Genomic DNA, 57,671 nt, shown 5'->3' on the forward strand with positions numbered 1-57,671 from the left:
CCATTCCGAACCCAGAAGCTAAGCCTCTCATCGCTGATAATACTTGCCCTTGCAGGGTTGGAAATGTAGGTCGCTGCCTAGTTGATCAATTTTTTACTTCAAATTTATTTTTTTAAACTTTACTCATGTACTTAGTGTACACTTCGCAATATTTAAAAAGATAACTTCTTCGAAGTAGATTTCTATCTTACAACTATATAAATCAATTAAATTTAATCTTACTTTTATATAATGACTTTACAATTTAACCACTTAGGGCTATTATGCTTTTAAACAAAGAATGGTCTGATTTCTTAGACAATGAAATACACTCTAATTACTTTATAAAATTACAAAACTTTATAGATTATGAATATAAAACAAAAAATATTTTTCCAAAATATGAAAATATATTTAGAGCTTTTAACCTTACTTCTCCAGATAAGGTTAAAGTAGTTATATTAGGACAAGACCCATATCACGGTATTAACCAAGCAAATGGCCTTGCTTTTTCTGTTTGTGATGAGTGTAAAATACCTCCATCATTGAAAAATATTTTTAAAGAATTGCAAGAAGATATAGGTTGTAAAACACCGAGAAATGGTAATCTGGGTAAATGGGCCCAGGAGGGTGTTTTACTTATCAATAGTGTATTGACTGTGGTTGAGTCAAAAGCTAATTCACATAAAAATATTGGTTGGGAGACTTTTACAGACAGTGTGATAAATAAACTCTCTTGTAAGTGTGAAAATATAGTTTTTATACTTTGGGGTGCTCCATCACAAAAAAAAGAGTCTCTTATCGACCTTAATAAGCATCTTATTTTAAAAGCTCCACATCCATCACCCTTATCTTCATATAGAGGTTTTTTTGGCTCTAAGCCATTCTCACAGTCTAATAGATATTTAAATAAGAACAACAAAATAGAGATAGACTGGTGTCTTAATTAGTTACTCTGAATTTTGCTAATACTGCTAAATGATCAGAATAACCTTTCCCTTTATGTTTTGGTATTCTAGCGCGTGAGACTTGCCATCTGAAAATTCGCTTTTTTTTAAACAAATACTCTTTATCAAAATTAGTTATGCTGTTATTTACATATGATATATCTTTTTTATTTAACAGTGATTGAGATATAAGAATATTATCTAAAGACTCCTTTTTACCTTTATATATGTATGAGTATCTATCTTTTTCATTAGCATCATACCAAAGGTTGTAAAAATTGTTTTTTACATATTTAACTTCTGAAGCTTTTTGATTTTGTTTGAGAGTTTTTAGAACATGGTTTATCCCAGTTTTGCCATTAGTGTCATTATGTTCTCGTTTTCTTTTAAATTTTATGTGTTCTTCGTAGTGAGAATTAAAGTCTCCCAGAAGTATGATATTTTTATCATAACCTATAGTCTCCACCCTTTTTCTAAGGGCTTTTGCAGAGACTATCCTCATACTTTCAGGTCCGGCTTTTGATTTCCAGTGGTTTATAAATAAATATAAGTCTTTGTTATTAATTTTGAATTTTGATTCTAATATATTTCTATATTTGTATGATGAAGTAACAGCTAGCTCTTTTGAATATACAAATGGAATTTTACTAAGAAAAGCTACTTTAATTGCTGTATCTTTTTTATCTGCAATAGAATAATACTGATAATACAAGCCTTTTTGCTTAAGTGCAAATCTTAAATCTTTTAATGCTTTAAGTGAATGTATCTCTTGCAGTGCAATAATATCCGCATCTATATCTTTAATGACTCGTGAAAGATTCTCTAGTTTAATTTTATAGTTTTTTTTATTCCAAAGAGATTTACCATTTGCTTTATACTCTTTATATTTATAACCATTTTTTTCTAAATCAAAAAGATTTTCTACATTATATGTTGCTATTTTCAAAATTGTATCTCCATAAGCAAAAGTCATAAATAAAAATAAAAGAGTAAATATTTTCACTATTGAATACCGTTTAATCTAAGTAAACTATCAGGATTAGGCTCCCTTCCAATTAGCTCTTTAAAAAGTTCACTCATGCTTTTAGCTCCACCACCATTTAAAACTACATGTAAATATTTTTTTGCGGTATCTGAGTTAAATATTCCCTCATCAACTACATTAAAAAAAGCATCTGCGCTTAATACTTCTGCCCATTTATAACTGTAATAACCTGCTGCATAGCCACCGGCAAATATATGTGCAAATCCATTTTGAAATTTGTTATAGCTTGGTGTTTTGATTAGTGCTGTGTCTTTTCTAATGCTATCAAGTAACTCTTGAACTTCGTCACCTTGATATACCTTGGTATGAAGTTTAAAATCAAATATTGAAAACTCAAGCTGTCTTAACATTGCTGAAGCAGACATAAAATTTTTACTTCGCACAAGTTTATCAATCATATCATCTGAAATAGTTTCTCCTGTTTTATAATGGGTTGCAAATAATTTTAAAACACTCGGCTCATAAGCAAAATTTTCCAAAAACTGAGATGGAAATTCAACCGCATCCCACTCAACTCCATTAACGCCGCTGACTTCATTTTCGTTAACTGTGCTTAACATATGATGTATAGCATGGCCCATTTCATGAAAGAGTGTAACAACATCATCATGTCTGAGTAAAGATGGATTATTTTGACTTGAAGGAGGAAAGTTACACACAATAAATGCTGAGGCTAACTGCTCAACACCATTTTCATCTGTGCAGTGAGTTTGAAAACTATCCATCCATGCGCCACCGCGTTTACTTTCTCTTGCTTGCAAGTCTAAGTAAAGTCTAGCCCTAAGTTTATTATCTACATGTAGGTTATATGAGAATGCTTTTTCATCCCATAATTTTTCATCAACCTTTTCAAATTTAATGCCAAATAGTTTGTTTAAAAAGTCAAACATTCCATTTACTACGCTGTTTTGTTCAAAATATGGTCTATATAGCTCTTCATCTAGGTCATACTTCTCTTTTTTTAGAAGCTCACTATAATAAGCTGTGTCAAAACTCTCTAAGGGCTTATCTGCTATATCTTGAAGCTCTTTGATTTCCTTTTTTGCTTGAGTTTTTGAGTTTTCAACCAATGTTTCTAGAAAATTAAGTACATCACTCTCTTTTTTTGCCATCTTGCTTGCTATGGAATACTCAGCGTAGCTTTTAAATCCTAAAAGTTTACTCATCTCATTTTTAAGTAGTAACAGTTCATCAATTATACTAGCATTTTCAGGTGCTCTTGTAACATAAGCACGGTAAAGTTCTTCTCTAATTTTAGGATTTTTACCATAAGTCATATAGGCTATATATGAGGGCATTTGAAGAGTAAATTTATATTTTTCTACTCCATCTTCTTCATATTTTGCATTTTGTAAATCACTCTGTGGTATGCCATCTACATCTTTTTTATCTGTGATTATATACTGATAAGCATTTGTCGCATCAAGAAGGTTTTGTGAGAAGTTATTTGATAGCTCACTCTTTTTTATATTAATTTCTTGAAGCCTCTGCTTAGTTTTCTCATCTAAGTGGGCACCGCTTAACTCAAAGTGCAAAATATTTAGATCTAAAACTCTGTTTTGCTCATAATTAAGAGTGCTTTTTTCTTTAGTTTGTATCTCTTTATAAGCTTTGTATATATCAATATTTTGAGATAGTGTTGTAGAGTATTCAGTGATAATTGGTAATGATTCAGCATATATCTCTTGTGTTTTATCAGAGTTATTTACTGAATTAAGGTGTGACATAGGGGTGAAAAACTGCTCTAAGCGCTCATCCATCATCTCTAAAGGCTTAACAAAGTTAGAAAAAGTTTTATCTTTTTTTTGTAGTAATTCATCGATTTTTTTATTGTTATTTTCAACTCTTTTTTTTAATTCTTTTATAAAATTATCTAAATCAACTTTAAACTCTAAAAATTTTGACATGTATATATTTCCTTTTTAATTATCTTCATCGCGTTTTTGTTTTATAGCATTAAATTTGTTAATCAATATATCATCATACTTGTCTGAGTTTTTAAAGAGTCTTTCAAATGCAACTTTTCCCTCTTCTAGCGTCAGTGAAGAATCAACAATCAAATAAGATATATATATTATATTTTCATTGATTGAGAATTTTAAATAAGACAATTTTTTATTTTCTTCAAGTAAGTAATCGTAAATATCTGCTATCTTTTCTTGTGGAATAGTACATAATCTAGACTCTCCTATAATTATTCCGTTGTCATAATAAGATATTTCTATTCTTGCACTCCCATAATCTACTCTCCATGACGCCTGTGATCTTCTTGCCAATGTGACATCAATATTCAAAGAGGATAAAATCTCTTCAAGCAGTTTTGTCTTTCCTATTGGATTGTAACCTTTTCTTCTTAGCTTTGCAACTTCTAGTTTAATTCCACACACAGGGCAATAGTCATTAATTATATCTTTCTCATCTATTAAATTTTTACAAGAAGAGCATTTAATAATATTTTGAATATTTTTATTTTTATAGTTTTTCAGAGCTTCATCCACATAATAATATGGAAGTGAAAAACCTAAGTTGTTTGAATCTTGGATAATAAAAGTGTTTACACCGATTACATCTCCGCTTGCATTTAAAAGTGGACCACCGCTATTACCTGGGTTTATTGCTGCATCTATCTGTATATATTCCAACTCTCCTTGGAGTCTTGAAGCTTTTGAGACTATACCCTCTGTTGCTGTATAATTAAGACCATAGGGATGACCTATGGCTATAGCCGTATCTCCATCTTCAACCAATTGTGCTGATAGTTTTAGTGGATTCTGGGGAGCTTTAAAATCAATACTTATAAATGCTAAATCATAATATGGGTCATCATAAACTACCTTGGCGATAGTTCTTTTTATTTTTTTTGCACTGACAACTACCTCTTTAAGTCCAGATACCACATGAGAATTTGTAACTATCAAATCATCAATAATAAATCCGGTACCACTTCCAAAAGGTGTCATTATCTGTATGATATTTTCTATATAAGTTTCTAGTATTGCTTGAGTGTTCATCTTCATATCTCTTCAAAGTTTAGATTTTTTAGCTGTAGATAAAAACTGTTGCTAAATTCATTAAGCGTTGTATAGTTTAATTTATCTCCAAAAGGTTTTAGCAGTTTGAAACGACTTTGATACGGAGCTATAATATCTTCTATCCTCGAGATGATAGCTCTTTTAGAAAATGATTCATTTTTTTCATTATAAAGCGTGTCATAATTCAGTGTCCTGAAAAAAACCGGATTTTGAATCTCAACTAAAATGTGGAGTAATTGTTTCATAACTGGGGTAAGACCATAGTTAAATAGGAGGTACAGTGCAATATATTCATAAATTATAGGGATAACCTGATTATATCTATTATTTTTATACCATCTGATTTTTGCAAGTGATTCTGATATAAAAATTTCAACTTCCTCGTGTAAAGTCTTTTCGGAAGGATTAAAGGTATATTTTGCATCATAAAATTTTGTAGCAAATTTGTCAAGATTTATATCTTTTAACTCTAAAATATAAGTTTCCAACTCTTCGTTTTTTGCCTCTACAGTAGACTCTTCGTCGATAAAATACTCTTGGACCTTTATGCTTATTTTATGGTATAAGTCATATTTTGGGACTATTAGATAATCTATTTTAAAAAGAAGATGAAGAAGAGTGAATGATTTCATTGCTGCATTATCATTAGATGGGAATGTAGATATTTTATGTGCCATCTCATCAATCCATTTATGCAAAAAATCATATTTTATAGACAACTCGTTTTCATCTATTGGTTTTATATGTTCTATATCTTCGATGACAACATCAGGGAACTCATATTTTGTGAACTCTTTGTCAAAATCAGCATTGAGAGCTATTTCTCTTAATGGAAAAAATATTTTCTGCGGTGTCATCGTAATATTATTGAAAAATAGTTTTAGTTTAATATACTCATCATCACTAAAATAGTAAGCATAAGTTAGCAGGTAGTTTCTCTCCAAAAGATATCTTTTAAGTGCAACATTCGTAGATGACTGTTTTGTGAGTATAGATTCCGCGTAAAGATGGTCTTCAGTTATGTAACCTGTGATTCTTGCGGTACCTTGAAAAATTTCATAATTTAGTCTATCGCCTTCTTTTGTTAATATAATATTGTTGTTTGATTCACCATTTGAAAAGTTTTCAAGAGATTTAAAAAAATACTCATAAGCATTTAAAATGTCTTTTTTCTCAAAAGCTTCATAGGATTTATTGAAAAGTTCTTCTTCATTTTCGCAGAGGTTTGCATTTATTCCTCTTCCAAATTGATGTTTTAATTCTGTTTTTGCTTCAAAAAAATTTAGCCAGCTCATAAATTCACTTTGTATATAGTTTATTGATTTTTATTATTATAATTAAATCACCCTTATAAAAAGCAATTTTAGCTTTATTCATATTTTGAAATCTACATGTCAAGATAGATATAAATTTTCAAAGCAAAACAAAAGACAATTTTAAGTATAATTCGCGGATTATGACAAAGGAATTTCATGGCTAACAAACGGGTATTGGTTAAGTTTTCAGGTGAAGCACTAGCAGGTGAAGCAGGTCATGGAATTGACACACAGATATTAAACTATATTTCTCAAGAGATCAAATCGTTAGTAAATGCAGGTATTGAAGTTGGTATTGTTATTGGAGGAGGTAATATTATCCGTGGAGTAACAGCCGCTCAAGATGGAATTATTAAAAGAACTTCTGGTGATTATATGGGTATGCTAGCCACTGTTATTAATGGTGTTGCTATGCAAGAGGCTTGTGAGCATGCGGGACTTCAAGTGCGTATGCAGACAGCTATTAAAATGGAGCAGATTGCTGAGCCGTATATCAATCGTCGTGCAGTTCGTCATTTAGAAAAAGGGCGTGTTGTGATTTTTGCTGCAGGTACCGGTAACCCGTTCTTTACAACAGATACGGCAGCAACTCTTAGAGCAGTTGAGATTGGCGCAGAGCTTATTATTAAAGCTACTAAGGTTGACGGTGTTTATGACAAAGATCCTAATAAATTTAGTGATGCCGTTAAGCTGCCAGAGCTAACATATGAGCAAGCGCTAAATGATAATATTAAAGTTATGGATGATACATCTATAGCATTGGCAAAAGACAACTCTTTACCTATTTTAATATGTGACATGTTTAAAAAAGGCAACCTTTTGGATATACTAAACGGTAATATGCAAAACTGCTCGATTGTAAAATAGCGAAAAAAGAGGGTAAACTTTAGTCGCCACAGCGGCGCAAGCGGAGTAAAGGGAATTACTTTCCTTTACGGGATAAATGATAGGGAAAAGGTTCCCTTAAATTTATGAAGTAAATTAAAGGAAGACAAATGAAAGTAGAAGTATTAACAGCAAAAATTTTAGACAATAACCCAAATATGGACCGTTATCAGTTAGCAATAGCTGTATCAAAAAGAACAGACGAACTCTTAAATGGTGCAACAAGTAAATTAAGCGTTTCAAAAAATGTTAAAGCAGCTGATTTAGCTTTAATGGAAATAGCCGAGGGCCTTGTGACAGTTAAAGGCTTTGTTGATTTAGAAAAGTAATCATTTGAGTCTGAGTCAAGTAGATATTGAAAAAGTCAAACATCTGCATGATGTTGACTCAGCAGTTTCCTATCTTTTTTCACAAATCCATCCAAGCTACACATTAAAAAAAGCACTTGATTATTCTATAAAAGCTCATCAAGAACAATTTCGAAAAAGTGGACACCCTTATGTAATTCATCCAATATTAGTTGCTAGTATTGTTGCATCAATTACGGATGATGAATCCATGGCAATTGCAGCACTTCTTCATGATATAGTTGAAGATACTGAAGTGAGTATTGATGAGATAAAAGAGCTCTTTGGAATAGATGTCGCACATCTGGTTGAAGGCCTGACTAAGATTGATACCATAAGAGATTCTGAGCTTATCCCATCGAGTTCAAATGAGCGTTTAGTAGTATCTGCTCTTTCATTTAGAAAGATGCTTTTGGCAAGCATAAAAGATGTTAGAGTCTTAGTGGTAAAACTTTGTGACAGACTTCATAACATGCTTACTCTTGGTTCACTACCTGATCACAAACAACAACGAATCGCCGAAGAAACATTAGTTGTATATGGACCAATTGCGCATCGACTCGGTATCTCTTTTTTGAAAAACATATTAGAAGATTTAAGCTTTTCATATCTTTTTAAAGAAGAAAAACACCATATAGATAATTATCTTCACACAAACTATCATGCAATTGAGATGAAGCTAGATGAATTCAAAGAAGAAATAAATAAAATATTAGTACAAAATGGCTTTTGTGAAGATGATTTTGAAATACTTTCGCGTGTAAAACATAGATATTCTATTTACTTGAAAATGCAGAGAAAAGGGGCAGGGATAGAAGAAGTTCTAGACCTTTTAGCGGTTAGAATATTAACAGATGATCCTGTAAAATGCTACAATATTTTAGGTCTTATTCATCTGCATTTTCAGCCTCTTTCTTCAAGATTTAAAGATTACATAGCAGTTCCAAAAGATAATGGCTATCGTACTATTCACACAACAGTTTTTTATAATACTGCTATTTTTGAAGTACAGATAAGAACTTATGAAATGCATCAAACAGCAGAGCTTGGAGTTGCTGCTCATTGGAAATACAAAAGCGGTGGAAATAATAGCATTAAGCTTGATTGGCTAAACAATTTAGGATATCAAAATGAATCTGTCGAGGATTTTTATGATTTGATAAAAAATGATTTATATAGTGAGGACATATCTGTTTTTTCTCCTATTGGAGAAGTTTTCACTTTGCCTCGTGGTGCTGTTGTTCTTGACTTTGCATATGCTGTTCATACACATGTGGGTAATTTTGCAAAGTCTGCTCTTGTGAATAAAACAAAAACATCATTGATTAATGAGCTTCATAATGGCGATATTGTTAAAATAGAGGTGGATAAAAACAGTATTATTAGATGTAGTTGGATTGATACTGTAAAAACATCAAAAGCAAAAACAAATATGAGACACAACTGCAACGCCAGAGTCAGAGAGATTAATTCAAAATCAAGTGTAAATATAGTTGCAACTGCAATGAACTTAAATCATACAAGAGTGGAAGAGTGGCTCGATCAGCATAATTGTGATAAAAGAGCTTCTATTCCAACTGATATAGAGCACTTTCGTGATGTTATTCAAAAATACATCATGGAAATTAGTCAAAATAGTCGTTTTAAAACATTTCTCAGTCGTCACAGGTTTAAACTTAAACAGTATAACTTTAGGGGAGTGGAAATATACAGCGCGTTAAGTATAACCGATGTTGTATTTGATTATTGTTGTCATCCAAAAACAGGTGATGAGATACTGGCATTTTTGGAAAAAAGTAAAGCACATGTGCATCATAAAATGTGTAAGAGTGCAGCTAAAAAACTTGAAGAAAAAAAGCCTATGGTCTTTGTAAAGTGGGAAAAGCTAAATATCTACAACTACAATATGATAGTTTCACTTCACAGTGGAATGGGTACCTTGGCAGAATTTTTAAACTTTTTAGTAAAATTAAAAATTGATATAAACCAAATTGAACTTGGAAAAAACAAAAGTGAATCTACAAGGTATTGTGAGCTTGGATTTGAGTCTAAAGAAGCGGATATTAACTCACTTCGTGCTAAAATTGAGCAAAAAATAAAAGTAATACAGCTCATCAGAACAGATGATGCATATCGTTAATTTTACTTAGCTCTTTGAGCTAAAATAATTTATAAATTAAATAGGAAACTAATACATGTTACAAGAAGCTTTAAGAGAGATAAATAGAGGTATTGCTGAGATTATTGATAGTGAGAGAATTGAAAAATTATTAAAAGAGTATTTTGACGAAGGTAAAACATATACGGTAAAAGCCGGTTTTGACCCAACTGCACCTGATTTGCACCTTGGTCATACGGTGCTTTTAAATAAACTTGCAACATTTCAAAAATACGGTGCAAAAATACAGTTTCTCATTGGAGACTTTACAGCACAGATAGGTGATCCAACCGGTAAAAGTGCTACAAGAAAAACTTTAAGTGCAGCAGATATAGTAGAAAATGCAAAAAGTTATAAAGAGCAGGTTTTTAAAATTTTAGATGAATCTAAAACAGAAGTTGTTTTTAATTCAGAGTGGATTAATCCACTCGGCGCTGCCGGCATGTTGTCCCTAACAACTACTTACAATGTTGCAAGAATGCTAGAGCGCGATGACTTTGATAAGAGATATAAAAACGGAACATCAATCTCAATAAGTGAGTTTATCTATCCGCTGCTTCAAGGTTATGACAGTGTGCATCTTAAAAGTGACATCGAAGTAGGCGGAACAGACCAAAAATTTAACCTTTTAATGGGTCGTCACCTTCAAAGAGCATATGAGATAGGAAAAGAGCAGTCAGTACTTATGATGCCAATCCTAGAGGGTTTAGACGGTGTACAAAAGATGAGTAAATCTCTAAATAACTATATCGGTGTTGCTGATGAGCCAAATGACATGTTTGGAAAAATATTAAGTATTTCTGATGAGTTGATGTGGAGATATTATGAACTTTTAAGTACAGCATCATTAGATGAAATCGAAGCACTTAAAGCCGGTGTGCAAGATGGTTCTCTACATCCTAAAACTGTTAAAGAAAATTTAGCTTTAGAGATAACAGCAAGATTTCACTCTCAGAGTCAAGCAGATGATGCAAAAGCAGAATTTGAAAAAGTTCACTCAAAAAGTCAAATCCCGACAGAAATTGAAGAGTTTTCTTCTGATGAAGAGATTTGGATTGCTCAAGCCTTAGTGGATTGCAACTTAGAACCATCTACTTCTCAAGCAAGGAGAGATATTAAGCAAGGTGCTGTTAAAATAGACCAAGTGAAAATCTCTGATATTCAATTACAGCTTTCAACAGGAGAATATATACTTCAAGTTGGAAAAAGAAAATTCGCAAAATTAAAGGTGAACTAATGGATCTTAAATCATTAAAAATAGGTAAATATATTATAGAGAAACCTATAGTTCAGGGTGGAATGGGCGTTGGTATATCTTGGGATCAACTTGCCGGTAATGTTTCAAAAGAGGGTGGACTCGGTGTTATCAGTGCTGTAGGTACCGGTTACTACGAAGATAAGAAATATGCTTCAAAACTAGTAGCAGGAAGACCACTTGATGCACTGGGTTTTTACTCTAAAGAGGGTTTTAGTGCTATCATAAATAATGCTAGAAAAATATGTGCAGATAAGCCGCTTGCCGCAAATATCCTTTATGCAATAAATGACTATGGCCGTGTTGTAACCGATGCATGTGAAGCAGGTATTGATATTATTATTACAGGTGCCGGACTTCCAACAAATATGCCGGAGTTTACTGAGGGTTATCCCGATGTTGCTCTAGTGCCAATTGTTTCATCTGCCAAAGCTCTTAAGATTATATGTAAAAGATGGCAAAAAAGATATGACAGACTGCCCGATGCAGTAGTTCTTGAAGGTCCAAAAAGCGGTGGACATCAAGGATTTACCTATGAGCAGTGCTCAATGGAAGAAAATCAGTTAGAAAACCTTGTGAAGCCTGTAGTTGAAGAAGCTGCTTTGTGGGGAGATATCCCGGTTATTGCAGCTGGCGGTATTTGGGATAAAAATGATATAGAGGAAATGATGAATCTTGGTGCAAGTGGTGTTCAGATGGGAACACGCTTTATAGGAACTCATGAGTGTGATGCCCACGAAAATCTAAAAAAAGTTCTGCTTGATGCAAAACAAGGCGATATCCAGCTTATGGGGTCTCCGGTAGGATATCCAGCTCAAGGAGTTAGAACAAATCTTACAAAACTAGTAGAAAAAAGAGAAGGTCCTGCTATTAAATGTATCTCAAATTGTGTAGCACCTTGTAACCGTGGAGAAGAAGCAAAAGAAGTTGGTTTTTGTATTGCTGATAGACTTAGTGATGCCTATGAGGGTAACTTAGAAACCGGACTATTTTTCTCAGGTACTAATGGTTATAAATTAAATGAAATTATTTCTGTCAAAGAGTTAATGGACAAACTTACACAAGGCGAATAGTTAGTTTGATACTTCGTTATTTATTTTTACTATTTATTATTATTGGATCTCTTTATGCGCTGAGTAACGAAGAGATTTTAAAACGAGCCGATAATTATATGCAGTCAGGTTCTCAGAGTGATCAATTTCGTGCATATGATGACTATAAAAACTTGTATCTTCGTGCTATGGTAGAAGATGACTCTGAACTTAAGTTAAATTCTTTGCGAGGCATCGTAAAAAGTGGAAATAAGCTTCATATAGATGTTTCTAGGTACTCAAAAGAACTTGATAAAATATCTCCAAAAAAAAGCTATAACAAACCTACATCAGTGCCTAATAAAAAAAGCAAGAGAGCTAAAGATATTCATATAAAATCTTCGCATAAATTAACATCTATTGGATGGAAAGATGGTAGACTTGTTTTAGATTTTGACAAAAAACTTCGTGAGAATCAAGTTAATTATTTCACTCTTTATGATTCTAAAAAGAGAATCTACAAATATGTTTTTGATATACATGCTTCAATGTTAACAAAGTCACAAAACATTACAAAAGATGGTATTGACAGAATTAAATTAGCTCAATATAAACCAGATACTTTACGACTGGTTATTCAAAATAGCTCTAAGATAAAAGTTAATTTTAAAAAAGAGTATTCCGGACTAGTAATAAATATAAAATCAGATAAAATAAAAAGTATTGCTAAAAAAATACTTCCTCCAAAAAGAGTTGACAGATCTAAAACAATAGTTATAGATGCAGGACATGGCGGCAGAGATCCCGGTGCAGTAGGCTACAAAAAGTATAGAGAAAAAATAGTTGTTTTTAAAATTGCTAAAGAATTAAAAAAGATTTTGATATCTCGTGGCTACAAAGTATATATGACTAGGGATCGTGACAAACATGTAAAATTGAGCAGACGAACAAAATTTGCCAATGAAAAAAATGCAGATATATTTATAAGTATACATGCAAATGCTGTAGGTAAAAAAAATGCTAATAAGGTAAATGGAATAGAGAGCTATTTTTTATCTCCGTCTCGTTCAAGTAGGGCAAAAAAAGTTGCTGCAAAAGAGAACTCTGCAGATATGAGCGACATGAACATGTACGGAAAAGATAGCTACTTAAATCTTTTAAACCATCATAATATTTTGGCATCAAATAAACTTGCGATAGATTTGCAAAGGGGAATGCTCGGTTCTTTAAATAAAAAATACAAAAATGTAAAAGACGGTGGAGTCCGTGAAGGTCCTTTTTGGGTTTTAGTAGGAGCGCAAATGCCTTCTGTGTTGGTTGAAGTGGGTTTTATTACTCATCCCATGGAAGCAAAGCGACTTGTAGATAGTAAGTACAGAAAAACAATGGCCAAAGGTATGGCTGATGGTATTGAGAGATATTTTGCAAACTGTAATTAATTCATTTAAGACTATTGTTTATACTCCAAATCTCCAGCAACTGACTCTTTTTCATTTATGATTTTTTCTATCTGTTTTTTAACTTTGTCATAGCGGTACTGCTCTTTAAAACCTATTATACGGCCACCGGCTGCATTTGGATGTCCTCCACCATTAGCCCACTCTTTTGATATCTGTGAGACACTGACCTTATTATTTGCTCTTAAGCTCATGGTTCCACGGTAACTTACATCTACAATGAAGTCATACTCAGGATATGCGAGTAAAAAGCCATTTCCGACAATAGATGTGTTTCCTACCCCATAACTCAAAAAGCCTTTGTATCCTTTATAGTATATTGTTTTTTCATCTCTAGCTTCTCCTAATAGTTTAACTATAAATGCAGTTGCTAGATTATCAAGAGTATTATCCTTGTCTCGTCTAAAAAACTCTTTTTTTATCTTATGAATATTTTCATCCAAAACTATAGGAGCATTTTCTTTATCGATGTATTTTGTAGCTTCAAGTAAAAGAGATATCTTGTAGTCATTATCTACATCTGCAAACATTACTTTGTTTAACTCCCTAGTTTCTGTAATAAGACGCATACAAACTTTTCCATATTCAAAATTATCATGTTCTTCCATCTTCCATAAATCAACAGCATTTACAATATTTACAAATTTATTCATCCAAGAGGGCTCGTCAAACTCAAAGTGCTCTTTTACATAGTCATAAGTTATCTTAGTAGCACAGCGCTCAGTATCAAGGAAATACCACTCATACTTGTTTGCACTATCTTCACCGCTTCCGTGATGATCTAGAAGAGTAATCGTTATATTTTTTTTATTTTCATTTAGTTTGTTTACTTCATTGTTTAACCATCTTGATTCATCAGCTGTTAGATTCAAGTCTGTAATTAAAATCGTAGCATTTGTATCATCACTCTTAACAATACTTTCTAAAATCATATCCAGTTTTTGTTTTACTTCCGCGCCGTAGTTTGCATTGTAATTAAATAACTTGTAAGGAGTATATTTCATTATAAGTTGACAGCTATAGCCATCAAGGTCAGTATGTGATAGGTGGTAGATAGTTTTTTTGCTCATTTGTTTCCTTAAATTAATCAGTTTTTTCATTTATAGATATAGAGCCCATTACTTCAAAAGTGGCACTTGAATCTATTTCTGCATGAGAGAGTGTTACAACATCAAGAGAAAATCTCTCTAGTATCTCTGCCACTCCTCTTCTAAGTTGAGGGTCTACTATAACCACAACCGGAGATATGCCTTTTTGCAGTAATTCTGCCGCTTTAGAACTAGTAGCTTGTATGAGAGAGTTTATCTCTGCAACATTTAACATAAGAGTTCTAGTTCCGTCTCTCTCTTGAGATTTTTCAAGCATTAACTGCTCGGAGGAAGTATCGAAAGTAAGCAGTCGAATAATACCATCTTCACCGGCATACATCTGAGTTATAATGCGAGAGAGTTTAGCGCGGACTTGCTCTGTAATAACATCTACATTTTTTGTATATTCAGCAACATCTGCAATTGTCTCAAGTATAGTCAACATATCTTTAAGAGGTATTTTTTCATGTAAAAGTGATTTGAGTATTCTTTGGATAAGTCCAACAGATGCGACTTTTTGAACATCATCAATAATAACAGGAAAATCACTTTTAATTTTATCGATTAAAGTTTGAACTTCTTGGCGAGTCAGAAGGTCTTCCGCATTTTTCTTAACCAGCTCACTCATGTGTGTTGATATGACAGTTGCCGGATCAACAACAGTATAGCCATTTATGATAGCGTCTTCTTTTTGTTCAGGAAATATCCACATTGCTTCAAGTCCAAATGCAGGTTCTGTAGTTGCTTCTCCGGTTATTTCTCCAGTTGCCATACCGCTATCCATTGCCAAAAATTTATCAGGCATAATTGTGCCTTCGCCAATTGAGATACCTTTTAAAAGTATTTGGTATTGTTGAGGTTGCAGATGTAAATTATCTCGAATACGAACCTGAGGCATTAAAAAACCAAAATCGGATGCAATTTTTCGTCTCATTGAACGGATGCGTTCAAGCAAATCCCCGCCTTGTGATTTGTCGGCTAAGCGAATAAGTTGATAGCCAAGAGTTAGTTCAAGCATTTCAACTTTTAAAATATCTTCCAATGCTGTCTCTTCTTCTTTTGCAATCTCCTCATTAGATTTTTCAGACCTGACACTCTTTTTTTCTTTATCTTCTTGTTCTTTACTCAATATGCTGTCAACATTAAGAATTGTGAGTTCACCTTTTTCAAATTTATAAATAGACCAACCAAGCAGGGCAAATAATATACCGACAAATCCCATAGAGGCTGTTGGAAGTCCTGGAACAAGGGCAAACATAATCATGATAAAACCAACTATCATCAAAATTTTTGCATTTCCTATCATTTGGTTTATTGCGCCATCTGCAAAGTTGTCACCTTCTCCGGAAGAGCGAGTAATCATAATACCCGTTGCTGTAGAAATGATAAGCGCAGGAATCTGACCGACTAAACCATCACCAATAGTTAAAAGTGTAAAAGTAGAGGCACTATCGCCAACACTCATGTTATGTTGAAATACGCCGATTAAAAAACCACCAATAATATTTATGAGAGTAATGATGATACCGGCAACAGCATCGCCTTTTACAAATTTAGACGAACCATCCATGGCTCCGTAGAAGTTCGCATCTTGAAGAATTTCTGCACGACGCTGTTTCGCCTGGGCATCATCAATAAGTCCTGCATTAAGGTCAGCATCAACCGCCATCTGCTTACCGGGCATAGAGTCTAGTGTAAAACGAGCTGCAACTTCCGCAACCCTAGTAGAACCTTTTGTGATTACCATAAAGTTTATAAGGACTAAAATAGAAAAAACTATAATACCTATGACATAGTTTCCGCCTACAACAAAGTTTCCAAAACTACTGATAATACTACTGACATTCTCAGGTCCTTCATGACCGTGGCTTAAAATCATCCTTGTAGTAGCTATGTTTAGAGATAATCTAAATAGCGTCAAAATAAGGATGAGTGTTGGGAAGGTTGTTAAGTCAGTCGGCTTTGGAACATATAGAGAAATAAGTAAGATCAAAACAGCAAAAGCCATAGATACTGTAAGCAGTACATCAAGCATTTCAGATGGCAGCGGAACAATAATAATTGCTAATATTGCCATTACAAAAACAACAACACTTAAATCTTTTTGGCCGAGCAAAAAGTTAAGAGCTGTACCGATTTGTTGTCTGTTATTGAGTTTTCTTGCCAAGAACTAACTTCCTTTAGATGATGACATGTATATTATTATGAATGTGTTTAAAAGCATTACTCTAATATATCTGCTAAAGTTAGTTCTGCTAAAAAAAGATCTATTTTCCCTTGAAGCTTATTTAAAAAAGGCCAAAGAGAACATAAATGAGCTTTATGTGATGGACAGTGATTTTCTGATGGGGCACAGTCAAAAACAGCAGGTGCCTTTCCCTCGACACATGACATCACAAACAACATGTTTATATCAGCAGGTTTTTGTAAAAGAAAAAAACCGCCATTAACACCTTTATATGATTTTAAAATTCCATTTTTTGCTAATGCTTGTAAAATTTTTGCTAAAAAACTTTTTGGAATTGATAACTGATTTGAGAGTGTCTCACTGTCAACCGGAGACTTTGCTTTAGATAAAACTATTAGGGAAAGTATTGCATATTCACTTGCACGAGTTATTAACATATTATTACTTTCTATTTTTTTATAAATTATATCCAAAGAAATTGAAATCTGTAAGTAGTAAGAGACAATTAAATTATAAATTCAATTAAAATATAAATTATGGGATAAATTTTCTAGTTAGAACTATTATTTACTTTGAAGAAATATTTCGCTACTATGCCACTTCAACTTTATACACTCTTTGTGTAACTGTTAGATTATTATACCTTTTGGAGGCTATTATGGCTTTAGATTCGGCTAAAAAACAAGAAATTGTAGCAAAGTACGGTCGTGGTGAAAACGACACAGGTTCAAGTGAAGTTCAAATTGCACTATTAACAACAAGAATCAGTGAATTAACTGAGCACTTAAAAACTTTTAAGAAAGATCACGCATCAAGACTAGGTCTTTTAAAATTAGTAGGACAGCGTCGTCGTCTTATGAAATACTTTAAAAGAAAAGATAAAGATGCATATATTAAATTAGTAGAAGATTTAGGTATTCGCGATAACATTTAAGTAATAAACTTACAACTTCATTTAAGCCCTCTTTCGGGCTTAAATCTTCAACTAACTTATAAAAAACCAATTAAGTAATTTATGTACTATTCTAATATTTATTATTTTATATTAAAGTTATTTTTAATTAAACATAATGTGAGTTTTGGCATAGATACTAAGTATTTTGGTAATCTTTATAATATAATAATTTAAATATTTAAGGACTAGATGATGTATAAAAACATAAAATATACATCCGTTGAGTTACTAATCCCATTATCACTAATTGGATTGCTAGTGTTTACAAGTTTTAATTTTCATTACCTTGTTTTTCACGAATTTGCTGAATATTTTGCTATTTTTGTAAGTTTAGGTATCTCATTAATCACATACTATACATACTCATTTACAAAAAATAGATATTTACTCTTTATAGGGCTTGGTTATTTTTGGGTGGCTATTTTGGATCTGCTACATACTCAAACTTACTCAGGAATGCCCCTTTATAATGTGGAAGGCTCTGATACATCAATAACATTCTGGATTTCTGCTCGTATTTTTGAAGCATCAATACTGCTTATAGCTCCTTTTATGAGATATGTTGAGTATAAAAAATATAAAGTCACTCTGGTGTTTATGGTGATTTCATTTGCTATTATAGTATTAGCGATGAACTATCCTCCTAAAATGTTAATTCCAGGAGAAGGATTAACAACTTTAAAAGTAGGTTTAGAGTACTTTGTAATTAGTATATTACTTGTAACACTCTATGTTAATAAAAGACACGCAGGTGAGTTTACTGAAGTAATAGGTAATGCTGTAAAATATAGTATTATATTAACAATAGCTGCAGAAGCGTCATTTACATTATATATAGATGTTTATGGAGTTATGAATGTTGTAGGACACATTTTTAAATTTTTATCATTCTGGATATTACTACAGGCTATTATACGAACATCACTTAAAGATCCATTTAGGTTGATGCAAAAAGAAGCTACTACTTATAATGCTATACCGTATCCTGCAATTGTAGTGGATAAAGATGGAATTATTAGACAGGTGAACCGAGCTGCATGTAAAGAGGTTAATAAAGCAGAATCAGAAATTGTAGGCTTTAGAAATCATGATATTTATCATCCCAAAAATATTGATGAAAAGAGTTGTCCGATATGTGAATCAATCGAAGAGTTAGAAGATTGTATTTTGAGGGATGTTGATTTAGATACGGTCAAACAATATTCAATAAGTACTATACATAGTGATGAAAGCAGTGTAAGCGGAATGGTTCAAGTTATTGTTGATATGACAATAAAAACAGAATTAGAAAAGAAAGTAAAAGAGCAAAAAGAAGAACTGACATATAAATCTTATTATGATTCATTAACAAAACTTCCAAATAGAATTTTGATACAAGATAGAATTGTTCATGCTATTACTAAAGCAAATTATCATAAGAAAGAGTTTGCTTTGTTGTTGATAGATCTTGATCAGTTTAAAGAGATTAATGATACATGGGGTCATCAAGTCGGAGATGCCGTACTTAAAAGATTTACTACTATACTTCAAACATTAATTAGTGAAGAAGACACCTTGGGCAGACTCGGTGGAGACGAGTTTATTATAATAGTAGAAGAGCTGCAATCAAGGGAAGCAGCTTCTGAATTGGCACAAAAAATCCTTGATAATACAAAAGAGTCTATAAACATTGATGGACATGATTTGTATATATCTTCTAGTATAGGAATAAGTTTTTATCCTAAAGATTCAGATACTATGAGTGATTTATTAAAATACTCTGATAGCGCTATGTATAAAGCAAAATCTGATGGAAGAAATAATTTTCAAATATATTATCCAGAGATGACAGAACACACTATGCGTAAAGTTATTATGCAAAATGATTTAAGAAATGCAATAGAAAATAAAGAATTTGTTGTTTATTACCAACCACAAATTGATGTATCTGGTGATAAAGATACTCTAATCGGATTAGAAGCTTTAGTGAGATGGGAGCATCCTGAATTAGGACAAATCCCGCCATTTAGTTTTATTCAAATAGCTGAAGAGACAGGCCTGATTGTTGAAATTGATAGATTGGTTATGATAATGGCAATTACTCAAGTGGTGCAATGGTTTAAAGAAGGCTTAAATCCTGGAAAATTATCTTTAAATCTTGCAATGAAGCAGCTTAAAGAAGATGATTTTATAGCAACGGTTCAAAAAATAATAAAAGATTCTGGGTGTAGTGATGAGAATGCTTTATCGTTTGAAATAACAGAAAGTGATTTGATGACAAACCCAGAATCATCTATTGAAAAGTTAAACATGCTCAAAGAGATGGGCATTAAAATAGCTATTGATGATTTTGGGACAGGTTACTCATCGCTCTCATATTTAAAACGCTTGCCAGTTAGTAAGTTGAAAATTGATCAATCATTTATAAGAGGTGTTCCAGATGATAAAGATGATGTGGCAATCGTAAAAACAATTATATCACTTGCAAAAAATTTGAATATAAAAATTATTGCTGAGGGTGTTGAAACACTAGAGCAAAAAGAGTTTATGTATGAAAATGGTTGTAGTGAAATTCAAGGTTATTTCTACTCAAAACCAATGTCTAGTGAAGATACAAAAAAATTTATAGCTTTATATCAATAGTATAAATTAGAGTTTAGAGCATTATTTTAGTTTTAACATCTATTTCACTAAAATAAATTTATTTATAATATTATGATATAGTACTTAAAAGACAAATAATTGTGTAAAAACTAAAATTCAGGAGAACTTCATGGAACAAGATTTAGAGCTTAAAAGCAACAAAAAACGAATTGATGGAATAAAGTTATCTGTGCTTGGTGTAGCTTTGCTAGTCATAGCGGTATTTATGATATTGCAAAACATTATGCACATGATAAATACTCCTGAACAACAGGTTGTATTGATACAAGAAGGTAGTTCAATGATACCGATGTATGCAGTGTTTGGTATTGTATTTTTAGCAGGTGTTGTTATTTCAATTTTTGGTTTAAAAAAAATAACAAATACTACAGCATAGTGAGTGTATTGTTTAGGGCATAGAAATTATAGAAATATTTCTATGGCTCTTTCTAAATCCTCTTTTGTATCTATTCCAAATCCTGTACTTGCAACTTTGACCATACTTATCTTTTTTTGATGATAAATGGCACGCAACTGTTCTAGCTTTTCTATATCTTCAATTGGAGCATCGCTAAGATTACAAAACTCTTTTAAACTTTTTTTACTAAAGCCATAAACACCAATATGACCAAAGTACTTAGCTCCACCACCTTGGTTATAAGGTATGCGTGAACGAGAAAAATAAATGGCATTATCTTCATCGTCCAATACGACTTTAACAAGGTTTGGGTCTTCAGCAGATTCTGCATTGATAGCATTAAAACAACTTCCCATTACGAACGGTTCATCTCTATTTTGCAAATCTTTAAGTCTGCTGATTAATGACTCTACAACTTCCGGTTCAATAAAGGGCTCATCAGCTTGAACATTTATGATAAGTTCGTTTTCATCTACATGTAGAAGGTTAGCACACTCATTTATGCGGTCAGTCCCGCTTTTGTGAGTAGTAGATGTCAACATCGCTTCTATCCCATGCTCTTTACATGTAGCAATAATCAGCTCATCATCTGCAGCTACAACAACTCTATCAAGATGAGCAACTCTTTTTGCAGTTCTTACAACCATAGGAAGACCACCGATATCTGCTAAAACTTTTTGTGGAAATCTTGTTGAAGCTAATCGCGCCGGAATAATTATCATTTAAAGCCTTTAAGATATAATATCAAAATTATATCAAAACTCGTACAGGATACTTAATAAATGCTTCTTTACCAACCAGAATCCGGTTATTGTTATAACAGTGATTCTGTTTTTTTGTATGATTTCATTTCTTTTTTTGAACCTCGTGGAAAGGTTCTGGATGTGGGAGCAGGGTGCGGAGTTGTAGGACTTTTGGTAGCCCGCGATAACCCAAAAGTAGAGCTTGAAGCAGTAGAAAAGCAAGATGTCTTTGTTGATTATGCTGCAACTAACGCAAGAGTAAATAAGATAGAGTACAAAATCCATAAAAAAGATTTTTTAGAACTTGATGAAGAAAATAAATACGACTATATCATTTCTAATCCACCGTTTTACCATGATGGTGTTACAAAAAGTGAAAATGAGATGTTGTTTAATGCAAGGTATAATATCAACTTACCATTAAAAAGCTTTTTTAAAAAAGTCTCAAGGATTTTAAAACCGAGATCTCATTTTATATTTTGTTATGATGCTTCACAGTTTGGCGCTATTTGCTCTGAACTTGATAGAGTAAAGATGAAAGTTGTAGATGTGCAGTTTATACATCCAAAAAAAGACAGAGTAGCTTCACTAGTTATGGTACATGCCCGAAACGGCTCTAAATCACTTATGAAAGTTTGGCCTCCGTTTATTAGTTTTGAGGGTGAAGAATTTTCACAAAAAGCTAAAGAAATTTATGCAAAAGCAAAGACACAAAGTATAAAATGTCAACTATAATAAAAAAAGAAGATTTTTCTTACTCATTTGATTATAGCGCATGCTCTACATGTCAAGCTAGATGCTGCACAGGTGAGAGTGGTTATATATATGTTACAAAAGTTGAGATTGAAAAAATTGCAGAATTGTTAAAACTAAAAGTTAAAGACTTTGCACAACAGTATCTTTTTAAAAAAGGGTATAAGTACTCTATTAAAGAGAGAAAATTTGGTGAGAGTTATGAGTGTATCTTTTATGACAGAGAGTCAAATGGCTGTACAATTTACGAAGCAAGACCTCTGCAGTGCAAAACATTCCCATTTTGGGATTACTATAAAAATAGGATAGATGAATTGAAATTAGAATGCCCGGGAATTATAGATGTATGACATAATAAAAATATTTATATCCATAGCATTATTGATTACAATAACGGGTTGTACAGCTAGTACAAAATCTGTTGAAGTTAAAGGCCATGAAAAAGTTTTTGACAATGAGGATATATACATACTTACAGCACTTCGTGCAGAACAATTAAAAGAATACGATGCATCATCAAGTATATTTAATACACTTTACAATAAGACAGATAAAAAAGAGTATCTTTATCGATCTTTACAAAATGATTTAGCAGATGATCAAAGTCAAAGAGTAATTGATAGAGTTGATGAGATTTTAAACAATACGCTAGACGATTTTGTTCTTGTGCGATTTAAGATTATTGCACTTATAAAACAGGATAAACTGCTTAAAGCAAAAGAGTTGGCTATATCTTTGGTAGAAAGTTCTAAAGAAATGGATGACTACTTGTTGGTAAGTGAAATACATGTAAAACTTAAAGAGTTTAATACTGCAGTTAAGTACTTAGAGAGTGCTTATATTAAAGAATACAATGAAGAGATTCTTGATAAGATGTCAATTGTCTTGTATGTTAATCTTCAAAGAAAAAAAGACGCTATTGCGCAGCTGGAGACGCATTCAAGAGTTTACGGTTGTTCAAAGCAAATATGTTCAAGACTAATAGGTTTTTACAGTGATGAAAACAACATAGATGGACTCTTGTCAACCTACCTAAGATTGTATAAAATAGATTCAAATAAAAAAATTGCAAATAAAATAATTCAAATTTACGGATACAAAAAAGATTATTTGAGTATGATAGAGTTTTTAGAAAAAAATGAAACAGATGATGATCTTTTACTACAACTATATATACAAACAAAGAACTACAAAAAAGCAGCACCATTGGCGCATAAATTATACAAGTCCAATGGTGATCCTTCTTATCTTGGTCAGAGTGCTATATTTGAATATGAAGGCGCAGATGATAAGAATGATAAAAATATGCATGACAGCATAATCAAAAAACTTGAAGAAGTTATAGAAGCTCAAAAAGAAGGTATCTATTTAAACTATCTAGGATATATTCTTATTGACCATGATATAGATGCTAAAAAAGGGCTAGAGTATATTCATGAGGCATTAAAAATAGAACCAAACTCAATATACTATCTCGACTCTCTGGCATGGGGTTATTATAAGTTAGGTGAGTGCCAAAAGGCTAAAAAAATTATGGATAGAGTTAAAAATATGGATGGAAGTAGTAATCCTGAAGTTGTTAAGCACATAGAAATGATAAATAAATGTATAAAGATTAAAAAAGGTAAAAAGTAAAATGATTTTAGATGAGATAATTAAAAAAACCAAAGAAGATTTACTAAAGCGAGAAAAGGAGTTTTCACTTGACTGGCTTGGTCGTTCACTAGCTTTTAATGCAAGAGCTCCAAGAGATGTGTTTCCATACTTGCAAGCCACAGAGGAAGACCCGTATAGAATAATTTCAGAGGTTAAAAAAGCTTCACCTTCAAAGGGTGTGATTCGCGAAGATTTTGACCCGGTTGCAATTGCACAAAGTTACGAGAGAGGCGGGGCTAGCGCTATTTCTATCTTAACTGAGCCTCACTATTTTCAAGGGAGCCTAGATTACCTTGGTCAGATTAGAAGATATGTTGGGATTCCGCTTTTGAGAAAAGATTTTATAGTTTCAAAATATCAGATTTTAGAAGCAATGGTTCACGGCGCTGATTTTATTTTACTAATCGCAGCTGCACTTAGTAAAAAAGAGCTAAAAGAACTTTTAGGATATACAAGACATCTAGGTATGGAGGCTTTAGTTGAGGTTCATGATAAGACTGATTTGGTTAAGGCTATATATGCCGGTAGTGATATTATCGGAATCAATCACAGAAACCTGCAGACTTTTGAGATGAATATGAACCTCTCTTATGAACTTATACCTCTTATTCCTAACGGTAAGATTATTGTAGCTGAGAGCGGTATATATGAACATGGTCAGCTAGAAGATTTAAGTAAAGCCGGTGTAGATGCATTTTTAGTCGGTGAGTCTTTAATGCGTCAAGATAATGAGGAAGAGGCCCTAAGAAAGCTCAAATTTGGCTAAAGGAATTATTTCCTTTAGCGGACTAACTCAATAGTGTTTTAACGCACTCGTTTATTCTTTTGCCGTCAGCTTTTCCTGCTAACTCTTTAGAAGCCACTCCCATGACTTTTCCCATATCTTTTATAGTAGATGCTCCAGTTTTAGAGATAATCTCTTGTAGCGCAGACGAAAGTTCATCATCGCTAAGTTGAACAGGTAAATATGGAGTATATATAGCAATTTCATCAAGTTCTATCTGCATCAAATCATCACGGCCTGCATCTTTGTACTGAGTTGCAGCATCATTTCTTCTTTTGACCTGAGTCTGAATAATTTTAATAAGATCATCATCAGTCAGTTCTTTTCTCTCATCAACCTCTATCTGCTTAAAAGCACTTGTGAGAAGCCTTAAAGCATCCCTTGTTTTTGTATCTTTAGCTTTCATAGCATTTTTTACATCTTGGTTTATTGTTTCGCGTAAGTTCATTATTTATCTGCCTTTTCTTTGGAACTATTATTGCTAGCATTATAACTAATATATCTAAATCCTGAAGAGATAATAATGAAACAACTTTTAATTTTGACAATTTCCTTTTGTACTATACTTTTTTTATCTGGGTGCACAGCAAACTTAACAGATCCTGAGATTAATTTTGAACCACCGGCATATGTTGAGCAGATGCCATCAAAAGATGACAAGCAGGATTTTGCATCTATTGGCAGTATATTTGGACAAGGTGACAATCCTCTCTTTTCAGATCATAAAGCTATGCATGTAAATGATATTGTCACAGTTGTTATTGCTGAAAATGCTCAAAGTTCTAGTAGCGGAAGCAAGAGTCTTAGTGAAAGCGATAAAATTGACTTTTTGGGTGGCGGCTTTGGCTCGACAGGTAATAGTGCAGCAATCAACTCAGCTTTAAAAAGTGCAAATAATGTAGCAGGTGTTAGTTTTGGAATGGAAAACGGCAGTGATTATTCAGGGCAGGGCAGCGCTACAAAAGATGCATCTTTTACAACTACAGTATCTGCTAGAATAGTAAAGGTAATGCAAAATGGAAACTACTTTATTGCCGGTAAAAGAGAGATATTAATAGATAATCAAAAACAAATCATACAAATTGGCGGTGTTATTCGCCCATATGATATAGATCAAAACAATAGAATAAGTTCTGCTAAGATGAGCGAAGCAAAAATTCTTTATCAAACACAAGGAGATGTTGACCGTGCAACACAACAAGGTTGGGGAAGTAAAATTATTCAAGCAGCTTGGCCATTTTAGTTTAGCTCTAATCTTATGCATCTCTACACTTAATGCAGGAAGTTTTGAGGATTTTAAAAGATCTCAATCGGAGTCTTTTACTAAATTTCAAGATGAAAGAGACAATACTTTCAACACATATTTGCAAGAGCAGTTTAAGGCATATAGTGCACACTCAGAAATGCCACTATATGAAAAGCCAAAACCAAAAAACATTACTCCGGCAATGCAAAAACAAACAAAGCCGGTCGGTCCCAAGATTTCAATAAAAATTGCAGAAGTTATAAAGCCTACTCCAATTGATAAGCCTGTTGAAGTTAAAGAAGCGGAACAAAAAAAAGATATCAATTTTGATTTTTATGGTTCAAATATTGGGTTTAATATTCCTCATAAAATTAAACAAGCTAACTTTTATCCTCAAAATCAAAAAGGAATATCTAACTTTTTTAGTAGTGCTGCATCAAGTGAATATAGTTATTTAATCCAAGATATAAAGCAAGTTTCAAAGTCAATGAATTTAAATGATTGGGGTGTTTATCAACTTGTTTTACAAATATCAAATAAAGTATATAAAAATCAGGACAATTCTAGACTTCTTAGTTGGTTTATATTTAACAAATTGGGTTATGCAGTTAAGGTAGGGCTGGTTAAAAAGCATGTTGTACTGATGCATTACTCAAAAAAGACAATATATTCAACGCCAAATTATAGTTTTGATGATAAAAAGTACTATGTTATCGCTGATTATGCAAAAGAAAGTACAAAAAGACTTTTTTCCTACAAGCAAGATTATCCAGGTTCAACTAAGCCGCTTGATTTATCATTAAAAACACTCCCTCTGTTTGCATCCGATATAGACAGAAAAACTCTTAAATTTACCCAATTTGGAAATAGTTACAGTATCGCGTATGAATACAACAAAAACCTCATAGAGTTTATGGCTACATACCCGCAAGCAGATTATGAAACATTTTTCAATGCTCCTCTTGATAGTATGACTTATCAGTCAATTGCATCAGCACTCAAAAAAGAGATTGATGGTAAAAAAGCAAGTGAAGCTATGAATTTTGTGTTAAGTTTTGTGCAAAAATCTTTTAAATACGAGGTTGACAATATACAGTTTGGCAGAGAAAAAGTCATGTTTGCGCAAGAGACTCTTTATTATGATAAATCAGACTGTGAAGATAGAGCAGTGCTTTATGCATACCTGATTAAAGAGTTATTTCATGTTCCTGTTGTTGGTGTTAAATACAAAGATCACATGGCAACAGCACTATATGTACCTATGGAAGGTGATAGTGTAAAAAAAGGAAGAAGAAAGTTTGTTATAGCAGATCCAACATATATGAATGCAAGTATCGGTATGAGCATGTCAAAGTATAAAGCTATAAAACCCGAGAGTTATATAGTCGTAAAGAGTAATTAGTAGTTGTAAGCAACTTTATAGGTTGGATCATCCTCTTCATTGTGTGCACAGTGTGGACCAGCCTGTTTAAGTAGTGCTTTACAATCAGCCGATAGATGGCGAAGAAGCAGGTTTTTACCGGCATCTTCATACTTTTTAGTGATAGCATCAATGGCTTCTACACCTGAACTGTCCATAACCCTTGCATTTTTAAAATCTATAACAACTTTTGGAGAGTCATTTGCTATATCGAAGTTGTCTCCAAATGTAGTAGCTGATCCAAAAAATAGAGGACCATCAAGCTCATAAACTTGAGTTCCATCTGCTTCTGCATATACTCTTGCTGTTATTCTTGCATGTTTCCAAGCAAAAGCAAGAGCCGATATGATTACACCTGCAATAACTGCAACTGCTAAATCCTCTACAACTGTAATAACAGTCACTGCAACCATGACAAAGGCATCTGTTCTTGGCATACGACTTATGCGCGAGAAGCTAGACCACTCAAATGTACCGATACTTACCATAAACATTATTCCAACTAAAACAGCTACAGGTATAGCGTTTAAAACATTTGACATTGATACAACGAGGATGATAAGTCCAATAGCCGCGACAAATGATGAAAGTCTTCCGATGCCGCCTGATGTATAGTTAATGATACTTTGACCAATCATAGCACAACCTGCCATGCCACCAAAGAAACCACAAGTAATGTTTCCAGTTCCTTGTGCTATACACTCTTTGTTTGCTGAACCACGAGTGTTACTAATCTCATCTAAAACACTAAGAGTAAGAAGTGATTCGATAATGCCCACAAGAGCTACAATGACTGCATAAGGAAGAACCATGATGATAGCATCCATGCTAAATATATATTCTGGGATTTCAAAGCTTGGGAGTTGTCCTGCATATTTACTCATGTCATCAAGACCACCAAGTAAAAGAGTCTCAGCCTTTGTAAAATATACTCCAAGAGTTATAACAATTATAGCCACAAGTCCGGCAGGGATAGCTTTTGTTACTTTTGGAAGCAGATACATAATAGCCATAGTAACAAATGCTAAAACATACATCATGTAGCCTTGCCCTTCAAAAAATTTAAACTGTGAAGTAGCTATGACTATGGCAAGACCATTTACAAAACCGTGAATAGCAGGAGTTGGAACAAGGCGGATAAATTTACCAAGTTTTAAAAAACCAATAGATATTTGAATAAGACCGGCTACAACAGTTGCAAGAAGTATGTAGTGAAGCACGCCCATTGCAATGGCTTCTCTGTCTGCACCTTGCGCTTCTAGCAGAGCAGTAGCTTCAATCCCTAAACCTACAAAAACTATAGCAACTGCACCTGTAGCACCAGAAATCATACCTGGTTTTCCACCGATAAGTGAAGTAATAAGCCCTAGTATAAATGCAGTGTATAAACCAACAATTGGGCTCACTCCCGCTATAAAACTAAATGCTATAGCCTCAGGAACTAATGCAACTGCAACAACTAAACCAGATAAAATGTCGTTTTTGATATTTGTTGATGAGTATTTTTTTAAATCAAACAATTGTACAGTGCCTTAAAAGTGGTATTTTTAAAATTTTGCGATTATATCTAAAGTGTTATGAAGGTTTGCTTGAATTGCCATAATTATTGTTTAAATATATTGGCAATAATATGCAATACTGTTTTAAATGAAGTTTATTAACAAAGTGTCGATAATATCGTATGAAAACTAACTAGAAATTAAATAATAAGTTCTGTTTGTGTTATATGTGATACAATTAATTTAAAAATACTGGAGCGCAAAAAAATATGGAAAATTTTAGTGAAATAGTAGTGGGATTGGATATTTCAAATAATGCAAAAGAGGTTTTGAGCAGAGCTTTTTTACTAGCTAAAAGAAATGATTCAAATGTTACTATAGCCCATGCAATAGATATTGGTTTTTTTGGTAATTTTATAAAAGATGAAAAAATTGAAAAATTAAAAACTAGTGCTATAAAAGGCATAAAAAAACTATTGAACGGTGTTGATACTCAAGGTTTAAGCTACTCTATAGAAGTTCAAAAAGCTAAACCGTCTGTTTTTATCATGAATATAGCAAAAGATAGAGATGCCTGTATGATTGTAATAGGTGCAAATGAGAAAAAAAATTTTACAACTTCTGTGCTTGGCTCAACTGCACACAACATTGCACAAAAAAGTCATCTTCCACTTCATTTGGTAAAAAATAACTCTAGTGAAGCATATAAAAATATAGTAGCTTTTACAGACCTCTCTGAGGTTTCAAAAAAGAGTATACTTTTCTCTAAAGAGTTCTTCCACCAAGGGAGTATCAAGTGTGTCTATGCCTATAAGTTAATGAGCGATACAGATTTTGCTTTGAAATATAATAATGATGCTGATAATGAGGTTAGAGTTGAGATAGAAAAAATGATACAGACACAAGAACAAAAAAAGTTTGATAAATTTGCAAAAGAGAACAACATAAGCGATGCAGAACTTATAGAAGATAGAGTAGGGGTTACAAATGCTCTTACAAATTATGTAAATACAAACGGCAATGACCTAGTTGTTTTAGGCTCAAGTGGAGTAAATAATACAGGTGCACTGCTTTATGGTTCAACTGCATCGAGTTTAATGCAAAGCCTAAAATGTGATGTTTTAGTATATGTACCTAAAGAGTAACTCTCTTAAGATTTAAGAGAGCCTAATTGTTCTTTTACTTTAGTTTGTTTAGTGGTGGCATCACTTAGAGCTTCGCGGTTTTTTACAAGTACATCCTCCGGCGCATTAGCCACAAATCTTTCATTGTTTAACATACCATTTAGCTTGTCTATTTCTTTTTGAAGTTTTTCATCTTGTTTAGTAAGCTTAGAGATAATAGAACTTAAATCAATAGAATCAGTCGGTATAAAAGTCTCACATGTATCTGCGATATCGCTTACTGCGTTGTCAATTTTACTCTGGGTAAACTCGACAACTTCAACTTTAGCTAGCTTGGCGATGAATGGAAGCATCATCTCTTTGTCTTTGTCACTGATATCATCGATTTTAACAAATGCTTTTTCGATTTTTTGATTTGCTAAGTCAACTAAAACTTTCGCGCGTCTTATAGATACGATAGCATCCATAATAATCTCAAATTTTTTCTCTTCTTTGCGTTGTTTTATTTTAAAAGGATATTTTTTAATCATAATAGAGTCAGAATCTTTTAGTGATGTACCTGAAAGTTCATGATAAAGATACTCTGTAATAAAAGGCATAAATGGATGCAGAAGTTTCATAGCCTCTTTAAAAATGGCTCCAAGCTCAACGATAGAAGCTTTATCTGCTTTACTAAGCTCGATTCCCCAGTCACAAAACTCATTCCAAAGAAAACGGTACATTACAGTAGCAGCGTCATTAAACTTATACTCATCTAAAGCTGCACGGACTTCTTTTGTAGCGAGGTTTAGACGGCTCATCATATAACGACCTAAGTCACTCTCAACACAAAAACCAGCCATATCAGGAAATGTATCAACATTCATTTGAAGGTATTTAGTAGCGTTGTAAAGTTTGTTTGTAAAGTTACGATTTAGTTCAAGTTTTTCTTGACTCATTCTAATGTCACGGCCTTGAGCTGCGCTTATTGCAAGAGTAAAACGCAAGATATCTGCACTGTACTTGTTTACCATATCCAGAGGGTCGATTACATTACCTTTGGACTTACTCATCTTGTCACCTTTTTCATCACGAACAAGAGCGTGAAGATAAATGTGGTTAAACGGAAGTTGTCCGTTAAAACTCTCACCCATCATCATCATCCTAGCTACCCAGAAGAAAAGGATGTCAAAACCGGTAATAAGAAGAGTATTTGGATAAAAATCTTTCATATCGTCTGATTTGAAAAGTTTATCCATTTCAGCATCTCCATTACCCCAGCCTAGAGTTGAAAAAGGCCATAGAGCAGAAGAGAACCAAGTATCAAGAACATCAGGGTCTTGAGTTACATTTTTACAAGAACATTTAGGGCATGCATCTGGTGCATCTTCTTGACTTACAAATTCATGTTCACACTCATCACAATAAAATACCGGAATCTGATGCCCCCACCAAAGTTGTCGGCTTATACACCAGTCACGAAGTTCACCCATCCAAGAGTTATAAGAATTTATCCAGTGTGGAGGAAAAAACTGAGCTTCACCGGCATTTGTTTTCTCAATTGACTCTCGTGCGACTTCTTTACGAACAAACCATTGTTTAGAGATGTAAGGTTCAACAATATTTTTACATCTGTAACAGTGTCCTACTTGGTGTTTATGGTCTTCAATCTTTACCATAAAACCTTCTTCTTCAAGTCTCTTTACAATGATTTCGCGTGCTTGTAATCTTTCAAGTCCTTTGAACTCTCCGGCATAGTCGTTTAAAATGCCCTTTTCATCAAATGTTGTGATAAATTCAAGGTCATGTCTTTTTCCTACTTCGTAGTCATTTTGGTCATGCGCAGGGGTTACTTTAACCACACCGGTTCCAAAATCCATATCTACATGTGAATCCGCAATAATGGCTACTTCACGCTCAATTAGGGGTAGTTTAATTTTTTTACCTATAAGGTCTTTGTATCTCTCATCATCTGGATGAACCATAACTGCAGTGTCGCCAAAGTATGTCTCAGGACGAGTAGTTGCTACTTCTACAAAGCCGCTTCCATCGGCAAATGGGTACTTGATATGGTAAAATTTACCATCATGATCTTCGTGCTCAACCTCGATATCACTAAGCGCACCATCATGCGTACACCAGTTAACCATGTAGTTGCCGCGAACTATAAGGCCTTGGTTATAAAGATGAACAAATGCCTCTTTAACAGACTTTTGAAGTCCTGCATCCATTGTAAAACGCTCGCGTTCCCAAGCAGGAGAGACGCCCATTTTGCGAAGTTGATCTGTCATAATTCCAGCAGACTCTGCTTTCCAAGCCCATGCTCTTTCTAAAAACTTCTCACGTCCTATGTCTTCTTTAGTTGTTCCTTCTGCTAGAAGCTGTTTCTCTACAACATTTTGAGTTGCAATACCTGCGTGGTCAGTTCCGGGTTGCCAAAGAGTTTTGTACCCATCCATTCTTTTATAGCGAGTTATGATATCTTGAAGTGTAAATGTTAGCGCATGACCTATATGTAAGCGCCCTGTAACATTTGGCGGTGGCATCATGATAGAGAAGTTTTTTCCCTCTTTTTGAATGGCAGCATTGCCGTCTATTTCAAAATATTTTCTATCTTCGCAAATTTTATAAAATTCATTTTCTACATTTTGCGGTTCGTAGCTTGTTGCTGACATATACTTAGCCTTAAATCGTTCTTTTATAATTTTTGCGATTGTATCTAAATTGAAGTGAGTGTTTGCTTATACAGTAGTATTTTGATGCTTTATTTAAGCAGGCTCTTTGTCATTTTGGGCAATTTCAAAAAGATAAGAGTTTATAAAATTATAATGATTATATATTGCATTTTTTAAATTTTCAAAATAGTATAGATTTTTAATGTCTTGAAGTTTGTTTCGTTCAATATGTTTTATAAAAGAGTAAGCATTAGCTTCTTCTGTAAATGGCAAGTATATAAAATTGAAATAAGAATCGCCGATTTTAACCGAAAGTAGGGCATCTGTCAGCCTCATACACTCGCGTAGATGTTTTGACACATCCTCTTCCGTGTAAAATAAAACTAGAGCTACCGGTACTTTGTAGCGTTTTACATTATAAGTCAGATAATCAAGTGAAGGTTTTAGTTTCTCAAGCAAAGCAGTAACCGTTAACCTTTGAGTTAGTCCTGTTTTTAAAAATAAATCATTTTGCATAACCATACTCAACTCCTTGAGATACTAAGACTTACACATGTATTTTACAACAAACTTTATTGTTAAATATTAAAGCTTATTATTAAATATTAGACTACATAGAATTGTTTGGAGATTTTATAGGTTTGCAACTCTCTTTTTGTCTTGATGTATCTATTTAATATGACACGAGTTACATACCGAACTTCCGACATTTGGTTTTCTTAAAAAAAGCCCATATTCAGGATCATGTACATCATGACATGTTGCGCATTCAACCTGTCCTCCAAATAGTTTCACATCAGAGTCCGGAACAGCTTTGAATTCACTTGGTCTTGCACTAGCAGCATCGTTGTAGCTTATGGAAACAGGATGATCATCAGAGAGAATAGGTCCTATTTGCCATACCTCAGATGGGTATAAACCTGCTTCGCCCCTACTAAATGGATGGCAAGCCTTACAGTTTGGACCCGCACTTCCTCCTGTACCAGAACCGGGAGGATTAAGCACATTGTGACCATCATATGAACTAACAGCACTAACTCCCTGAGAACTTATTCCATCATGACAACTTAAACATAACATAGATGTATGAGAAGGCATCTCAGGTGCTCCATTATACATCTCAAAAACTGATGTATCGGTTATTTTTCTGTTCCAGAGTGGACCATCTTTTAACTCTTGAGCATTTGATGAGTGCGGAGTGTGACAAAAAACACAAACTTCTGTACTTGTAGTACTACTACCCAGACCGTAATAGTTTGACATACTCAAATCATGTTTGGAACCCACAATACTTGCTCCATAAAGAGAGCAGCTAAAAAAAATATAGAAAAAGAAAATAAATTTACATTTTTTCATAGCAAAAAAACCTTTTTATGTGATAATCAAAACGATATATAACATCTCAATTAAATATTATACAGTTGTATTCTTAAAACAGTATTAATTTAATCATGTATATTTGTTTATATAAAGTAAAGTGTTTTCTGTATAAGCACGCCAAATAGGGGTTTTTAGAAGGATAAAGTAAATAATGTAACTATTTGTATTATTAAAAAAAATAATAAACCTATATAGAAAGATAAATATTATTTTGTGATAATATTTTTTATATTATAAAAAAGTTGTTCTAAATATAGAGCCATTTAATCACAAAATAACTTCATCAGAAGATTTTATATGCCAGAAATTCTCTTTTTTATCTCTTTTTTATCTTCATACATGTATTTATCAGCTTTTTCAATAGTATCATTAAGGCTATCACCTTTTTTAAACTCTTGCACACCAAATGAAAAACTAATTTTAAAAGAAGTGTCTTTTACTTTGATATGTTTAGTTAAAAGATCTTCCCTGATAGCATTTAATTTTGAAAGAGCAGTCTTATGTGTGGTTCCCTCACAAAACATAACGATAAACTCATCTCCCCCATATCTCACAACAGTTTCTTTGGTTTTTTTAAGTTGGTTTGCAATAAAAACTAGAACTTTATCACCTATGTTGTGTCCATAAGTGTCATTAATGATTTTAAAATAATTTAAATCAATTATGGCAAGAGTACCGGAATCCTTAAGCTCTTGAGCATCCTCATTTAAAATATTATCGTTCATCCATTTTCTGTTATAAGCACGAGTAAGTTCATCTTTGTACATTAACTCTTTTAGGCTGTTTATCTCTTGTCTTAATTCTTGTGTCTCTTGTAAAACTTCGTTAAGGATTTTTTCATCTTTGCCTTTTATAGCAAAAATAGCTCTATTTGTATTGTCGTTTAATCTTTTAGCATTATTAGATGTTTGATTTTGAATATTTGTAAAAAAAGCAATTTTTTCGTCTAATAAATCATTAGTAATATTTTGCTCTTCACTAATGTCAGTGTTGTGTAAATTTGCATACTTAGAAAATATGGAAGCATATATAGACGGAGTTACGACATCCATCATACCGATAGTATCTTTAGTCTCATGAGAAATAACTTCTAGTATTTTGTCATTAAGCTTCATTAGCAGTACCCTAATTTATGATTTTGTGATATTTTAGCATTATAAAGTTTATTTTTGATTTAACCGATAGACATTATAAATACATTTATATCTTTATTAATCGCTTTTAGTTCAATTAAAATAAGCTTATCATTGTATAATCACACTCTTAATTTTTGTAGGAGCCAATCTTTGCCACTTTCTCGTTTAAATCCAGAACAGTATAGCGCTGCAACTTCTAGCGATTCTCAAAACCTTATTATTGCATCCGCCGGAACTGGAAAAACTTCTACAATAGTCGGTAGAATAGGTTATCTCATAGGTTCTGGTGTTAAACCTCAAGAAATTTTGCTTTTAACTTTTACGAACAAAGCAGCCGCTGAAATGGTTGCAAGAGTCGCAGAATTTTTTGGAAAAGATGTAGCATCCAAGATTGATGCGGGCACTTTTCATGCTGTGAGTTACAGGTGGCTTAAAAAACAGAATAAAAAAGTTGTCTTAAAACAGCAAAGAGAGCTAAAAACACTATTTAGAAGTGTGTTTGAGAAGCGTTCATTTGAGCATATCGGTGCTGAGATAACTCCATACGGCGGAAATTACCTTTATGACTTGTACTCTTTTTATCAAAATACAGAGTTGCAAAACAGCTTTGACACTTGGATAATAAATACATACCCAGAACATGAACTCTTTGCGATGATATATGCAGATATTGTTGATGAGTTTGAGAGACTTAAAAAAGAGTATGGCTTTGTAAACTTTAATGATTTGCTTATAAACTTTAGAGATATATGCAAAACAAAAGAGCTTGGATATAAAGAAGTTCTTGTAGATGAGTACCAAGACACAAATGCTCTTCAGGGCACACTTATAGATGCGATGAAACCGCCATCACTATTTTGTGTCGGTGATTATGACCAGAGTATTTATGCCTTTAACGGTGCAGACATCTCAATAATTGGCTCATTTTCAACAAAGTTTCCAGATGCAAAAGTTCATACACTTACTAAAAACTATCGTTCTACTCTTCCTATCCTCTCTTTGGCTACCAAAGTTATAGAGCATAACGAGAGGATATACCCAAAGCAGCTGGAGGTTACGAGAAGTCAAGATACACACAAGCCAAAACTTCTAGCTTATGATGAGCTGTTTGACCAGTACCATGCAATGGCAGCGCAAATAAGAGACTCTCAAACTCCAAGAGAAGAGATAGCTGTTATATTTAGAAACAACTCTTCTGCTGATGGCATAGAAGTTGGGCTGAGAGAGTTGGGAATCCCTTGTAAAAGAAAAGGCGGTACAAGCTTTTTTGATTCACGCGAGGTAAAAGCAGTTCTTGATTTTTATACACTCCTTGTAAATGAATCAGACATGATGAGTTTTATACACCTGTTTGAGTTTGCAAGAGGCATAGGAAGTGCAATGGCAAAAGAGATATATATTGCACTTAAAACATTAGGACACGGAAGTATATTTTATGGTCTTTATGCACCTGATGAGTCTATAAAAAATCCTTTTGAAAAGAGAAAACTTAACCATCAGTTAGGACTCTTTGATGACTTTTTAGAACTAGGAGCTGTAGGTAAGTTTGCAAAGCTTGGATTTGAAGCTAAGTTTATGAAAAATCCTATTTTAAAACACCCAAAACTTACAAAGGATTCGGCTACATTTTTACATGATTTTTATCTGCTTTATCGTGATTTAAAAGGGATAAAGCAACCAAAAACTATTGTAAAAAAGATAGCTCAATCTGCCGTATATAAATATATATCAGATATGTTAGCAAGTAAAAGAGCGCAACTTAAAGACGGAACAATTGATGAAAAGCAAAAAACTGAATCACTGACTAATATCAGCAGAAAAATGATTTTATTAGAAGAACTCTCAAAGCCGTATAGTGAACATGAGCGATTTTTAAATGCTATGATTTTGGGTTCATCAGATTTAACACAGGGTGAGGGCGTAAACCTCTTAAGTGTGCATGCTTCTAAAGGACTTGAATACAAAGAAGTGTATGTAGTTGACTTGATGGATGGAAGATTTCCAAATAGAAAACTTATGCAAAGAGGCGGTTCTCTTGATGAAGAGAGACGACTCTTTTATGTTGCAGTGACAAGAGCCAAAGACATACTTTATCTGAGTTATGCAAAGTATGACAAAATCAAAAAAATAAACTTTGTGCCCTCACAGTTTTTATATGAAGCCGGTTTAGTACCTAAAGATGAAGCGTATAAAGCTTTGGTTGAAAAAGAGACAGATAAAGAGGAAGACTAAGAGTTTTGTCTTAGTTTTCTAACTTCTATAAAGTAAGTGTGTCCTAAATATATCACATAAAAAATAGCTCCAAAGAGTACAACAAACGGTATAAATGAGATAACATAGAGTAGTAATGTTTTAGCTCTTATACTATTTTTGTTAAAGTACTTTATCTGCCTGTCTTCTTCCGCACTACAGAGGTTGGTTGAGACATCAAATGTCAGCATCTTATGAAAAAAGTAGTAAAGAGGAAGGTTAAAAGCAATTATATTAACAAACGGTATGAAATAAAACGGAACCAATAATATAAAAAGCACAATCATTATAGCCGACCATTTTATGATAGAAAACAGGACCTCAAAAATATTAGAATGTCCTACTATTTCTACATCTCTATAGTGCCTTCTTTGCAGCTCTCTCATAACAAGCGGCGTTAAAAATCCTACAATTATTATGGCTACAAATATAGAAGCGTGCAGAGTCAAAAAACCGCCAATAGCATAGATGAGAAAAGTAACTACCCAAGAAGTCACTGCAAAACTCATCAGGTATTTTATAATATCAGAGCCTTGAAGTTGTGCTGTTAAACTTTCAGTATGGGGTATGCCATTTTGCATAGTCGTCTGAGTGCTTTGCACATCTAGGGTTGCTAGGTTGTCTATGCCAATGCCGGCAATAACAAAAAACAAAAGATACATAATAATTATAGAGATAAGAAATGGCAAAAGTGCGTATTTGAGCATCTTGGGAGTTAAAAAGTCTTTTATGCTAAGTAGTAGTATATTTTTTTCATTCATTTTTTGCTCCAAAGTTTTTGATTTAGTTTTAGTTCTTGGACTATACCTATGGCTAAATGTAGAGTTTTAACATACTCCATCGCAACTTTATACTCTAGGAGTGAGCTAAATATTGCCGGTTCAAACAGATCTTTATTGTACTCAATAGCCATATGAATTTGACCGCCTATAAACGAGATATGCACAGGATGCTTGGATTTATGTTTAAATGCAAGCAGTTTTTTCATAAGTGAAGAAGACAGTATATATCTCGCTTCGACTTGATTTGTAGAGTAAACCACAAACTCTTTTTCAAACTCCGGATCATCCATCTTGACTAACTCATCTCTAGCCATATTTTTTGATTGCAGCCAGTTTCCTATAATATTTCCAAAAGTATTTTGAGCGGTATCAGGCAGAACAACTGTTTGACCTTGAAATTTTTTATTGAACTCTGAAATGATAAAGAGCCCTTTAAATATAGTACTCCAGCTGTCTTTTCCTTTTGAGTTTCTGTTTCTTTTCTCAGCATGAATATCGGAAAACTGAATATTTATATCATCAATTTTGCCTTTGACATAGTCGTTGCCGCTCATTCTGTCAGGTTTAGAAAACAAATCTGAATGGTTAAAAAGGTACTCTGAGACATGTGTTTTAGAAGAGTATAGCAGAGAGTTGTCAATAGCATGAACAAGAGGTTTGATAACGCTCATTTTAAATTCATGTGTATAGTCATGGACTAAAAATTTGTATATAATCGCACCAAGAGCAATGTATGCAAAGAGTATAAAGTCTAAATAGCCACTTAGATTATAAGCGATAAAAGCAGTAATAAGGGTATAGATAACACCGATTATAATAACTTTTTCTTTAAGTTTTTTTCTATCAGCTTCTAATTTCTCTAAAGTAGGAAATAAGTTTTTATAATAAAAATCAGTTAAGTCGCTTATGCTTTTCATCTACATGTAGTCTTAATTGAAAAGCTCTTTTACATCTACATTTTTGCGCTCAGTCTCAACGATTTCAAATACCTGTTTTCTTGTGTAGTTCATTGCCGAAGCCATAAAGTTTGTAGGTATCATCTCTATTGCGTTGTTATAGTCGGTAACAGCTTGATTGTATGCGCGCCTAGCTGCTGAAATCTGCTCTTCAACTTCATGAAGTGTATGTTGAAGGTGCATAACATTTTCATTTGCTTTTAAATCAGGGTAATTTTCCACGGCAATCATAATAGAACCAAGAGCAGAGCTTACTTTTGCATCAAGAGCAATCTTCTGCTCATCACTTATATTTGGTTTGTTTGCCTCTGCACGAAGTTTTGTAACCTCTTGTAAAAGAGATTTTTCATGTTCCATATATTTGCTTACAGCTGCAACAAGATTTGGGATGAGATCGTATCTTTTTTTAAGAACTGTGTCCACGCTTGCAAAGATATTTTCGACTTGATTTTTCTTTGCAACAAGCGAGTTATACATTAAAACTAAGATTAGAGCAATTACGATAAGAACAATAAGAGATGTTGACATGTAGGAATCCTTTATGTTGTATAAAAGTAGTTTATCTAAAAATAGTTAAGAGTTTATTATGTTTTTTGCCACAAGGTAACCGCTTGCCCATGCAAAGGCAAAGTTATATCCGCCTCGGCGTCCTACAACATCCAAGACTTCACCGCAAAAGTAAAGGTTTTTGTGTTTTAAAGATTCCATTGTTTTTGGATCTATCTCAGTGGTATCTACTCCACCGCCACAAACTTCTGCATGACGAAAACCGTGAGTATCACTCACTTCAAATCTCCAGTTCAACATGGTATTTGCAATTTTTTTGCTAAGTTTTGTACCGATATCAGCACTACATGTAGAGTTAGATATTTGTAAATCTTCTAAAAGACCTTGCGCTATTTTTAGAGGAACCAAACCGGCTAAAATATCAACTATTGTAAAGTTTGGCTGAGTTGAAGCTACTTTACTAATATGAGTTGAGAGTTTTTGTGCGTTAAAATTTGGAAGCAGGTTTATGGCTATATTAACCTTTGCATACTCCATCAAAGCGACACTTGCTCTTTGAGATATATCTAATATTGCAAAACCTGAAACTCCGTAGTTTGTAAATAAAATATCTCCGCTACATGTAGAATCTTTTTTGTTGTTTATAAGAAGACTTACTTCACCGTTTAGCTTGGCTCCACTCATCTTATGAGCGATTTTAGAATCAAGATGAAACTGTACTAAAGATGGATATGTAGGAATGATGTTGTGTTCAAAAGCTTGGGCAAACTCCAGACCGTCACGGTTACCGCCAAGATGTGAGGCGGCCTCAGAGCCGGTAGCAACTACAACAGCGTCATAGTCATTTGTAAGCTTTTTAATATCAGTTATTTTATTATCTACATGTAGATTTACACCCAAGTTTTTTGCGTGATTAAGAAGTAGTGAGGCTACGCTTTTTGCTTCGTTACTAAGGGGGTAAGCTCGTCCGTCATCTTTAACATCAAGGATAAGCCCGATACTCTCACAAAATTTTTCAAACTCTTTAAAACCAAATTCTTTTAGTGCAAACTCGGTAAAAGATGGATTATCTGAAAAAAAGTCATTTGGACTTAAGTCTCTGTTTGTTATGTTGCAACGCCCGTTTCCTGAAACCAAAATCTTTTTAGCAGGTTTTGAGTTTTGTTCAAACAAATCTACATGTAAAGACTTTTGTGCACAAAATATTGCACACAAAAGCCCTGAAGCTCCAGCTCCGATTATTGCTACTTTTTCCATATATAGATTTTATCTAAAATAAGCTAAATGCTATAAGCCCAAGTTACGCATAAAATTACCGGCTATTAAAGTCCCTCTATTTTTAAACTGCTCTGCAATATCAAGTTCATAAACCGTGTCAACTGTTTCAAAAAATAGTTTTAGCCATCTCTCAAAGGTCTCTCTTTTAAGACCATCTAGCTCAAGGTGCGGAGCAAAAGGACTCCCTCTGTATGCCATATCGCTGAGATATATAGATGCCCAAAAGTCTGTAAGTATATCTAGATGTTCACCCCAAGTTTGACCACCTAGATTAGGCCCCAATTTATCAATAAAAAATGGGCCTACAAGCTCATCTTCTAAAACTTTTGTGTAAAAACTTATAACCATAGTTCTTAAGTTTGCTTTTGTTATTTCATTTGCTAACAATTTAAATCCTTAAAATATATGAGAATTTATATCATAAAATGCTTAGTGCTTTATATATTATGTATATTAAAACATATTTCAAGGTTCAGTCCAAGTTTTTACTTGCAATTTAACTTATAGATAAACAACCTTAGCACCAAATCCGCCTAAGTGTTGCGGAGCATCATCGAAGCCTTTTACTTTTGGATGAGCTATAAGGAAGTTTTTGACGGCATATGAGAGTTTTCCGGTACCGATCCCATGATATATTATAACTTCATCCCAGCCGTTAATAAGTGCATCTGAGAGAAATTTATCCAGCACTTCTGTCGCCTCATCAGCTCTCATACCATGAAGGTCGCATTTAAGTCCAGCGCGCTTTTGAACCTGTACATTTACATCAGTTTTAGGCCTTGGTTTAACTATTTGAGTGTGTTTGAGTTGCTTTGTTTTAACATGAACTCTCATCCCATCAACTTCTATAGTTGCATCTTTTTTACCCTTCATTGAAACAATAGTGCCTTTTTGGCTGTGATATTTAACGCTGTCACCAATTTTGAACTCTACATGCCGATTTTCTTGCTCTTTTTTCTCAGGTGGCAGTTTTTTATTTGCTTTGTCCATAGCTCTGTGTATAGCTTTTGTATCACCTGCTTTTGCTGCTGATTTTGCTTCGTTTATTGCAGCATCATAACTGTTTTTAAGAGCACTTCTTTGTTCTTCTAATTCGGCAAAAAGTTTCTCTCTTTGTTCTTTGAGATTTAACTCTTTTGCTTTTAGTTCATCAAGTTTTTCATCAACTTTTTGGTGTTTTTGTTTTAGTTCACGCTCCAGCTGAGAACCTCTCTCTATTAAAAGGCTCAGTTTTTCACTATTGTCTCCGTAAACAGCTTTGGCTTCGTTTACAATATTGTTTGAGATACCGTACCTGCTGGCCGTTTCAAAAGCATAACTCTTTCCGATGATTCCGTGCATAAACTCATAAGTAGGCATTCTGTTTGCCTCATCATATATGGCAGCCATCAGTTCAACATCATCACGGTCAGCCATAAGTGCAGCAAGTCGTTTATGGTGGGTTGTGACTACTACTTTTTGACCTTTTTTTATAAGGTCGTCAAGAATTACCTTAAATAGTGCCGCAGCTTCGTCGCTGTCAGTTCCGAGTTCTATTTCATCTACTCCGACAAGAGCAGACTTGTACTCAAATATACGAGAAAATTCCTGCATACGACCGGCAAATGTAGAGATGTCATTTTTGACATTTTGCGGGTCATCTATGATTGCCAAAATATTTTTAAAACTTCCTACATATGATTTGTTCTCATTGAGCTTCATAGGTATGATATATTTTGCCATAAATGCAGCTGAGAGTATTGATTTTAAAAGCATAGTCTTACCACCTGCATTAACACCGGTTATCATAAGTATGTTTTTAGAAAAATCTACATGTATTGGTTTTGCATTATGTAGAGCAGGGTGTATAAAGCTGTCTAAAATTATTTTAGAATCTTTTTTTGATTTTACTATCTGAAGATTGCTCGAGCGTGCAAACAGGACCCTGGCCTGGTAGTTATCAAACTTTGTAAATTCTTTGTCAATAAAGTTTATAAATGGCTGTAGCTCAGCTAGTTTAGAAGAAAATTCTTTTGCATATGTATAAAATATAGCTTCTCTCTCTTGGTTTATATAGCGTATCTGCTCTTTTGATTTTAAAATAGAATCAGGAGAGACATAAAAACCACCACTACTACTTCTGCCAATAACTGCGCCTTTTAGTACATGGTTAAAACCGCCGCGAACTAACAGACACTCTTCATCATTGATAAAATGAACCTGAGTGTCCATAAGATATGAAGATAGTTTGGCACTTGACATAAGTCTCTTTAAGGAGCCGCTCATATTAGCTTTATGTTCTCTTATTCTTGTGCCTAAGCCAAAAAGTGTCTCATCAAGGTTCTCTTCAAATTTACCATCATGTGTGAAGTACTTCTCAACTTCATTGAATTTTTCTTCAACTATAAACTTACTCATCCATTCGCCAATGATTCCATCTAGTTCACGGCTTTTAAAATAGCGAAAATATCTGACAATTTTTACAATCTCAAATATCTGTTCAAAGTTTAAAACACCGTGCTTTTTTAAATGTGCTTTTACGGTAAATAAATCAGCTACTTTAGGAGGTGCTTTAAACTCAATGTTGTCTAATGCTTTTATGTAGCGATAGTGCAGCTCTTGGTCTCCTTCAATGTACAGAGAACTCTCTCTTGAGAAAAAGCTTTTAAATTGCTCAATATGGTCAGTTAAATCAAGTTGGTTGATAAGTAAATCTAGTTTAGAAGTTTTGTCTATTGCCATAATTTTTTTGTTATACCTAATTAATTACTTTATTAAAGAGATTTTAGCTGAATTTATATTATGTTGGGATTTAGAGGGAGTTTATATGAAGAATATTGAGCAGAAAAATCTGCTCAATGAAAAAATTACAGACCTGTAACGTTTTCTGCTTGAGGGCCTTTTTCGCCTTCACCAATTTCGAAAGTTACTTTTTGACCTTCGTCTAGTGATACACGACCGTGACCTGAGTTGTTAATTTGACGGAAATGTACGAATACATCTTTACCACCATCTTCTTGTTCGATAAATCCGAAACCTTTTTCGCTGTTGAACCATTTAACTGTTCCGTTTACTAATGCTGCCATTGTAAATCCTTTTGTGTTTAATACACCTCATTGCTGAAGTGGTTGAAAATCTAATATGAAGCTTTATTTTTAGGTGAATTTTACTGGAAACCGGAGGTCGTCAATGCAAAGCAGTCTAAAGGTGTAACTTGAATCATCTTTCATCGCAAACATTATATCTAAATAATACAAAAAATGTTGTTAAATATTGAAATTTAATCACTCACAAGTAGAAGCACTGATCATTCGTCCATAATTAGGAGTATTTTCTTTGCCAATAAAAGTGTATGTTCCTATGCTTAAAGTATAATTTTCATTATTAACTTCAATGCCGTCACATATAATTGTTTTATTTTGATTATATTTCATAACAGCATTTAGCATCTTTTCTCTTTGAGAAGTAGAGTATATGTTATAGGCGATTGCAGATAATACAATTGCCAATACAACAGCAGTAATTAAACTTTTTTGATACTTTGTAAGTTCAGTAAAATAGTGTAGTGCTAAAAAGAAAAATCCAACAATTACAAACCCAGCGATATAAGCCATTAAGCAATTCCTCTAATTTGATAAGTAATATCTCCGGCACCAAAGCCTATGATAAGACCTTTGTCCAAAGTTTTAAGTGTTTCTTTGTCTTTTATGACAGTAATAGTGTTATTTGCTCTTGTAATATTGTCTGCCATTGTAAGATTATACCGTTTAAACTTCTCTTTAAAGTCAATATCTCTGCTAGCTTCACCGGCCGACCATACAGGCAGGATTATTAACTCAGCCGCACCTTCAAAACACTTGATAAACTCTTCAAGATTATCTATAGTACGAGAATATTTATGCGGTTGCCAAATAGCTGTAATTTTATCAAAACCTTTTAAAAGTGCATACTCTTTAACTGACTCAAATGTTGCTTTTATCTCAGTTGGATGGTGCCCATAATCATCTATAATAACGCTGCCTTTTTCTGCTCCGACTATGTCAAATCGTTTTTTGATACCTTTAAACGAAAGCAGGTTCTTTCTGATTTTTTCTATATCCATAGACTCATTTGCAGCAAGAATCGCTAACGAAGCATCAAGAGCGATATGCTTACCGAATCCCCAAACATCAAAATCACCTAAATCTTTGAGGGTAAACCTTGTATGGGGCTCATCATTTATGAGTATAAACTCTATATTTGTAATATCTTTGCTCGGGTATAGCCAATTGGCATCTATCTCTTCTTTTAGTGTACTTAAAAATGGGTCTTCAGCATTTAAAACACGGCATGGGGCAGACTTGATAAAAGTTTTATAAGAGTCATAAAAACGCTCATAGTTGTAATCATAATATTCCATATGCTCAGGCTCAGCATTTATTACGATTGCACAGTGAGGATTTGAGTTAATAAAACTTCCATCACTCTCATCAGCTTCAAAAAGCATAACATCTGTTTCGGGATTGTATCTTACATTTGAACCAAAAGCTTTGGATTCTGCACCAATGATAGCAGAACCGCTCATTATAGATGTAAGTATGGCCGTTGTAGTACTTTTGCCATGAGCTCCGGCAACTGAGTAAACTTTTGAAGTGTCTAAAATTTGCAGTAGGGCTTCACGACGGGCAAGAACTTCAATGCCTTTGGCTTTTGCTTCTACAACTTCCGGATTATCAGGGCTGATAATAGCAGAGTGAACTACTAAATCTTGGTCAGTTATTGCAGATGCATTATGAGGAACTGTGACTTTTATACCTAAGTCACGAAGATTTTTGGTGATGATAGTATCAGATATATCAGAACCGCTAACTTCATGCCCTTTATAATGCATGTATTGCGCTAATCCCGATATGCCTATTCCACCAATTCCTATAAAATGAATTTTCATCCGCTTACTCCCCATCTATTTGGGATTTATCTAGCAATTTTTGTGCCTCTTTATTAAAACAACTTATGTAAAAAGTCCCTTCTTTTTGAGTAGATTCAATATCTGCTATATTGTCTATAAAATCGTCTAAAGATAGGTTTTCTTTAGAAGCAATCCAATGAAACTTAAGAGCGGATGAAAATTTTTCATCATTGCTAAGCCCGCTAAGTACTTCAAATAAGGCACTGGCATCTGCTATTTGCCCAGCACTATAGTGCTCTACAGCATACTCATATAGAGCACGAAGCGTTGCGAAGTCTTGGACTTCATTCATATCCATAACTCTGTGAGCTTCTAAAGTATCAGTTAGCCTCTCTAATGCCAAATCAAGAATATTTGCATAAAAACCTTGAAGTGTATCTTCATCAAAAAGATCATGTGCTTGTTGTTCGAGTACATAAAGTGAGGCTATGTCGGATTTTTGTTGAGCCTCTAATACTTTTGTTTTAAGTTCTTGAACTTTATCGCTCATCTAAACACTCCTTTATTCTTTGTAATGCATTTTTTGTTTTTTCTTCACTCTCAACTAAGGCTATTCTGATGAACTCTTTACCAGGATTTATTCCTTGTTCATTTTCTCTTGCCAAGTATTCACCTGGGAGTACTTTTACATTAAACTCTAAAAACAATTTCTTTGTAAACTCAATCGGGTTAGGAACTTTAAGCCACAGGTAAAAAGTAGCACTTGGTATTTCGACACCCAAAATCTCTTTTGCAATTTTAAAATTATTTTTGTAAGTCTCTCTAGCGGTCTTAACATGTTCTTCATCATTCCATGCTGCAGCTGCTGCACTTTGAAGCGGAAGCGGTGAAGCACAACCTATGTAAGTTCTGTATTTCATATACTCTTTTAAGATATTTTCATCACCTGCAATAAATCCTGAACGAAGACCGGGAGCAGATGAGCGTTTTGAGATAGAGTTGATAACTAAAATATTTTTAAAATCTGTATTTTTGACATGTACAGATGCTTCAAGAAGCGATGGAATAGGCTCGTTTGTATATATTTCACTGTAACACTCATCGTTTAAAAGAACAAAGTCATGTTTTAAAGCTAACAACACCCACACTCCAAGCTCATCTAAAGTTAGAGTTGAAGTTGTCGGATTATTTGGAAAGTTTAAAATAACCAAGTCACATGTAGATAATTCTTCTTCATTAATCTCAGGCTTAAAATTATTTTTCTCATTTAGGTTGAGATGAATTGTTTTGGCTCTCGATGCTATTGCAGCACCTTCATAAATTTGATAAAAAGGGTTTGTGTAAGCTATTGTCGGTTTTTGTTTGTTAAAGAGCAAAAACTGAGGGAAGTTAAACAGTACTTCGCGAGTTCCAAATGTTGGAATTATCTGCTCATCGCTAAGGTCTACGCCAAATCTTTTTGAGATAAAATTTCTTTGAGCAACTCTTAGCTCATCTTCACCTGTAGTTTTTGGATATTTTTTAAGTAAAGCGGCATTGTCACTAAGCGCCTTTTGTATAAAGTCAGGAGTTTCAAATTGTGGTTCACCAATAGTTAAAACTGAGGGTTCATAGTTTTTACTTGGCACTACATCTTTAAGTAAATTGTTTAGTTTTTCAAATGGATATGGTTCAAAATTCATACTTTTAATGCCCTTTATAATTATCGGAATTATATCTAAAAACTATTAGCATCAAGTTAATGATGATTTGTAGAATGAATTTTACATATAATTTATGACTAATCTTATAAGTATATATATTGTAAAAAGTAGATTAATGTTTTTTATTGTACTTAATATAAATAAGAGTAAAATCCCCTCAATAAAAGAATTTAAGGACTTTATGATGAAAATAGTAATACCAATAGCTTTAGCGCTGCTTTTAAGTGCATGTAGTGAGGAGAACAAAAGTTCTTCAAGTCAAGTAAAGACAGCAAAAGAGCCTACTCAAAAAGTAGAAGTTGTTGAAAAAAAAGTGCAAGAAACAGCAGTTGAAGAAGCTGTTGTCGAAGAAGTTGAAACAGTTGCCAAAGAAGTAGAAGCTGCTGCTGCAGAAGTTAAAGCTGCTGTTCCGGCTAGAACAGGTCAAACCATATTTACGGCATGCTCGGCTTGTCATGGCGCCGACGCTTCAAAAGTAGCACTTGGAAAATCTCAGGTTATAAAGGGTTGGGATAGTGCGAAAATCCAAAACGCTCTAAATGGCTATAAAGACGGAACATATGGCGGAGCTATGAAGGGCATCATGAAAGGACAGGTAACGGCACTAAGCGATGAGGAGATAAAAGCCGTGTCTGAATATATTTCTAAATTATAATCTTCAGTTAGCCCAAGTATGGGCTAATTTTTAGTTTTTCAGATTTATTTTGGAAGGCCGAACTTTTGAGTATTTAACTCACCCTCTTCATTGAAAAAAAGATAATAAAGGTAGTCTTTTTTAACGCTGAGACCAGCTAGAAACCTTAAAGCTAAATTCGCTTGAAGTGATGCTATATGCATAACTATTGGAGCAGCTATACCAGCCGGAGTCTGCGTACTTATCTTAAATGCATCTGCAAATGAAGATTCATCAAAAAAACATACCTGTCCATGAAATGCTTCAACACTCCCATAAATCCAAGGCGTATTTTTAGTTTTTGTATATGTATCAATCTCTGCGCGAGTCGGTAGGTTATCAGTAGCATCGATGATAAGGTCTACATCTACATTTTTTTTAGTAAACTCTTCAAAACTACACTCATGTGCAATAGCTTTAACATATGGACATCTCTGCTCAATTAATTCACAGTTTATAAGAGCCTTGTTTTTGCCTTCATCACCAATTTTAAAAGCAATTTGACGGTGAATATTGTGAAGTGATACTTCATCAAAATCAATCATATGAATTTCACCGATGCCGCTGGCACCAAGTGCAAAGCTTAAAGAACTGCCCAGTCCACCAGAACCAACAATAGCTATCTTTTTATTTTGCAGCAAAGATTGTGTCTCTTCTCCCCACAGTTGCACCTGACGGTGAAAATAATTCATCATAATATACTCCTTTTATTTATTGAGTCTTTAAAGCCCCAAGCCCTTCTTGAGTGAACTACATCAGTGTGACTCATGTCAACTATCATAAGTTCTTCTTTGTTTCCTAAATGCTCTAATAGTTCTCCGTTTGGTGAGGCTAAAAGAGAATCACCATAAAATTGCCAGTCATAATCTTTGTCTGTATATGCGCCAATGCGATTTGCTCTCAAGATGTAGCAGTTATGCGTAAATGCACGGGATAGTATAAGTGCTTTCCATCTTTCATATGAATCAAATGTTGAAACACTCGGAAGCAAAACACAATCTATGTTTTTTGGAGATATTTGTGCCCAAATATTATCAAAATGAAGTTCAAATCCACTCATGACAGCGAACTTAAACCCATCTATTTTGAAAACTAGAGGTGACACGATAGCTTTCATCTCGTTGTCAAAAAATTTCTCTTCATTCCAGTGAGAATAGTTTATAAGCAATTGTTGTTGGTAGTAAGATGTAGAACTTGGAGAAAATTTAGCTATTGTTTTATAGACTTTTTGTTTTTTTACAAGAACAAGAGGTGCGATTATTGTCATATTGTATGTTGATGCCAACTCTTTTAAAGTATTGCTCTGATGAGCAGCTTGTTCTTGTATCATGCTTGTAGATAAAGTTTGCAGCTCTTTAAAAAAAGGATTTAAGATGTACTCCCCCAAAAGCAAAACTTTTACACCTTGCTTGTTAGCAATTCTGATGTAGTTGTATAGTTTTGTAGAGCTCATTCCCTGAGCGCTGAGTTGAAGTACGGCAGCTTTCACTATTTAGCCTTAATCTCATTGATTTTAATTACTGCATCTTCTAGTATTTTTTGTGCTTTGGTGAGTTCACTCATACCTTTTTCATAAGCCTTGACACTATCTTGAAGAGTTATCTCCGGATTCATAAGTGTCTCTAAAATTTCTTTGGCACTGTCTAGTTTTGATTCAAAATCTTCTTTAGCCATCTCTTCTTCCTATTGATTGATTTGGGTTTTTATTCATTATCATCTCCATAAGCTGTCAAAAATTGACATGTTAAAAAGTCTATCGCTTCAAGAGTGTCTTCGTATGGATCTTCTGATTCTATAAGAGTGTCTGCCATATAAGTAAAGGCATAAGTCTCAATTTTATCGATTCTTTTTGTAGTTACATCCTCAGCTAAACCGATAAAAACAGTTATTACATGTACTTCATCAATTTCTATAGATTTAACTTTTACAACAAAGGTAATTGGATCAACTTCCCCAAATACAAAACCTGCTTTTTGAAGCTTGTTTTTGATAAATTTTTCAATTTCTTGTTTTTCATCTTTTTCCATAAAGTATGTGTTGTTTGTAAAGTGAAATTTTAGATTTTTAATATTGTCAAGAGTAAATACCGATGAGCTAAATAGTGAACTAGACAACAGCAGTAATATAAATAATTTTTTAGTCATTTTGTTTTACTTTAAAGAGTTTAATCGCTTCATCAATAGTATAGATAAGTTCTCTTTTTTTTGTGTACGATAATGATTTATGTACACTTTGTTCACTGCTTGGATCTATAAAAAATATAGCAGGGATTAACGGGCTTTTATACATTTTTGGATAACTGCCCTCATCTCTATGTTTGTCTATAATGACAGGTATAAAATTTTCATTGATTAAAGTAGATACAGAGTCGTTTTTTAGTGTTTTATTTTCAAATTTTTTAGACCAAGGACAATAATCTGCGACAACAACCAACATTAACATCTTATTTTCTTGTTTTGCAATTTTTAAAGCAGTGTTATAATCTCTCTTGTAATCGACAGTAGAGGCAAAATCGTCAATTTGCGCGCTCCAAAGAGAAGCTAAAAAGATAAAGAGTAATATAAAAATTTTCATCTTAGCTTCCTATGTTTTTTTTAAGTTTTATTTAGAACATCTGTTACATAATCTTTAAAATTATCAAGTTCAACTAAAAATGCGTCATGTCCATAATCACTATCAATATTTTTATAGTAGTGATTTTTATTTCCAACTTTAGTCAATGCATCACTTAACTCTTTCATTTCCGAGCTTTTAAATAGTAGATCATTACTAAAGCTTATTAGATGTAACTCGGTACTTATCTTTTGTAAAGCTTCTTCTAACGAATCAAATCCACGGGATAAATCGTAGATATTGATAGCTTTTGTTATGTATAAATAAGATAAAGGGTCAAACCATTTTGTAAAGTTGTAGCCATTATACTCTAAGTATGACTCAATCTGAAACTTACCAAACAGTTCATAAAGACCATCAGTCCTTTTATACTCTCTGCCAAATTTTTTATTCATTGATTCATGTGATAAAAAGCTTATATGTCCAGCCATACGACCTACCGCCATGCCTGCTAAACCTTGCTCTTTTATGACTTCTCTGTCGTAGTAGCCTTGTTTAAAATCAGGGTCTTTTAGTATAGATTCTTGAGCAACTTTATTAAAAGCAATAGCCCAAGGCTGAGTAGCGTATGTTGTTGCCATAGCAATTATTTTTGTTGCAAACTTAGGATAGTGAACAGCAAATTGAAGTGCTTGCATACCACCCATAGAGCCACCAATAATTGCATGAACATTATGAATGTTTAGTCTGTCAAAAAGGATTCTTTGTGCTTTAACCATATCTTTAACCGTGACAACCGGAAACTTATAGCGATACTCGTTGTGATGTGGAAGCCGTGGACTCATCGGACCGGTTGAACCAAAACAACTTCCGATTACATTTGTACAAATAACAAAGTATTTATCTGTATCTATAGCTTTGCCCGGACCGATTAAACCATCCCACCATCCGGCTTTTGTTTCACCTTCATAAGTTCCCGCACAATGGTGTGAACCTGTAAGAGCATGGCAGATGACAACGACATTGCTTTTATCATCATTTAAAAAACCATATGTTTCATAGGTTATGTCGTAAGGCTCTAATATACGACCGCTTTCTAGGTAGAGTGGATTGGTAAAGTGCTCAGTGTGTGTTTTTAAGTTTAATGACAATTATTACGCCTCTAATGCCTGTTTTATATCAGCAATAAGATCTGCTGAACTTTCTAATCCGCAAGAAATTCTGATGAGTCCGGCAGGAACACCGCAAGCATTTAACTCTTCTTCATTTAATTGTTGATGAGTTGTAGAAGCAGGGTGGGTGATGATAGATTTTGAATCACCGATATTTACAACCAAGGAGTAAAGTTCTGTTGCGTCTACTATTTTGATTGCCTCTTGTAAAGTATCTACTTCAAAACTAAGCAGTCCGCTACAAGCTCCATCGTCAAAATATTTCTGTGCATTTTCATAGTTTGAATTGCTTTTTAGTCCAGGATAATTTACTTTTTTAACCTTAGGATGAGACTCTAAAAACTCAGCAAGTTCAAGAGCATTTTTGGAGTGTTCTCTCATGCGAAGTGAAAGTGTCTCAATACCTTGGATAAACAGCCATGAATTAAAGGGAGAAACTACAGCTCCTAAATCACGAAGCAGTGAAAGTCTAGCTCTTAGAGTAAAGGGAGGAAGAGGTACATCAACATATACTAAACCATGGTAAGAAGCATCCGGCTCATTAAAGTGAGCATAACGAGGGTTTGCTTTTAGTTTTTCAACTAGACCTTTTCTCTCTACTAATATCCCGCCAATTGCCAAGCCTTGACCGGTCGTGTATTTACTTGCACTGTGAACAGTTATGTCAGCGCCAAACTCAAAAGGACGACATAAAACAGGAGTTGCTACAGTATTGTCTACAACAGTTAATATTCCATGCTTGTTCGCAATTTTTGTAATTGCTTCTATGTCAGCAACATCAATACTAGGGTTTGTAAGAGATTCAAAAAAGATAACTTTTGTTTTGTCATCTACTAAGTTGTTGATTTGCTCAGGTTTATGAACATCAAAAAATCTTGCTTGGATGCCAAATCTTTTAAGCGTATGAGCAGTTTGAGTAAGACTTCCGCCATATAACTGTCTTGCACATACGATATTGTCTCCGGACTCAGCAGCATTGGCAATAGCGAAAAAGATAGCACTCATACCACTTGAAGTGGCCAAAGCTGCTTCTCCACCCTCAATCTCTGCGAATCTTTTTTCAAATACATCTGTTGTAGGGTTGTTAAGACGTGTATAGATAAAACCTAACTCTTTTAGGGCAAATAGATTAGCTGCATGCTCAGAATCACGAAACTCATAAGCAGTAGTCTGGTAGATTGGAACTGCCATTGTTCCATGGGAATCTTTTTCGTAGCCTGCATGAAGAGCTTTAGTCTGTAAGTTCATCTATATTTTCCTGTTTTTAAAATAAGTATTGCTATTTTATCCAAAATGGTTTAATGTTAGTTTTAATAAGCAATATTTATCTTTTTAAGCTCTTTACCCAACCCTCCATAACTACATGTAAATCTTCTTTTGGCGCTTCTAAAAAGTCAATAACAATTTTATCTTTAAACTCGCATATACCTATGCTTCTTGGTCTGGCTGCTAAAATTCTGGTATCTGGTATCGCCTGTCCGAAACAAAAAATAATATTTTTGGCATCTATCAACCCATCTATAATCTCTCCGCCAAGATTTTTTGTATGTGTAAAGTGATCAAAAACTGATATAAATACAGCAACTGGGTGATTGTTTATTATTTGCTTAAGGTACTCAATAATTTCATCCGTGCTTGAGATTTTCATCTCATCTTTTAATAATTCTAAGCTGTAAACTGGGTACTTTTTCATAAAAACTGTTTTTTTCATTTTATTCCTTAATACAAATTTCTTCTTTTTTTATGTGTAACAATGTCTGATATGTTACTATAAATACGATAATTGTGACTATGGCTATCATAAAATATGAAAAAAGCAGCAAAGAAGTAGAACCATTTTGGTTGTACATAAGCATAGTACTTATTGCCATAGCAGCTATTGGAAAAACAAAAGCCCACCAAGAGATAAAAAACTTTATTTTTATAAAGTTTTTATACATAAAAGCAACTAAAATTGTAAAAAATATAGCCATATTAAAAAGCATAAGAGCAAACACATCTATAACCTCAAACATTTTGAAGTATGCTATAAAGCCCACAGCAGGAGGCGCAATTAAAATAAATAGAGTAGGCATAAACTTAACAGCCATCTGATTATGAAATATAATTCTATTTAGTATTACGGCAAAAAGAATTATCCAAAAAAATATTCCAACGCTAAAGAAGTAAACTAATATTCCCAAATCTACAAATCCGACACCGGCAACTGGAACTAAAACATTTCCTACTATGGGTATAAACCAAGCAGGATTTGAATGATCCATATGCTGATTTTCATTTATCCAAAAAGAAATAGTATGCATAGTTAGATAAAAATGAAGCAAAGTCCCTGGATACCAAACAATTGCGCTTATTACAGGGTAACTCTCCTTGTAGATGATTGCCAACATTAGCATAGAGATAGAAATAGCGGCAAAAAAATTAATTCTTACAGGATGTGAAAACTCATTTTTAACAGCTGCTTTGTATTTAAAAAATTTCTTTAGATAAATAAAAGATACAATCACAAAAACAGCTGTAGTGATGTACATTAGAACTTCTCCAATTAAAAAAGGAAAATCAAGCCAAAGAGCAGCTTTTTGGTATGTGATAGTCAGTCCGCTTAGTCCCATCACAATAGCGTACATCATAACGGGGAAAAATTTTAGTCTGTTATGCTCTTGTGCTACTTCCATATTAAAGCCTTTATTATTATCTGTAATTATAATTATAATAAATTTTACTATATTTTAGGAAAAAAGTCAATCAAAGCAGCAAAAGCCAGTTATTATGTGAATGTCGCTTAAAAATATTTGCAATTTACCGATTTAAAAGAAAAGCACTTAAAGCAAGGAGTGTATTATGAAGATACAACACTCGGATGTTTCACTTTTTTCTTCTCACCATAAATATCATGAGATTAAAGAAGAAGAAAATTTAAATATATGGAATAGAGATGAAGATGCTCCAGAGCGACTTCAGAGAAACGACAGATTTGAGCCTTCGGATAATTTAAAAAAATTAGAACATACAAAAAAAGCTGATTATCTGCAAGAAGATATGTTTGACATGCCGCTTGATTCTAAGACGCTAAGCATTTTGCGGGCTCTTGAAGCCTTGATTGGCAAAAAAATAAACATATCTTTTTATCGTAAAGCTGAAACTGCAGAGATAGAAGTTCCAAAACAACATGTACAAGATAGTGAAGTAGAGCGACTTGGATGGGGAGTAGAGTACAGCTATAGTCGTACTGAGATTCGCGAGGAGATGTTAAAATTTTCTGCAAAAGGAAGTGTAAGCACTGAAGATGGCAAAGAGATAGATTTTAAACTCGCACTTAAAATGCAAAAAAGTTCAATAATGCAAGAAAACATCTCATTTAAAGCTGGAGATGCTCTAATCGACCCGCTTGTACTAAATTTTGGCAATAATACAGTAACTATGAGCGATATTAAACACAACTTTGACCTTGACCTTGATGGCAAAGAAGATGAGTTTTCTTTTGTTGGTAAAGGAAGCGGTTTTTTGGCTCTTGATAAAAACAGTGATGGCATTATTAATGATGGGAGTGAACTATTTGGTCCTACTCTTGGAAATGGTTTTGAAGAACTTTTAGCATATGATAGTGACAAGAATAACTGGATTGATGAAAATGATGCAGTATTTGAAAAGCTATTGATTTGGACTAAGGATGAAGATGGCAATGAGCAACTCTTTAGACTAAAAGACAAAGATGTGGGAGCGCTTTATCTCGATAGAGTTAATACAGATTTTGAGTTACAAAACAGCGATAATTTTATGATAGCAAAGATGCGAGAGAGTTCCATATATCTTAATGAAAATGGCGGAGTAGGGACACTTCAAGAGATAGATTTAGTAATATAAAATAAGTTGCTTTAAGTATCTGGATTTTCTTGAAATTCATCATAAATAACCACTGTTCCGGCAAGTAAGTCGTGAAGTCCTCTTTTGTCTTTTCTAAAACCTATCATGATGAAACCTATAAGAAATGCAAGAGTAGATACTATGTATCCAAATGAACGAGTTAAAGCTTGAGTGTTGTTTATATCTTCAAATGTTTTTGCATCAACAATTTTAACATGTACAAATTTTTTCCCGGGAGTAGCACCTTTATATTTTTTCCAAAATATCATATAGACAGTAAGAAGCACTATAATATTGATTAGTTCCCATGTTCTATCCATTTTAGGTAAATTCGATAAAGCTTTATTTGCGTTTCCACTCATAGCATATTGTATATTTTGTTGATATTGTGAGAAATCAAACCAGCTTCCATCACTTAAAATGTAGATAACGATAGCCACCGGCAGAGCTAAAAAAAGAGTATCTGCAAGAGATGCAATAAAGCGAACCCAAAAGCCGGCATACCTTACTTCATTTTTTGACATATAAATTATACTTGATAATTCGGTGCTTCTTGAGTAATGATTACATCATGAACATGTGACTCTTTTAGTCCTGCGCTTGTAATCTCGACAAATTCTGCTTTTTTCCAAAATGTTTCAATATCTTTGCTTCCACAGTAGCCCATAGACGAACGAAGTCCGCCCATCATCTGGTGAACGATACCGGCAATACTTCCTCTAAAAGGCACACGACCTTCGATTCCTTCAGGAACAAGTTTGTCTGCTGCAGTTCCTTCTTGGAAGTATCTGTCAGTTGAACCTGTCTGCATAGCACCTATACTTCCCATACCGCGGTATGATTTGTACTGACGGCCTTGAAACATTATGGTATCACCGGGAGACTCTTCAGTCCCTGCTAAAAGTGAACCGGCCATAATGCATGAAGCACCGACAGCTAAAGCTTTAGCAATATCCCCAGAGTATTTAATACCACCGTCAGCGATAATGGGTACACCATGCTTTTTAGCAGCCTCAGCACACTCAGCAATAGCAGAAATCTGAGGGACACCAACACCTGCAACAATACGAGTAGTACAGATTGAGCCAGGACCGATTCCCACCTTAACGCCGTCAGCTCCTGCTTTTATCAGCGCTTCTACCGCTTCAGCTGTAGCAATATTGCCCGCAATTACATCAACTTCCATTGTCTTTTTTATTTTTTTAACAGTATCTACAATACCTTTTGAGTGACCGTGTGCAGAGTCAAGAACTAAAACATCACATCCAGCATCTACAAGTGCTTTTGCACGGTCAAGTTGACCAACACCGATAGCTCCGCCAACAACAAGTCTGCCAAATGCATCTTTGTTAGAATTAGGGTACTCAATACGCTTTTTAATATCTTTAATAGTTACAAGACCTTTTAAGAATCCATCTTCGTCTATGATTGGAAGTTTTTCTATTTTGTTTTTGTGCATAATATCTGCTGCATCATCTAAAGAAATCCCTTTTTCTGCAGTGATAAGAGGCATTTTTGTCATGACATCTTTTGCAAGTTTTTTCATGTTTTTCTCAAATCTCATATCACGATTTGTAAGAATACCAAGAAGTTTATTATGAGTGTCAATTACAGGAACACCGGAGATTTTGTATTCACCCATAAGAGCATCTGCCTCTGCCAATGTAGCATCAGGGTGAACATATATAGGGTCGATTATGACACCGCTTTCGCTTTTTTTAACTTTTCTAATTTGTTTACACTGAGTCTCTATGTCCATATTTTTATGGATAATACCGATACCGCCAAGTCTAGCCATAGCGATAGCAGCTTTATACTCGGTCACTGTATCCATAGCTGCTGAAACCATAGGAATCTTTAGTGAGATATTGCGAGTAAGCTTGCTCTCAAGAGATACCTCTTTTGGTAGTACTTCTGAATATTGTGGTACTAATAATACATCTTCAAA

The 57,671-nt window shown here is 33.8% G+C and carries 56 protein-coding genes (1 of these 56 running past the window's edge); 20 read left to right on the top strand and 36 right to left on the bottom strand.

The window, feature by feature from the left end:
• Positions 1–263: 263 nt before the first annotated feature.
• Positions 264–929, top strand: a complete 666-nt coding sequence (locus tag OQK60_RS03295) for a uracil-DNA glycosylase (protein ID WP_297684041.1) — start codon at positions 264–266, stop codon at positions 927–929.
• Here OQK60_RS03295 and OQK60_RS03300 read toward each other — a convergent pair.
• From OQK60_RS03300 to OQK60_RS03315, 4 genes are read right to left on the bottom strand one after another with little or no spacing between them, the layout of a single operon-like run.
• On the bottom strand, positions 922–1,872 hold the full coding sequence (locus tag OQK60_RS03300; RefSeq protein ID WP_297684043.1) for an endonuclease/exonuclease/phosphatase family protein: 951 nt from the start codon (positions 1,870–1,872) through the stop codon (positions 922–924). The genes OQK60_RS03295 and OQK60_RS03300 overlap by 8 nt on opposite strands.
• A gap of 56 nt (positions 1,873–1,928) precedes the next feature.
• Positions 1,929–3,878: a M3 family metallopeptidase gene (locus tag OQK60_RS03305; protein ID WP_297684045.1), complete on the bottom strand. Its 1,950-nt coding sequence runs from the start codon at positions 3,876–3,878 to the stop codon at positions 1,929–1,931.
• Positions 3,879–3,893: 15 nt separating this feature from the next.
• On the bottom strand, positions 3,894–4,982 hold the full coding sequence (locus OQK60_RS03310) for a trypsin-like peptidase domain-containing protein (protein WP_297684047.1): 1,089 nt from the start codon (positions 4,980–4,982) through the stop codon (positions 3,894–3,896).
• 2 nt (positions 4,983–4,984) lie between these two features.
• Positions 4,985–6,298, bottom strand: a complete 1,314-nt coding sequence (locus tag OQK60_RS03315; protein ID WP_297684049.1) for a hypothetical protein — start codon at positions 6,296–6,298, stop codon at positions 4,985–4,987.
• A 177-nt stretch (positions 6,299–6,475) separates the two neighbouring features.
• Here OQK60_RS03315 and pyrH point away from each other — a divergent pair, with 177 nt between their 5' ends.
• The 6 genes from pyrH to OQK60_RS03345 all read left to right on the top strand — a co-directional run bounded on the left by pyrH (position 6,476) and on the right by OQK60_RS03345 (position 13,434).
• Entirely contained in the window at positions 6,476–7,186 is a 711-nt protein-coding gene (gene pyrH / locus OQK60_RS03320) for a UMP kinase (protein WP_297684051.1), read from the top strand.
• Positions 7,187–7,314: 128 nt separating this feature from the next.
• Positions 7,315–7,533, top strand: coding sequence for a DNA-directed RNA polymerase subunit omega (locus OQK60_RS03325; protein ID WP_297684053.1), 219 nt, complete (start codon positions 7,315–7,317; stop codon positions 7,531–7,533).
• 4 nt (positions 7,534–7,537) lie between these two features.
• Positions 7,538–9,691: a RelA/SpoT family protein gene (locus tag OQK60_RS03330; protein WP_297684055.1), complete on the top strand. Its 2,154-nt coding sequence runs from the start codon at positions 7,538–7,540 to the stop codon at positions 9,689–9,691.
• 55 nt (positions 9,692–9,746) lie between these two features.
• The gene (gene tyrS / locus OQK60_RS03335) at positions 9,747–10,946 is read left to right on the top strand and encodes a tyrosine--tRNA ligase (protein ID WP_297684057.1); all 1,200 of its coding nucleotides are present in this window, start codon (positions 9,747–9,749) and stop codon (positions 10,944–10,946) included.
• The gene (locus OQK60_RS03340; RefSeq protein ID WP_297684059.1) at positions 10,946–12,037 is read left to right on the top strand and encodes a nitronate monooxygenase; all 1,092 of its coding nucleotides are present in this window, start codon (positions 10,946–10,948) and stop codon (positions 12,035–12,037) included. The genes tyrS and OQK60_RS03340 overlap by 1 nt, the downstream gene beginning before the upstream one ends.
• Before the next feature lie 5 nt (positions 12,038–12,042).
• Positions 12,043–13,434: an N-acetylmuramoyl-L-alanine amidase gene (locus OQK60_RS03345; protein ID WP_297684061.1), complete on the top strand. Its 1,392-nt coding sequence runs from the start codon at positions 12,043–12,045 to the stop codon at positions 13,432–13,434.
• Positions 13,435–13,445: 11 nt separating this feature from the next.
• On the opposite strand, the gene OQK60_RS03350 is transcribed toward OQK60_RS03345, so the two are convergent.
• The 3 genes from OQK60_RS03350 to OQK60_RS03360 are packed head-to-tail and all read right to left on the bottom strand — an operon-like array spanning position 13,446 to position 17,165.
• On the bottom strand, positions 13,446–14,522 hold the full coding sequence (locus OQK60_RS03350; RefSeq protein WP_297684063.1) for a phosphoesterase: 1,077 nt from the start codon (positions 14,520–14,522) through the stop codon (positions 13,446–13,448).
• Positions 14,523–14,535: 13 nt separating this feature from the next.
• Positions 14,536–16,707 (bottom strand): flagellar biosynthesis protein FlhA, encoded by a 2,172-nt coding sequence (flhA, locus tag OQK60_RS03355; protein WP_297684065.1) that lies wholly within the window; start codon positions 16,705–16,707, stop codon positions 14,536–14,538.
• A gap of 56 nt (positions 16,708–16,763) precedes the next feature.
• Positions 16,764–17,165 carry an Rrf2 family transcriptional regulator gene (locus OQK60_RS03360; protein WP_297684067.1) on the bottom strand — a complete coding sequence of 134 codons (402 nt, stop codon included), beginning with the start codon at positions 17,163–17,165 and terminating at the stop codon, positions 16,764–16,766.
• Positions 17,166–17,386: 221 nt separating this feature from the next.
• Here OQK60_RS03360 and rpsO point away from each other — a divergent pair, with 221 nt between their 5' ends.
• The 3 genes from rpsO (at position 17,387) to OQK60_RS03375 (ending at position 20,702) form a co-directional block, all read left to right on the top strand.
• On the top strand, positions 17,387–17,662 hold the full coding sequence (rpsO, locus tag OQK60_RS03365; RefSeq protein ID WP_297684069.1) for a 30S ribosomal protein S15: 276 nt from the start codon (positions 17,387–17,389) through the stop codon (positions 17,660–17,662).
• Between the two features lie 213 nt (positions 17,663–17,875).
• Positions 17,876–20,305 (top strand): EAL domain-containing protein, encoded by a 2,430-nt coding sequence (locus tag OQK60_RS03370; protein ID WP_297684071.1) that lies wholly within the window; start codon positions 17,876–17,878, stop codon positions 20,303–20,305.
• Between the two features lie 130 nt (positions 20,306–20,435).
• Complete coding sequence (locus OQK60_RS03375) at positions 20,436–20,702, top strand: hypothetical protein (protein ID WP_297684073.1); 267 nt, start codon at positions 20,436–20,438, stop codon at positions 20,700–20,702.
• A gap of 26 nt (positions 20,703–20,728) precedes the next feature.
• On the opposite strand, the gene kdsB is transcribed toward OQK60_RS03375, so the two are convergent.
• Positions 20,729–21,445 (bottom strand): 3-deoxy-manno-octulosonate cytidylyltransferase, encoded by a 717-nt coding sequence (gene kdsB, locus OQK60_RS03380; protein ID WP_297684075.1) that lies wholly within the window; start codon positions 21,443–21,445, stop codon positions 20,729–20,731.
• A 60-nt stretch (positions 21,446–21,505) separates the two neighbouring features.
• Between kdsB and OQK60_RS03385 the strand changes: the two genes are divergently transcribed.
• From OQK60_RS03385 to trpC, 4 genes are read left to right on the top strand one after another with little or no spacing between them, the layout of a single operon-like run.
• The gene (locus OQK60_RS03385) at positions 21,506–22,201 is read left to right on the top strand and encodes a methyltransferase (RefSeq protein ID WP_297684077.1); all 696 of its coding nucleotides are present in this window, start codon (positions 21,506–21,508) and stop codon (positions 22,199–22,201) included.
• Complete coding sequence (locus OQK60_RS03390) at positions 22,189–22,569, top strand: YkgJ family cysteine cluster protein (RefSeq protein WP_297684079.1); 381 nt, start codon at positions 22,189–22,191, stop codon at positions 22,567–22,569. Before OQK60_RS03385 ends, OQK60_RS03390 begins: the two co-directional genes overlap by 13 nt.
• Entirely contained in the window at positions 22,562–23,854 is a 1,293-nt protein-coding gene (locus OQK60_RS03395) for a hypothetical protein (RefSeq protein ID WP_297684081.1), read from the top strand. The genes OQK60_RS03390 and OQK60_RS03395 overlap by 8 nt, the downstream gene beginning before the upstream one ends.
• 1 nt (position 23,855) lies before the next feature.
• A complete protein-coding gene (gene trpC, locus OQK60_RS03400) occupies positions 23,856–24,641 on the top strand; it encodes an indole-3-glycerol phosphate synthase TrpC (RefSeq protein WP_297684083.1) in 786 nt (261 codons plus the stop codon).
• 22 nt (positions 24,642–24,663) lie between these two features.
• Here the strand turns inward: trpC and OQK60_RS03405 are convergent, their stop codons facing one another.
• Positions 24,664–25,107 (bottom strand): GatB/YqeY domain-containing protein, encoded by a 444-nt coding sequence (locus OQK60_RS03405; RefSeq protein ID WP_297684085.1) that lies wholly within the window; start codon positions 25,105–25,107, stop codon positions 24,664–24,666.
• A gap of 75 nt (positions 25,108–25,182) precedes the next feature.
• Here OQK60_RS03405 and flgH point away from each other — a divergent pair, with 75 nt between their 5' ends.
• Both flgH and OQK60_RS03415 read left to right on the top strand, forming a co-directional pair.
• The gene (gene flgH, locus OQK60_RS03410; RefSeq protein WP_297684087.1) at positions 25,183–25,902 is read left to right on the top strand and encodes a flagellar basal body L-ring protein FlgH; all 720 of its coding nucleotides are present in this window, start codon (positions 25,183–25,185) and stop codon (positions 25,900–25,902) included.
• A complete protein-coding gene (locus OQK60_RS03415; protein ID WP_297684089.1) occupies positions 25,847–27,307 on the top strand; it encodes a hypothetical protein in 1,461 nt (486 codons plus the stop codon). Before flgH ends, OQK60_RS03415 begins: the two co-directional genes overlap by 56 nt.
• Here OQK60_RS03415 and OQK60_RS03420 read toward each other — a convergent pair.
• The gene (locus OQK60_RS03420; protein WP_297684091.1) at positions 27,304–28,845 is read right to left on the bottom strand and encodes a SulP family inorganic anion transporter; all 1,542 of its coding nucleotides are present in this window, start codon (positions 28,843–28,845) and stop codon (positions 27,304–27,306) included. The genes OQK60_RS03415 and OQK60_RS03420 overlap by 4 nt on opposite strands.
• Positions 28,846–29,093: 248 nt before the next feature.
• Here OQK60_RS03420 and OQK60_RS03425 point away from each other — a divergent pair, with 248 nt between their 5' ends.
• A complete protein-coding gene (locus tag OQK60_RS03425; RefSeq protein ID WP_297684093.1) occupies positions 29,094–29,969 on the top strand; it encodes a universal stress protein in 876 nt (291 codons plus the stop codon).
• Positions 29,970–29,974: 5 nt separating this feature from the next.
• Here OQK60_RS03425 and OQK60_RS03430 read toward each other — a convergent pair whose 3' ends face one another.
• The 4 genes from OQK60_RS03430 to OQK60_RS03445 all read right to left on the bottom strand — a co-directional run bounded on the left by OQK60_RS03430 (position 29,975) and on the right by OQK60_RS03445 (position 35,097).
• The gene (locus OQK60_RS03430) at positions 29,975–32,602 is read right to left on the bottom strand and encodes a valine--tRNA ligase (protein WP_297684095.1); all 2,628 of its coding nucleotides are present in this window, start codon (positions 32,600–32,602) and stop codon (positions 29,975–29,977) included.
• A gap of 93 nt (positions 32,603–32,695) precedes the next feature.
• Positions 32,696–33,118, bottom strand: a complete 423-nt coding sequence (locus tag OQK60_RS03435; RefSeq protein ID WP_297684097.1) for a hypothetical protein — start codon at positions 33,116–33,118, stop codon at positions 32,696–32,698.
• A 153-nt stretch (positions 33,119–33,271) separates the two neighbouring features.
• A complete protein-coding gene (locus OQK60_RS03440) occupies positions 33,272–33,958 on the bottom strand; it encodes a hypothetical protein (RefSeq protein ID WP_297684099.1) in 687 nt (228 codons plus the stop codon).
• Positions 33,959–34,275: 317 nt separating this feature from the next.
• Positions 34,276–35,097, bottom strand: a complete 822-nt coding sequence (locus OQK60_RS03445; protein ID WP_297684101.1) for a GGDEF domain-containing protein — start codon at positions 35,095–35,097, stop codon at positions 34,276–34,278.
• Positions 35,098–35,268: 171 nt separating this feature from the next.
• Between OQK60_RS03445 and OQK60_RS03450 the strand changes: the two genes are divergently transcribed.
• Positions 35,269–37,350: an ATP-dependent helicase gene (locus OQK60_RS03450; RefSeq protein WP_297684103.1), complete on the top strand. Its 2,082-nt coding sequence runs from the start codon at positions 35,269–35,271 to the stop codon at positions 37,348–37,350.
• On the opposite strand, the gene OQK60_RS03455 is transcribed toward OQK60_RS03450, so the two are convergent.
• From OQK60_RS03455 to OQK60_RS03505, 11 genes are all read right to left on the bottom strand, one after another.
• The gene (locus tag OQK60_RS03455) at positions 37,347–38,129 is read right to left on the bottom strand and encodes an EI24 domain-containing protein (RefSeq protein ID WP_297684105.1); all 783 of its coding nucleotides are present in this window, start codon (positions 38,127–38,129) and stop codon (positions 37,347–37,349) included. The genes OQK60_RS03450 and OQK60_RS03455 overlap by 4 nt on opposite strands.
• Complete coding sequence (locus OQK60_RS03460) at positions 38,126–39,067, bottom strand: DUF3137 domain-containing protein (RefSeq protein WP_297684107.1); 942 nt, start codon at positions 39,065–39,067, stop codon at positions 38,126–38,128. The genes OQK60_RS03455 and OQK60_RS03460 overlap by 4 nt, the downstream gene beginning before the upstream one ends.
• A 12-nt stretch (positions 39,068–39,079) precedes the next feature.
• Complete coding sequence (locus OQK60_RS03465; protein ID WP_297684109.1) at positions 39,080–39,634, bottom strand: LemA family protein; 555 nt, start codon at positions 39,632–39,634, stop codon at positions 39,080–39,082.
• 45 nt (positions 39,635–39,679) lie between these two features.
• Positions 39,680–40,870, bottom strand: coding sequence for an NAD(P)/FAD-dependent oxidoreductase (locus tag OQK60_RS03470; RefSeq protein ID WP_297684111.1), 1,191 nt, complete (start codon positions 40,868–40,870; stop codon positions 39,680–39,682).
• Positions 40,871–40,900: 30 nt separating this feature from the next.
• Positions 40,901–41,278: a group III truncated hemoglobin gene (locus OQK60_RS03475; protein WP_297684113.1), complete on the bottom strand. Its 378-nt coding sequence runs from the start codon at positions 41,276–41,278 to the stop codon at positions 40,901–40,903.
• Positions 41,279–41,392: 114 nt separating this feature from the next.
• Positions 41,393–43,612, bottom strand: coding sequence for an endonuclease MutS2 (locus OQK60_RS03480; RefSeq protein WP_297684115.1), 2,220 nt, complete (start codon positions 43,610–43,612; stop codon positions 41,393–41,395).
• Between the two features lie 125 nt (positions 43,613–43,737).
• Positions 43,738–43,956: a cold-shock protein gene (locus OQK60_RS03485; RefSeq protein WP_297684117.1), complete on the bottom strand. Its 219-nt coding sequence runs from the start codon at positions 43,954–43,956 to the stop codon at positions 43,738–43,740.
• Between the two features lie 198 nt (positions 43,957–44,154).
• Entirely contained in the window at positions 44,155–44,484 is a 330-nt protein-coding gene (locus tag OQK60_RS03490) for a hypothetical protein (protein WP_297684119.1), read from the bottom strand.
• Positions 44,484–45,797 carry a UDP-N-acetylmuramate--L-alanine ligase gene (gene murC, locus OQK60_RS03495; RefSeq protein WP_297684121.1) on the bottom strand — a complete coding sequence of 438 codons (1,314 nt, stop codon included), beginning with the start codon at positions 45,795–45,797 and terminating at the stop codon, positions 44,484–44,486. The genes OQK60_RS03490 and murC overlap by 1 nt, the downstream gene beginning before the upstream one ends.
• 4 nt (positions 45,798–45,801) lie before the next feature.
• The gene (locus tag OQK60_RS03500) at positions 45,802–46,308 is read right to left on the bottom strand and encodes a hypothetical protein (RefSeq protein ID WP_297684123.1); all 507 of its coding nucleotides are present in this window, start codon (positions 46,306–46,308) and stop codon (positions 45,802–45,804) included.
• Complete coding sequence (locus OQK60_RS03505) at positions 46,298–47,440, bottom strand: succinyldiaminopimelate transaminase (protein WP_297684125.1); 1,143 nt, start codon at positions 47,438–47,440, stop codon at positions 46,298–46,300. Before OQK60_RS03505 ends, OQK60_RS03500 begins: the two co-directional genes overlap by 11 nt.
• A gap of 205 nt (positions 47,441–47,645) precedes the next feature.
• Between OQK60_RS03505 and OQK60_RS03510 the strand changes: the two genes are divergently transcribed.
• Positions 47,646–48,116 carry a c-type cytochrome gene (locus OQK60_RS03510; RefSeq protein ID WP_297684127.1) on the top strand — a complete coding sequence of 157 codons (471 nt, stop codon included), beginning with the start codon at positions 47,646–47,648 and terminating at the stop codon, positions 48,114–48,116.
• 44 nt (positions 48,117–48,160) lie between these two features.
• Here OQK60_RS03510 and OQK60_RS03515 read toward each other — a convergent pair whose 3' ends face one another.
• The 9 genes from OQK60_RS03515 to OQK60_RS03555 all read right to left on the bottom strand — a co-directional run bounded on the left by OQK60_RS03515 (position 48,161) and on the right by OQK60_RS03555 (position 54,534).
• Positions 48,161–48,829, bottom strand: a complete 669-nt coding sequence (locus OQK60_RS03515) for a ThiF family adenylyltransferase (RefSeq protein WP_297684129.1) — start codon at positions 48,827–48,829, stop codon at positions 48,161–48,163.
• Positions 48,826–49,623, bottom strand: coding sequence for a carbon-nitrogen hydrolase family protein (locus OQK60_RS03520; RefSeq protein WP_297684131.1), 798 nt, complete (start codon positions 49,621–49,623; stop codon positions 48,826–48,828). Before OQK60_RS03520 ends, OQK60_RS03515 begins: the two co-directional genes overlap by 4 nt.
• Positions 49,623–49,808 carry an exodeoxyribonuclease VII small subunit gene (xseB, locus tag OQK60_RS03525; RefSeq protein WP_297684133.1) on the bottom strand — a complete coding sequence of 62 codons (186 nt, stop codon included), beginning with the start codon at positions 49,806–49,808 and terminating at the stop codon, positions 49,623–49,625. The genes OQK60_RS03520 and xseB overlap by 1 nt, the downstream gene beginning before the upstream one ends.
• Before the next feature lie 29 nt (positions 49,809–49,837).
• Entirely contained in the window at positions 49,838–50,278 is a 441-nt protein-coding gene (locus tag OQK60_RS03530) for a hypothetical protein (protein ID WP_297684134.1), read from the bottom strand.
• Positions 50,271–50,708, bottom strand: a complete 438-nt coding sequence (locus tag OQK60_RS03535) for a thioredoxin family protein (protein WP_297684136.1) — start codon at positions 50,706–50,708, stop codon at positions 50,271–50,273. The genes OQK60_RS03530 and OQK60_RS03535 overlap by 8 nt, the downstream gene beginning before the upstream one ends.
• Positions 50,709–50,728: 20 nt before the next feature.
• On the bottom strand, positions 50,729–51,838 hold the full coding sequence (locus OQK60_RS03540; RefSeq protein ID WP_297684138.1) for a homoserine O-acetyltransferase: 1,110 nt from the start codon (positions 51,836–51,838) through the stop codon (positions 50,729–50,731).
• Positions 51,839–51,841: 3 nt separating this feature from the next.
• Entirely contained in the window at positions 51,842–53,107 is a 1,266-nt protein-coding gene (locus OQK60_RS03545; protein ID WP_297684139.1) for an O-acetylhomoserine aminocarboxypropyltransferase/cysteine synthase family protein, read from the bottom strand.
• A 76-nt stretch (positions 53,108–53,183) separates the two neighbouring features.
• Complete coding sequence (locus tag OQK60_RS03550; RefSeq protein ID WP_297684141.1) at positions 53,184–53,570, bottom strand: DUF6858 family protein; 387 nt, start codon at positions 53,568–53,570, stop codon at positions 53,184–53,186.
• 1 nt (position 53,571) lies between these two features.
• Positions 53,572–54,534: an SLAC1 anion channel family protein gene (locus tag OQK60_RS03555; protein WP_297684143.1), complete on the bottom strand. Its 963-nt coding sequence runs from the start codon at positions 54,532–54,534 to the stop codon at positions 53,572–53,574.
• 166 nt (positions 54,535–54,700) lie between these two features.
• Between OQK60_RS03555 and OQK60_RS03560 the strand changes: the two genes are divergently transcribed.
• Positions 54,701–55,723, top strand: a complete 1,023-nt coding sequence (locus tag OQK60_RS03560; RefSeq protein WP_297684144.1) for a hypothetical protein — start codon at positions 54,701–54,703, stop codon at positions 55,721–55,723.
• Positions 55,724–55,734: 11 nt separating this feature from the next.
• Here the strand turns inward: OQK60_RS03560 and OQK60_RS03565 are convergent, their stop codons facing one another.
• Together OQK60_RS03565 and guaB are read right to left on the bottom strand one after the other, a co-directional pair.
• Positions 55,735–56,247 carry an RDD family protein gene (locus OQK60_RS03565; protein ID WP_297684146.1) on the bottom strand — a complete coding sequence of 171 codons (513 nt, stop codon included), beginning with the start codon at positions 56,245–56,247 and terminating at the stop codon, positions 55,735–55,737.
• A gap of 5 nt (positions 56,248–56,252) precedes the next feature.
• Positions 56,253–57,671 carry the 3' portion of an IMP dehydrogenase gene (guaB, locus tag OQK60_RS03570; RefSeq protein WP_297684148.1) on the bottom strand. The gene runs 27 nt beyond the window's last position, so the window shows 1,419 of its 1,446 coding nt (coding positions 28–1,446); its start codon lies beyond the right edge, outside the window; its stop codon occupies positions 56,253–56,255.

Origin of the sequence: Sulfurimonas sp. (assembly GCF_026196735.1) — a bacterium.
Classification (GTDB): domain Bacteria; phylum Campylobacterota; class Campylobacteria; order Campylobacterales; family Sulfurimonadaceae; genus Sulfurimonas.

Coding starts and splice junctions, on each gene's coding strand:
- OQK60_RS03295 (WP_297684041.1), top strand. CDS start 264: ATGCTTTTAAACAAAGAATGGTCTGATTTCTTAGACAATGAAATACAC.
- OQK60_RS03305 (WP_297684045.1), bottom strand. CDS start 3,878: ATGTCAAAATTTTTAGAGTTTAAAGTTGATTTAGATAATTTTATAAAA.
- OQK60_RS03310 (WP_297684047.1), bottom strand. CDS start 4,982: ATGAACACTCAAGCAATACTAGAAACTTATATAGAAAATATCATACAG.
- OQK60_RS03315 (WP_297684049.1), bottom strand. CDS start 6,298: ATGAGCTGGCTAAATTTTTTTGAAGCAAAAACAGAATTAAAACATCAA.
- pyrH (WP_297684051.1), top strand. CDS start 6,476: ATGGCTAACAAACGGGTATTGGTTAAGTTTTCAGGTGAAGCACTAGCA.
- OQK60_RS03325 (WP_297684053.1), top strand. CDS start 7,315: ATGAAAGTAGAAGTATTAACAGCAAAAATTTTAGACAATAACCCAAAT.
- tyrS (WP_297684057.1), top strand. CDS start 9,747: ATGTTACAAGAAGCTTTAAGAGAGATAAATAGAGGTATTGCTGAGATT.
- OQK60_RS03340 (WP_297684059.1), top strand. CDS start 10,946: ATGGATCTTAAATCATTAAAAATAGGTAAATATATTATAGAGAAACCT.
- OQK60_RS03350 (WP_297684063.1), bottom strand. CDS start 14,522: ATGAGCAAAAAAACTATCTACCACCTATCACATACTGACCTTGATGGC.
- OQK60_RS03360 (WP_297684067.1), bottom strand. CDS start 17,165: ATGTTAATAACTCGTGCAAGTGAATATGCAATACTTTCCCTAATAGTT.
- rpsO (WP_297684069.1), top strand. CDS start 17,387: ATGGCTTTAGATTCGGCTAAAAAACAAGAAATTGTAGCAAAGTACGGT.
- OQK60_RS03370 (WP_297684071.1), top strand. CDS start 17,876: ATGTATAAAAACATAAAATATACATCCGTTGAGTTACTAATCCCATTA.
- OQK60_RS03375 (WP_297684073.1), top strand. CDS start 20,436: ATGGAACAAGATTTAGAGCTTAAAAGCAACAAAAAACGAATTGATGGA.
- kdsB (WP_297684075.1), bottom strand. CDS start 21,445: ATGATAATTATTCCGGCGCGATTAGCTTCAACAAGATTTCCACAAAAA.
- OQK60_RS03385 (WP_297684077.1), top strand. CDS start 21,506: ATGCTTCTTTACCAACCAGAATCCGGTTATTGTTATAACAGTGATTCT.
- OQK60_RS03390 (WP_297684079.1), top strand. CDS start 22,189: ATGTCAACTATAATAAAAAAAGAAGATTTTTCTTACTCATTTGATTAT.
- OQK60_RS03395 (WP_297684081.1), top strand. CDS start 22,562: ATGTATGACATAATAAAAATATTTATATCCATAGCATTATTGATTACA.
- trpC (WP_297684083.1), top strand. CDS start 23,856: ATGATTTTAGATGAGATAATTAAAAAAACCAAAGAAGATTTACTAAAG.
- OQK60_RS03405 (WP_297684085.1), bottom strand. CDS start 25,107: ATGAACTTACGCGAAACAATAAACCAAGATGTAAAAAATGCTATGAAA.
- flgH (WP_297684087.1), top strand. CDS start 25,183: ATGAAACAACTTTTAATTTTGACAATTTCCTTTTGTACTATACTTTTT.
- OQK60_RS03425 (WP_297684093.1), top strand. CDS start 29,094: ATGGAAAATTTTAGTGAAATAGTAGTGGGATTGGATATTTCAAATAAT.
- OQK60_RS03430 (WP_297684095.1), bottom strand. CDS start 32,602: ATGTCAGCAACAAGCTACGAACCGCAAAATGTAGAAAATGAATTTTAT.
- OQK60_RS03435 (WP_297684097.1), bottom strand. CDS start 33,118: ATGCAAAATGATTTATTTTTAAAAACAGGACTAACTCAAAGGTTAACG.
- OQK60_RS03440 (WP_297684099.1), bottom strand. CDS start 33,958: ATGAAAAAATGTAAATTTATTTTCTTTTTCTATATTTTTTTTAGCTGC.
- OQK60_RS03445 (WP_297684101.1), bottom strand. CDS start 35,097: ATGAAGCTTAATGACAAAATACTAGAAGTTATTTCTCATGAGACTAAA.
- OQK60_RS03455 (WP_297684105.1), bottom strand. CDS start 38,129: ATGAATGAAAAAAATATACTACTACTTAGCATAAAAGACTTTTTAACT.
- OQK60_RS03460 (WP_297684107.1), bottom strand. CDS start 39,067: ATGAAAAGCATAAGCGACTTAACTGATTTTTATTATAAAAACTTATTT.
- OQK60_RS03465 (WP_297684109.1), bottom strand. CDS start 39,634: ATGTCAACATCTCTTATTGTTCTTATCGTAATTGCTCTAATCTTAGTT.
- OQK60_RS03470 (WP_297684111.1), bottom strand. CDS start 40,870: ATGGAAAAAGTAGCAATAATCGGAGCTGGAGCTTCAGGGCTTTTGTGT.
- OQK60_RS03480 (WP_297684115.1), bottom strand. CDS start 43,612: ATGGCAATAGACAAAACTTCTAAACTAGATTTACTTATCAACCAACTT.
- OQK60_RS03485 (WP_297684117.1), bottom strand. CDS start 43,956: ATGGCAGCATTAGTAAACGGAACAGTTAAATGGTTCAACAGCGAAAAA.
- OQK60_RS03490 (WP_297684119.1), bottom strand. CDS start 44,484: ATGGCTTATATCGCTGGGTTTGTAATTGTTGGATTTTTCTTTTTAGCA.
- murC (WP_297684121.1), bottom strand. CDS start 45,797: ATGAAAATTCATTTTATAGGAATTGGTGGAATAGGCATATCGGGATTA.
- OQK60_RS03500 (WP_297684123.1), bottom strand. CDS start 46,308: ATGAGCGATAAAGTTCAAGAACTTAAAACAAAAGTATTAGAGGCTCAA.
- OQK60_RS03505 (WP_297684125.1), bottom strand. CDS start 47,440: ATGAATTTTGAACCATATCCATTTGAAAAACTAAACAATTTACTTAAA.
- OQK60_RS03510 (WP_297684127.1), top strand. CDS start 47,646: ATGAAAATAGTAATACCAATAGCTTTAGCGCTGCTTTTAAGTGCATGT.
- OQK60_RS03515 (WP_297684129.1), bottom strand. CDS start 48,829: ATGATGAATTATTTTCACCGTCAGGTGCAACTGTGGGGAGAAGAGACA.
- xseB (WP_297684133.1), bottom strand. CDS start 49,808: ATGGCTAAAGAAGATTTTGAATCAAAACTAGACAGTGCCAAAGAAATT.
- OQK60_RS03530 (WP_297684134.1), bottom strand. CDS start 50,278: ATGACTAAAAAATTATTTATATTACTGCTGTTGTCTAGTTCACTATTT.
- OQK60_RS03535 (WP_297684136.1), bottom strand. CDS start 50,708: ATGAAAATTTTTATATTACTCTTTATCTTTTTAGCTTCTCTTTGGAGC.
- OQK60_RS03545 (WP_297684139.1), bottom strand. CDS start 53,107: ATGAACTTACAGACTAAAGCTCTTCATGCAGGCTACGAAAAAGATTCC.
- OQK60_RS03550 (WP_297684141.1), bottom strand. CDS start 53,570: ATGAAAAAAACAGTTTTTATGAAAAAGTACCCAGTTTACAGCTTAGAA.
- OQK60_RS03555 (WP_297684143.1), bottom strand. CDS start 54,534: ATGGAAGTAGCACAAGAGCATAACAGACTAAAATTTTTCCCCGTTATG.
- OQK60_RS03560 (WP_297684144.1), top strand. CDS start 54,701: ATGAAGATACAACACTCGGATGTTTCACTTTTTTCTTCTCACCATAAA.
- OQK60_RS03565 (WP_297684146.1), bottom strand. CDS start 56,247: ATGTCAAAAAATGAAGTAAGGTATGCCGGCTTTTGGGTTCGCTTTATT.